Here is a 54,697-nt window from a genome sequence, read left to right as displayed (position 1 = left end):
AAAGCGCGATGGGCAACGGCCGACTGCAGTCGGTGCTGCACTCCTGGGAAATGGAGCTGGACGAAACGGTCAACATGATCATGTCCAAGGTGGACAGCATCGGGCCGACCCGGGTGGTGTTCGATTCGCTGTCCGAGCTGCGCCTGCTGGCCCAGGATTCGCTGCGCTACCGCCGGCAGATCCTCGCGCTCAAGCAGTTCTTCGGCCCCAAGAGCGCCACCGTCATCCTGGTCGACGACCTGACCTCCAGCGGCGAGGAGCGCGACGGCCAGCTGCACAGCCTGTGCCACGGCGTGATCTCGCTGGAGCGGCTGACCCTGGATTTCGGCCCCGCGCGCCGCCGCATGCAGGTGCAGAAGCTTCGTGGCGTCGAGTTCATCGCCGGCTACCACGACATGGTCATCCGCCACGGTGGCCTGGACATCTTCCCGCGCCTGATCGCCTCCGATCACCAGGGACATTTCGTCGGCACGCCGGTCAGCAGTGGCGTGGAGGAGATCGACCGGCTGCTCGGCGGTGGACCGCTGCGTGGCACGTCCACCCTGCTGACCGGCCCGGCCGGCAGCGGCAAGACCAACGTCGCTCTGCAGTACGTGTGGGCCGCCTGCGAGCGCGGTGAGCGCAGCTGCATCTTCGAGTTCGACGAGCGCGTGGGCACCCTGCTGGCCCGCTCGGCCGAGCTGGGCATCGACCTGCGCAAGCACCTGGACTCGGGCCTGCTGGAGATCATGCAGATGGACCCGGCCGAGATATCGCCCGGCGAATTTGCCTGGAACCTGCGCAAGGCCGTGGAGGAGCGCGACTGCAGCGTGCTGGTGATCGACAGCCTCAACGGCTACGTGGCCGCCATGCCGCAGGAGAAGCAGTTGATGCTGCAGCTCCACGAAATGCTGTCCTACCTCAACCAGGTTGGCGTGGTGACCTTCCTCATCAACCCGCAGCATGGCCTGGTCGGCACCATGTCTACCGGCAACCTGGATGTGTCCTACATCGCCGATGCCGTGGTGCTGTTCCGGTTCTTCGAAGCCAAGGGCCGCATCCGCAAGGCCATCTCGGTCATCAAGAACCGCGGTGGCGCGCACGAGGACACCATCCGTGAACTGAGGATCGACCGACGCGGCGTCACCGTCAGCGCACCGCTGGCCGACTTCCAGGGCATCCTCACCGGGACCCCGGAATTCGTCGGCGATGATGGGGCGCTGCTCGGCCAGTCTGATGGCCGATAAGGGCGAAGGCCGGCAGGTGGTACGCATCGTCGCGCCGTTCGGGCGCGACGCCGAAAGCATCGCGGGCGTGCTGGCTGCCGCGGGCCTGGTCACGCTGATCTGCCCGCACCTGGCCGCGCTGGCCGAGGCGCTGGACGATGACACCGGCCTGGTGGTGGTGACCCAGGAAGCGGTGGCGCGCGGTGGCGACGTGCTGCTGCCTGCCCTGCAGCGCCAGCCGGCATGGTCGGACCTTCCCTTCATCCTGCTGCGCTCGGCGCGCTCCTACCGCCACTCCACCCGAGAGCCGCTGCTGCCGGCCTCGATCAACGTGGTGGAAATGGATCGGCCGCTGGGCAGTGTCTCCCTGCTCAGCGCGGTGCAGGGCGCACTGCGCGCACGCGGCAAGCAGTTCCTGGTGCGCGACCAGCTGCAGGCGCTGGCGGATGGCCGGGCTGCACTGGCACGCAGCGAATCCGAGCTGCGCGTGATCGCCGACACGATGCCGGTGCTGATCGCTTTCGTCGATACGACGATGTGCTTCCGCTTTGCCAACACCGCCTATGAAGACTGGTTCGGCCTGGCCACCGGCGAAGTGATCGGCCGCCACGTGCGCGACGTCATCAGTGAATCCGTCTGGCAGCAACGCCGGCCGGTGATGGAGGCGGCCCTGCAGGGGCAGGGCGCGGTGTTCGAGATCGAATGGCCGCACCGCCTGCGCGGTCGCCGCGACTGCGAAGTGCGTTACGCGCCTCGCCGCGATGCGCAGGGTCATGTCGATGGCTTCCATGTGTTCGTCACCGATATCACCACCGCCAAGCTGGCCCTGGCCAGCAGCCAGCAGCACGCCCAGGCGCTGGAAGCGAAGGTGGCCGAGCGTACCCGCGAGCTGGAGATGCAGATGGCCGCGCGCGAGGCCAGCGAGGCGGCGCTGCGCCAGGCGCAGAAGATGGAGGCGATCGGCCAGCTGACCGGTGGCATCGCCCACGACTTCAACAACATGCTGACCGGCATCCTGTCGGCACTGGATATCGTGCGGATGCGCCTGGAAATGGGCCGGGTGGATGACCTGGATCGCTTCCTCGACACGGCGACTGCATCGGGCCAGCGCGCGGCAGCGCTGACCCAGCGGCTGCTGGCGTTCTCCCGCCGGCAATCGCTGGATGCACGACCGGTGGAGATCAACGCACTGCTGGAATCGGTGCAGCACCTGCTGCGCAGTACCCTGGGCGAGTCGGTGCGGATCGTCGCCGAACCCAGTGCCGACGAACTGCACGCCACCCTGGACGCCAACCAGTTCGAGAGTGCGATCCTCAACCTGGCCATCAACGCCCGCGATGCGATGCCCCATGGCGGCCAGCTGACCCTGCGCACCGCCTCCGCCAGCGTGCGCGAGGGGCAGTACCCGGCCGTGCCGGCCGGGCGCTACGTGCAGGTGGTGGTGGCCGACACCGGGGCGGGCATGGCGCCGGCCGTGGTGGAACGCGTATTCGAGCCCTTCTTCACCACCAAGCCCATCGGCAAGGGCACCGGCCTGGGCATGTCGATGGTCTACGGCTTCATGCAGCAGTCCGGTGGGCATATCGCCATCGAATCGCAGGTGGGCGAGGGCACGGTGGTGTCGTTGTTCATTCCGATGGACGAGGCGCCCGGGGCCAGCGCGCCGGCAGCGGCCACGCAGGCGATACGCCGCGGTGCCGGCCAGTCGATCCTGGTGGTGGAGGACGATGCGCAGGTACGCATGCTGGTGACCGTGGTGCTGGAAGACCTTGGCTACCACACCCAGGTGGTGGGCGATGCCGATGCGGCGATTCCGATCCTGGCCTCGGCGCAGGCCATCGACCTGCTGGTGACCGACGTCGGCCTGCCCGGCATGAACGGCCGGCAGCTGGCCGAGATCGCCCGGCAGTCACGCCCGTCGCTGCCGGTGCTGTTCATGACCGGCTACGCGGAAAAGGCCCAGGAGCGCGCATCGTTCCTCGACGAAGGCATGGCGATGATCGCCAAGCCGTTCCTGCTGGATGAATTCAGCGCCGCAGTGCGTGCCGCCATGCCGGGAGCGCGGTAGAGTCGAGCGTGCTCGCCTGCCTCGCCTGTCGATTCCCGGCGATGCACTGATCGGTCATCATCGAGCGCTATCCACGGAAGGTGAGCAGGGCATGGGCGGGTATCTGTTGCTGAAGGACGATTTCGAAGCGCGCATCCGCGTGCTGGCACCTGAAGAAGGCGGCCGTCGCCAACCCGCGTACAACGGCATCCGCTGGGACTTCGCCTATGCCGATGCGTCGGGCGAGCTCGAGCTGTTCATGATCTTCCCGGAGTTCCTTGGCGAGGACGGCCAACCGCTGGCCGATGACATCGCGCTGCCGGTCGGGCCCTGGCTGCGGGCGAGGATGCGGATCGTGAACCGGGAACTGCGGCAGACCCTGCACCGTGACCGGATCGCCGAGGGTGTCCGGTTCCACTGCCATGAGGGTCCGCACGTGTCCGCGGTAGGGGAAGTCACGCGGATTACCGGCCTGCACGAGACCCTGTAGAGCCGAGCCCATGCTTGGCTGCCGTTGCTCGGCCCTACATCCGCAGCGACGACTCGCGCACCACCAGCTTCACCGGAATGCTCAGGCTCTCCACCGGCTGCCGGCCGATCAGCGCCAGAAGCTTCTCCACCAGCAGCTGGCCGGCCTGTTTGGTGTCCTGCTGCACCGTGGTCAGCGCCGGCGACACCGAGGCCGCCAGCGGAATATCGTCGAAGCCGGTGACCGCCACGTCCTGCGGCACGCGCAGGCCGGCCTCGCGCAATGCGCGCATCGCACCGATGGCGATCAGGTCGCTGGCCGCGCAGATCGCATCGATGCGCTCGCCGCGCGCCAGCAGCGCCATGCACGCTTCCTGCCCGGAGGCCTCGGTGGTGATCGCATCGTGCTGCAGTGCCGGGTCGGCGGCCAGGCCGTGCGTGCGCAGCGCTTCGACATGGCCACGGTAGCGTTCCTCGAACTCCGGGTAATGGCTGGACGCATGGCCGAGGAAGGCGATGCGGCGGCAGCCCTGCTGCAGCAGGTGGGTGGTGATGTCATGCCCGCCCTGGAAGTTGTCGCTGCCGATCGACACGCCCGGCTGGCCGGGCAGGGCTGCACCCCAGCGCACGAAATGCGTGCCCTGTTCGACCAGCCGCTGCAGGCGGTCGCGTGACTGGTGGTAGTCGCCATAGCCGAGCAGGATGATGCCGTCGGCCTTGTTGCTGTCCTCGTAATCGGCCTGCCAGTCGGTGGAGAGCTGCTGGAAGGACACCAGCAGGTCCTGCCCATGCAGCGCGCAGGCTCGGGTGATCGAGCCCAGCATCGAGTGGAAGAACGGATTGATCAGCGAATCGTCGTTGGTCGGGTCTTCGAAGAACAGCAGCGCCAGCGTGCCGGCATTGCGCAGGCGCAGGCTGGAGGCGTTCTTGTCGACCTTGTAGTTCAGCTCGCGGGCGATGCGCAGGATGCGCTCGCGGGTCTCGGCATTGACCATGGGGCTGCCGCGCAGGGCACGCGACACCGTGGGCTGGGAGACCCCGGCCAGGTGGGCGATGTCCAGGGACGTGGCTTTGCCTTTGATGGTCATGGGCGGTGCAGGCGGGGGGATTCACGGATGATGCCACGGGTGGCTGCTGCTGGCCCTGCCGATGTCCCGCCGGGGAGACGGATCGGACAGCGCTTGGCTGTGACGCGTCCGGACCCGCACGGTGCGGACCGGTCCAGGTCATCCTCACTGCCGGCTGGATTGAAAGGCCTCCAGAGCCTGATGGGGCAAGGGCTCGGGGCGCATTCCGGCCGCCGCCGGGGGCTTCCCTGACCGGGCGCACGGCGGCGGCGATGATAAGATGGGACATTCTTGAATTCCCCCAAATGCATCGGGGGCGGCCCCGGGCCACTGCCTCCTGCCAGGAGGACGTGCTATCACTGGTGGTCTGCCCCTGTACAACGGACGAACACACCTATGGCGCGTGGCATCAACAAAGTCATCCTGGTCGGCAACCTCGGCAACGACCCGGACGTGAAGTACACCCAGGGCGGCATGGCGATCACCCGTATCAGCCTGGCCACCACCAGCGTCCGCAAGGACAAGGACGGCAACCAGCAGGAGCGCACCGAATGGCACCGCGTGGTGTTCTTCGGCAAGCTCGGCGAAATCGCCGGCGAATACCTGCGCAAGGGCAGCTCGGTCTACGTTGAAGGCAGCCTGCGCTACGACAAGTACACCGGCCAGGATGGCGTGGAGAAGTACTCCACCGACATCATCGCCGACGAAATGCAGATGCTGGGCGGCCGCGGTGAAGGCGGCGGCGGTGGTGGCGGTGGTGGCAACTTCGGCGGCGACCGTCCGCAGCGCCAGCAGGCCCCGCGCCAGGAGTACGGTGGCGGTGGCGGCCAGCGTGGCGGCCAGGGCGGTGGTTACGGCAACCAGGGTGGTGGCAACCAGGGTGGCGGCTACGGCAACCAGGGCGGCGGTTATGGCAACCAGGGTGGCAACCAGCGCCCGCAGCCGCAGCAGGCCCCGCCGATGGACGACTTCGCTGACGACGATATTCCGTTCTGATTTTTTTGATAGTTCAGTGATGCGAATAAATCCCGGCAAGTCATTGTACTTGCTGGGGTTTTCTGTTTGGGTGGAGATTTTTTTTCTTCTTGCTGGTCTGACGCCGATCTTCTAGCAGTAAAGGACGTAAACGATGGAGCCGGCATTTCGTGTCCGGATCGTCGTGTTCACTTCTTGCGAATGTAAGCAAGTCACCGTCAGAAAAGCGCTAGCCTGCCTTGGTACGCCATGAGTCTGCGCGAGCATGGCGTAAGTGGACCGAGCAAGCGGTCAAGTTCATGAGCAAGCCACGTAAGCTGATGTCCGCTTTTGGGGGGCATGATGCCATGCGGCCGGTAACGGATGCTCGAAACGCCAGAGTCAAGCGTTTTGACGGCGGAGCGCAGGCCTAGCAAGTCACTGGATTGGCAAATCCGTGGCGCTACGGCGCCGCTTGGTCTTCTCCGCAAGCCATATAGGCATGCGACCTCGGTCGGACCATCGTGTTGCGCTTGCTCATGGGATTACGATACTTCGCCACAATCTTGCTCGATCTACGCCGCCGAGGTTTCTTGTTGTCGGTGGTACTGGCGGGCAGCTCACGCCCCAGAGCTTCTTGGATGGCAAAGCCGGCCGCCGCCGCGATCGCGGTTAAATTTCTGCGCACGAAGTTGATGGCTCGCGCCGCGAGAGAAGCTTCAGTCGATTGCTTGCCGCAGCCAGCAACGAATTGAGTTCGCGTAGAATCGATCTGTCGAGGTCGACATTCATACATGGACAGTCGAGCGGTCGTTCGCTGCTTATCAAGTGCCAGCCCTGATCTCCACCAATCCACTCGATGAAATCGATGGAACTGGAACCTATCCGTGTGAGTCCGTAAAGGAGGAACTGGCGCGATGCGCAACGGCGGTGCAGTAATTCTGGGGGGGGGGCTAAGCCGCGCTGACGCGAGCTCATACCAGATTTCAATCATGGTATTGACGACGCAGTGGGTCGTTTGGTAAAAGCCTTTTCGACATCGCTTTAGTGCGATCTGCATGGAAGCAGCGACTCTTAGGGGAGGAGCGAGGCTTGGATCTATTTCGACAGGAAGTCATCAAGTACAGGCGGGGCGACTATCTAGGCGAGATGCGGCTTGAACCTCCACGCATGGGGTGGTTCTATTTCGCTTGCGCACTAGCCGCCTTGGCCGCTGTTGCGTTGATCATCGCGCTGGGGTCATTCACGCGGTCCACGTCGATTCAGGGGCGTCTGGTTCCGCAGCAGGGCGTTGCATCGATTAGCACGCCGGCATCCGGCGGCACGATTACCAGAATATTCGTGGACGAAGGGCAGAAAGTCCGCAAAGGCGATTCGCTGATCCACATCAGCGACAGCCAAAGTAGCGTTGCGTTAGGTGATACGGCCGAGATCGTATCTTTGGAACTGGGGAAAAAGGTCGGCGAGATCAACGTCCTCATTGGCGTGCGGGAGCAACGCGCGCGTTCGATGCAAATCGAAACGCAGGAAAAAATTGCGCTGCTGCGTTCACGCAGGGAACACCTTGCCCAGCAGGCCGCAACCCATGAGATGCGCTATGAGCTGGCCAACGACATCTACAAACGCTGGTCCGACCACGCATCATCGGTAGTCAGCGGCTACCAGGTCTCCCAACAGCATGACCAGGTGCTGCAGTTGCGTGCCCAACTTGAGGCATTTCGCGACCAGCGTTTGCAGCTCGATGCGGAGCTGGTGCAAGCCGAGGCGGCACTACGCATGATCCCGGCAGATCTACATAAGGATGTCGCCGAGCTGAAGCTTCAGCTTAGCGATGTCACACAGTTGATTGCCACCAGTGAGAAGTCGCGAGGCATTGTGCTGCGAGCGACGCAGAGTGGGACTGTATCAACCGTGCTAGTGAAGGAAGGGCAGTTCGCAGATCCGTCCAAGCTCCTACTCACCGTGGTGCCTGAGCAAGAGCGATTGCTAGCCGAAGTATGGGTGCCTGGCAACGTGATTGCGCAGCTCAAGCCGGGTGCGCCGGTGGACCTGCGCTATGACGCCTCAGCGGGCGGTGTCGGTGGATGGGTGACCGGGAAGGTGCACGAACTCGGGGCCATCGCGCTCTCACCGACGGAGTTGAGCAGGGTGCTGGGCAACGAGCAGAAGACCGCAGCCTATCGGGTGACGGTGGAGATCCCCGAGCAAGACATCGACGTAGGTTTTGGTCGCCTCGCCAAGCTCAAGCCCGGCATGTCTTTGACAGCACGCATTGCACTGAACAGCACTGATCTTTGGAGCCTGCTGTTCAAGTCACAGGGAAGAGGCATCAAATCGCAGGGGAATGGCAATGGCTGACGGCAGCGTCTTTCGCGTTCCATGGCACGCACGGCGTCAGGTCGACCTCGTCATGCAGACAGAATCTGCCGAATGCGGGCTTGCATGCATGGCGATGATCGCGGCGTACCATGGGAACAATGCAGGCATTGCTTCGCTTCGGCGTCGGTTCACCGGCTCCCTGAAGGGCATGGCGCTCAACCGATTGGTCGACATCGCCGATGAGTTGGGCTTCGACTGCCGGGCGCTTCGCGCCGAACTCGAGTATCTGCGCCAAGTGCGCTCGCCCGCCATCCTGCACTGGGACATGAACCACTTTGTGGTGCTGTCGGAAGTGAAGGGCAGCCGATTAGTCATCTACGACCCGGCCAAGGGGCGGCGAGTGATGTCCCTGGAGGAGGTAGGAAACCATTTCACTGGTATTCTGCTGGAACTTTCACCCACGACCTCCTTCAAGCAGGAGGAACGCCCGGAGCGGATCCGGCTTGGCCAGCTCACTGGCAAGCTGGTCGGGTTGAAGCGGTCGTTGTTTCAGGTGCTAGGTCTCGCATTGGCGATCGAGATCCTCGGGCTGCTGGTTCCGCTGCAGGCCCAGTGGACCGTCGACCAGTTCTCAAGCGGCGTGGACACTACGTTGCTGATCGTCGTCACTGCGACGTTTGCGCTGATCATCTGCATACAGGCTGGGCTCAACGTAGCGCGCGGCTGGTTGCTCTCCTGGGTCGGCGCAAACATGAACTCGCAGTGGCAGGTGAACATCTTCTCCCACCTGATGCGCCTGCCGATGGATTTCTTTGAAAGGCGGCACTTGGGTGATGTCCTATCGAAGATCGGGTCGGTCCGCGCTGTGCAAGCAACGCTGACGAGTAGCTTCGTGACGGCCGTGCTCGATGGGATTACCGGCATCCTGGCACTGTTGCTGCTGGCCATGTATCAGCTGAAGTTCGCAGTGCTCGTGCTCGCCTTCGTGAGCGTGTACGCCCTGATCAGGAAGCTGATGTTCAAGAAACTGCTGACCCTAAGCGAGGACGCCGTGGTGTTCCAAGCACGCCAGCAGACCGAGATGATCGAGTCGCTGCGCGGGATGCAGGCCATCAAGCTAGCAAACGCCCAGGCCGAACGAAAGGCCAAGATCGCCAATGCCGTGATCCGTGTGGCGAACAAGGAGCTGGTCTTGGAGCGGGTGAGAGTGGTGTTCACCGGCTTCAGCCAATGTTTGTTCGGACTTCAGCGTGTGCTGCTGCTGGGCTATGGCGCCTACATGATGGGAGCCGGCTCCATCTCCGCCGGCATGTTGGTTGCCGTGCTCGCCTACGCGGATCAGTTCTCCAGCCGCGCCGGGTCGCTGATCGATAAAGTCGTAGAGCTCGGTATGCTCAAGCTGCATCTAGGGCGAATAGCGGATATTGCAACCTCTGAGCCCACGCAGAGAATATCGCATTCTGGGATTGATGCAGACTGGGTCGCAACGATCGAGTTGAAGGGCTGTTCATATCGCTACTCTGATGGCGAGCCATGGGCGTTCCACAAGCTTGACCTCAGCATTTCCGAGGGTGAATCCATCGCGATCGTCGGGCCGAGCGGCTGCGGCAAGACAACCTTGGCCAAAGTGATTCTTGGACTGGTCACGCCGCAGGAAGGCGAGCTCTGGATCGGCCGGGTGAAACGCTCCAACGCGACTCCCGCCCCGCATGGGATGGTGGCTGCGGTCATGCAGGATGACTGCCTGTTCTCCGGATCCGTTGCGGACAACATCGGGTTCTTCGACACGCACGCAAGGCTCGAGGATATCTGCCAGGCCGCCGTAATGGCCGGTATTCACAGGGAAATCGTCATGATGCCGATGGGCTACGAGACGATGGTCGGTGACATGGGGTCGGCACTGTCTGGTGGCCAGAAGCAGCGCATCCTGCTGGCTCGCGCGCTCTACTTGAAACCAAAGATTTTGGTCTTGGACGAGGCTACCAGCCATCTGGATGCCGCCAACGAGAGCATCGCAAACGCCGCAGTAAAGGCGCTGAACATCACACGTGTAATCATCGCGCATCGCGCCGAAACGATTGCCTGCGCTGACCGGGTATTCGATCTATCAACAATGTCTTTCATTCGTTAGCACCGGTAGTGCTGCGTGGTTCCAGCATCACGTAGCAACTGAGGTGAGCGCTGGCCTCAGTTGTCACGTGGCGTTGATCGCCAACAACCGAAACCAAGGAGATAAGCAATGGAAGCTTCAAACGATGCCAATCCGATCATCAAGCAGCTGGCGCGCACCATTTCCAGGGAGGAGATGTTGAATGTTTCAGGCGGCGTTTCAACTATCGTCAAACGCGAGTACTCGGACTCTTCGATGGCTGATGGCGGGCTGGAAGAGAACACCTATGGTAAGGGCGGAAAGTACGAAGGTAAGGACACCGTCGAGCGGACCTGAGTCTCCGTAACGACCATCAATCAAACGTTCGCAATAGTCATCAATTGAACAAGGAGAATTCAATGACGGACAACAAGGTCACTCCGCTGATCAAGACCCTGGCCCGCGAGGTCACGAAGGATGAGATGCAGGCCGTCAGTGGCGCTGGTACGATCGTGCGGCTTCCGGCACAGGAGGCTTCCATGGATGGGGAAAGCAAGATCACCGAGGAAACCTATCGCGGCAATAAGCCCGAAGGTCTGGACACGGTGATCGTGAACGGCTGATGCATGCGCAAGAGGGGCGCGTTACGCGCTCCTCTTGCGTTGAAAATATCGAGAAAGACTAGGGAGCTGTCAGGATGAGAACAGTACTCATTGTTTCGCCGCCGGAAGACACGCACGCCATGCTGACGGCTTGGTCCCTAGAACAGAAGGGGCATACGGTGCGCTTCTGGGATACACGGGATGCGGTCCAGGGGCGTGGCTACTCGGTGAACATGAGCTGCGAATCACCTGCTCGGGTAAAAATCAAAGACACGGAAGTCGATGCTGCTTGGTTGCGCAGGGTGCACTGGCCGAGCCGTACGCAGATCGAGGTCGCAAAGGAGGACTCGAAGTATGTTTTCGAGGAGGGCCGGAAGTACTTCGACAACGTCATCGAACGGCTTTCGCGCTCACGCTGCCACTTCCTCAATCCGCGCGCTTCAACTATCCGTGGTGAGATGAAGGTGGAGCAGCTGAACGCCTGCTACGAGCTGGGTATAAAATTCCCTGAGACGCTGATCAGCTCGGACCCCGATGAGATCCGGGCGTTTGTCCACCACCACAGGACCGTGGCAGTCAAACCCATCGATGTGCATACCTGGAGCCTGCCCGATGGCGGTAGCTTGATGACCTATACGAACACGATTACGGCCGCCGACATCGATGGGATGTCCGATGAGTCGCTCATGGCATGCCCGGTGATCTATCAGCGCTGCATCCAGAAATCCTATGACGTGCGCGTGGTCGCGGTGGGCGACAAGGTGTTCGCCTGTCGGCTTGACACTCCCGCGGGAACGACGGACTTCCGCCCGTTCCAGGGGACGGATGAACTCACCTTTTCGAGGATGGAAGCACCAGCAGCGATGACTGAGGCAATGCTGTCGCTGACCAATCACTTTTCGCTGCAGCTGGCCAGCAGCGATTTTGTTGTCGATGAGACTGGCGAATTTTACTTTCTCGACCTCAATCCCGGCGGTGCATTCTTGTTCGTAGAGTTTCATACGCGCTATCCCATCACGGCGCATGTGGCCGCGCTGCTGGGTGGCGGTGATCCCGACGAGTATCAAGGGCTGCACGCTTACAACGAGTTCGCAGCAGCCGAAAATTCTATAGGAGCAGTATGATGAAAACTCGGGCCAAATTTCGCATGAGGGGAATGGGTTTGTTCCTCATCTTCATGGTTGTCCAGAGTCTCCAGGCAAGCGCAGCGACATTCGATATCGGCCTGGATGGAGGTTTGGCCCATCCTGCAAACGTCGTCGAGCGCTTCGATGCATTGCTGCGAAATTCCGATGGTCGCCAGCTCACCGGCGCCGAGCTCAATGAGTTCAAGGCTCTGCTGATCAAGCACGGATGGCCGACCTACCGCACATCGGGAGCGGAATCGATCGAGGTGTGCGGCGGCTTGTTGAAACGTTCTGGCCTCGATTTTGAGTTCCAGAAGTACATGCTGGCACTTCTGGATCAACAGGTGGGCGATGACCTTCGTCCCGCGGCGTATGCACGGATGGCCGACCAAGTCTATGCTGCTCATGAGGGCATCCAGATCTACGGCACGCTGCAACGTCTCGTCGATGGCAATGTAATTGCGGATCCGCCAGTGAAGTCGGAAGGCGCGATGCTGTTCTTCCGCGACTTCTATGGTCTGCCCACCTTGGAAGAGGAGCTCGCCGAGCCTGCTGGCGGCACACGTAGCTCATCACCGATTGATTACGACCGAAGCTTGTCACAGCCTTCGGCAGTTTATACCCGACCAGACATTCGTAGGCTCTTGGGCGAACTGATCTCTCCGGACCAGTCGCTGCGCAAAGCGATGAACAAGGCCCAGGCTGACGGCGATTCGGTCCGGGTCGAAGAGATCAAAGCGAAGATAGTAGAAGCTGACAGCGAGAATTTGCGTCAGGTCAAGAAAGTGTTTGAAGAGGTTGGCTTTCCCACCCGGGAGATGGTCGGGATCGATGGCGTCTCCACGGCGTTCTTGCTTGTGCAGCACGCCGATGAGGATCTCGAGTTCCAGAAGCGAGCACTGGCCTTAGCCGAACCGTTGATGAAGACGCGAGGGATGTCACGGCGACAGTATGCGATGCTCGCAGACCGAGTCGCCTTGGCGTCCGATCAGTCCCAGATCTACGGAACGCAGATGCGGCTGGAGAAGGGAAGGTATGTACTCCAACCGACCATCGACCTAGAGAATCTGGATCGGCGGCGCCGGCAGATGGCGCTCGGTCCGTACAAGACGATGTTGGAAAGCGCCAATTCCGATCACGACTGAACTGACAGAAGGAGGTTGGGATCAGACAACAGTTGCCAGAGAGCATATTGCTCATAGTGGCATCGGTGATCGCCGCGCCGGCGACAGGGACCAACCGCTATGAGGATGAACCGGTCGCGCGTGTTGTGATTGAATGCCACGCACGTTATGCGCAGACCAATGCAACGGTTCGGCCTGCCTTTAAAGCGTCCGACATCGCCGTCGGAGCGAAGGCGCACTGCATCGAGCAAAGTCGAGAGTTGGAGCGTCAGGTGCGCGAAGGGTCACCTCATGGCGGCAAGGCAGTTGGGGTTGTGCCTGCCGTGGCCGATCGCTACCTAAGCGAGCTTCATGATTTCGTTTATGCTTATACCGTGGATCAGCACGTGAAGGCGGTCGCCGCCGCTCAGTGATGCGCTTGCGTACCGCTGCGAATGCACTGGCACGCGCGTCGGCACTACGGTGGTTCAGCGAACAGGGTGCTTCGGCGGTGAGTGCCTCGATTTCCACGGTCGTTGCGCAGGCAGAAACGTCATGCAAGCCACGGGCATGGTGTGAGCGCGTTTCAGTCCGGGCGCCCTGGTTGGGGCTCGCCCTCGCCGATGTGGATAGAAACTATCCTTCGAATTACGCACTGCTGTAGGGCGCGCTTATGGAGGAGATACTTCCGTGGCGGCATTCAATACCTTTGCGTTGTCGACGTGGCGAAAGTCGCTTTCCGCACGGTAGCGACGCCTGCTTGCCAAATTGCAGGACGCGCTCGAGGCCTCCGAGGGGCACGTTGAGGAGGTGTTCGCTGCGTACTTGCTCGATCAGGGATTGGTTCAATCAAAGACACCGCGGCTTGAATGGCAGGTGGCGTTGCCTGAGCAGCAGGGCGATGCCGCGGCAGTCGGTCTCAGCTTGGCTGCAATCAGCGAGGTCGCTGGCGTCAACGCGCTTGCCAGCGGGGAGATGGTCGCGTTATGCCAGCGCAGTCACCTTCGGTGCGGCATTCGCGCGGTTGGTGGGCATGCCACCGGCACGGTTCGCGCGCATGCGTGGTTGATCACTTGCGGCCTCACTGTCGTTGTGCCCCGCAGCATCAATTTTCGTGCACCGCGTCTTGCAAAAAAAATAATTCCTCCCTTATGGTGCAATCGATTGCATCGCGGTGAATCATCAATGTTTGCACCGGTTGGGAGGCCGGGAAGTGGATGTCGATCCATTCCATCGAACCGGCACCGGTGCCGGGGCTCACGCGGCGCGAGGCGCTGCGCATGGCGCTCACCGGCAGCCTGGGCCTGGCGGCCGCAGGCATCCTGCCCACCATCGCCGCTGCCGCGCCCCTGAAGGGCAGGCTGAAGCATTCCGTCGCCCGCTGGACCTTCCCGCAGTTGTCGGTCGCCCAGCTCTGCCAGACCGTGAAGGGCCTCGGCTTTGCCGCCATCGACCTGGTCGGCCCCGAGGACTGGCCGACGCTGAAGGCCCATGGCGTAGACAGCTCGATGTGCAACGGCGCGGAACTGAGCCTGACCAAGGGCTTCGCCGGCAGCGAGTTCCACGATGAACTGGTAACCCGCTACACGCGGCACATCGATCGGGTCGCCGATGCCGGCTATCGAAACCTCATCTGCTTCTCCGGCAACCGCAATGGCATGGACCCGCAGCAGGGCATGGCCAATGCCGAAGCCGGGCTCAAGCGCATCCTCGGCCATGCCGAGAAGCGCGGCGTGGTACTGGTGATGGAGCTGCTGAACTCGCGCGTCGACCATCCCGACTATCTGTGCGACCACTCCGCGTGGGGCGTGGAGCTGTGCCAGCGGCTCGGCTCGGACAACTTCGGCCTGCTCTACGACATCTACCACATGCAGATCATGGAGGGCGACATCATCGCCACCATCGGTCGGCACCACGCGTGCTTCAAGCACTACCACACCGCAGGCGTGCCTGGCCGGCACGAGATCGGGGACCAGCAGGAACTGAACTATCCGGCCATCTGTCGCGCGATCCGCGACACCGGTTTTGATGGGTATCTGGCGCAGGAATTCATGCCTGCAGCGCCCGATCCCGTTGGCTCATTGCGCGAGGCGATCCGTCTCTGCGACGTCTGAAACGATATCCACCCAGGTGATAGACCCATGGCAGATAATCATTACGACGCCATCGTTGTTGGCTCGGGAATCAGTGGCGGTTGGGCGGCGAAGGAACTGACCGAAAAAGGTCTCAAGGTCCTGATGCTGGAACGCGGGCGCAACATCGAACACGTGAAGGACTACGTCAATGCGATGAAGGAACCGTGGGACTTCCCGCATCGCAACCGGCCGACCCAGGCGATGAAGGCGGCGTTCCCGGTGCTGATGCGCGACTACGCGCTGGCCGAGAATCTCGAGGGCATGTGGGCCGACGAACAGGACTCGCCCTATATCGAGACCAAGCGGTTCGACTGGTTCCGCGGCTATCACGTCGGTGGGCGTTCGCTGATGTGGGGCCGGCAGAGCTACCGCTTCTCCGACCTGGATTTCGAAGCCAACCTCAAGGACGGCATCGCCACCGACTGGCCGATCCGCTATGCCGACATCGCGCCGTGGTACGACCACGTGGAGAAATTCGCCGGCATCGCCGGCACGCGCGAAGGGCTGGACGTGCTGCCTGATGGCGAGTTCCTGCCGCCGATCCCGCTGAACATCGTCGAGAAGGACGTCGCTGCGCGGATCCAGAAGGCCTTTGGTGGCACGCGCCACATGATCCACTCGCGCACGGCCAACATCACCAAGCCGATGCCGGAGCAGGGCCGGGTCAACTGCCAGTACCGCAACAAGTGCATCCTCGGCTGCCCGTTCGGTGCGTATTTCTCGACCCAGGCAGCAACCCTGCCGGCGGCGATGAAGACCGGCAACCTGACGCTGCGGCCGTTCTCGATCGTCAAGGAAGTGCTCTACGACAAGGACCGCAAGCGCGCGCGCGGGGTGGAAGTCCTCGACGCCGAGACCGGCCAGACCTACGAGTACACGGCCAAGGTCATCTTCCTCAACGCGTCGTCGTTCAACTCGACCTGGCTGCTGATGAACTCGGCCACCGATGTATGGGAAGGCGGGCTGGGCTCGTCGTCCGGCGAGCTGGGGCACAACGTGATGGACCATCACTTCGGTGCGGGCGCGTCCGGCCGGGTGGAAGGCTACGACGACAAGTACTACTTCGGCCGTCGTCCCTGCGGTTTCTATATCCCGCGCTTCCGCAACGTGGCGGCGGACAAGCGCGGCTATCTGCGCGGGTTCGGCTACCAGGGCGGTGCCAGCCGCAACGGCTGGTCGCGCGAGATTGCCGAACTGAACATCGGCGCTGATCTGAAGGACGCGCTGAGCCTGCCCGGTGACTGGCGCATCGGCATGACCGGCTTCGGCGAAATGCTGCCCCACCACGACAACACCATCCGCCTGGACCACGAGCGCAAGGACAAGTGGGGGCTGCCGGTGCTGGCCATGGACGTTGCCATGCGCGAGAACGAGAAGGCGATGCGCAAGGACATGGCGGCCGACGCGGCGGAGATGCTGGAAGCCGCCGGCGTCAAGGACGTGGAGATGCATGACAACGACTATGCGCCGGGCAAGGGCATCCACGAAATGGGCACCGCGCGCATGGGGCGTGACCGCCGGACCTCGGTGCTGAACCAGCACAACCAGGTCTGGGACGCGCCCAACGTCTATGTCACCGACGGTGCGTGCATGACCTCCAGTGCCTGCGTGAATCCGTCGCTGACCTACATGGCGCTGACTGCGCGGGCCGCCGACCATGCCGTGCGCGAACTGAAAGCGGGGAATCTCTGATGGACCGCCGTGAACTGCTGAAGATGATCTTCGCTGCCACCGGCGCGGCGATGGTCGGCCTGCCGGCGCTGGCCAGCGGCAAGATCCCCGCCGCGGCGGCGAGCGCCGGCTTTTCCGAGGCCGAGATCGCCACGCTTGATGAAATCGCGGAGACCGTCCTGCCGCGCACCCGTACCCCCGGCGCGAAGGACGCGGCCACCGGTGCCTTCATGGCGCGGTTCGTGACCGACTGCTACACCGCCCGGCAGCAGGCGACGTTCCGTGCCGGCCTGGCCGACATCGACAAGCGCGCCGGCGGAAGCTTCGTGGACCTTGCGCCCGAGGCGCGCACCACGCTGCTGCGCACGCTGGATGCCGAGGCCCGCAAGCGTGCGGTGGAGGTGAGCGAGACCGGCACCGGGGAAACCGCGAAGGCGATGCCGCATCCGTTCACCATGATCAAGCAGTTGGCCATCTTCGGCTTCTTCACCTCGAAACAGGGCGCGACCGAAGTGCTGAAGTACGTCGCCGTGCCCGGACGCTACGATGGCGACATGGCCTATGCGCCAGGTACGCCGGCCTGGGCCACCAGCTGATGGAGTACGACAGGATGATCAGACCTTTCTTGATGGCCGCGGGCGTGCTGGCGGCAGTGCCGGCGTTCGCGCAGGCCAGTGCGGAACGTGATCCGGCAAAGACCGAGGTATGGGCGCCGGTGGCGGAAGTCGCCACGCCGGCCGGCGCGGCACCGTCCGATGCCATCGTGCTGTTCGATGGCAAGGACGTATCCGCGTGGGAGGCCGAGACGGGCGGGCGCGTGCCGTGGACGGTGGCCGACGGGGCGATGACGGTGGTGCCCGGCAGCAAGGGCATCCGCACCCGGCAGCGTTTCTGCGACATGCAGCTGCATGTCGAGTGGCGCACGCCCACCGATACGAAGGGCTTCGACGGCCAGAACCGCGGCAACAGTGGCATCTTCCTGCAGGAGCTCTACGAACTGCAGGTACTCGACAGCCACGGCAACCCGACCTACGCCAATGGCCAGGCCGGTTCGATCTACAAGCAGGCCATGCCGCTGGTGAATGCCTCGCGCGCGCCCGGCCAATGGCAGGCCTACGACATCATCTGGAAGGCGCCGCGTTTCTCGGCCGGCGGAGGGCTCACCTCGCCGGCGCGCATCACCGTGCTGCACAACGGTGTGCTGGTGCAGGACGACACGGTGCTGGCGGGCCGGACCGAGTACATCGGCGCACCGTCGTACTCGCCGCATGGCTGCGCGCCGCTGTATCTGCAGGAGCACGCATCCAAGGTCAGCTACCGGAACATCTGGGTGCGCGAGCTGTAAGGCTCGCGTCTACTTCGCCAGGAAACTGGCGAGGTCATCGATCTCCTGCTGGGACAGCTGGGAGAAGGGCGGCATCAACCCGCCGCCCTTGCTGATCTTTTCCTTGATCTGCGCAGGCTGCAGACGCTTGCTGATGTCGGTGAGCGCAGGGAACGCGCCTGGCATGCCCGCACGGTCCGCGCCGTGGCAGGCCACGCAGTTCGTCGTGTACAGCTTGGCGCCGGCAGCAGGATCTTCCTTGCACCACGCCGGCAGCGCATGCGTCGCCGCGCAGAGGGTCAGGGCCAGGGTCAGGACGGTTTTCAAGCAAGGCTCCTTTGCGGGCTAGCGCGATGCGCGGGCGGGCAGGCTGACGGTGAGGTGTTTGCGCAGGTAGTCGGCGCCGGTCTGGATCACCTTGGCCGGATCGCGCGGCTGGTCGTGCTCGACGATGTACCACTTCACGCCTGCACTGGCGGCAGCCGGCAGGATCGCGTTCCAGTCGAGCACGCCCTGGCCGACGGCGGCGAATCCGCCTTCGTCCTCGGCCTCGCCCTTGGGCGCGTTGTCCTTGGCATGCACCGCGAACAGGCGGCCGCGGAACTTGCCCAGCATCACCACCGGGTCGTGCCCGGAGCGGGCCACCCAGGCCAGGTCCAGCTCGGTCTGCAGGTCGGGGCCGGCGGCTTCGAACAGCAGCTCCAGTGCGGTGCGGCCATCGAAATCGACCAGCTCGAAGTCATGGTTGTGGTAGGCCAGGCGCATGCCCTTGGCGCGCACCCGCTCGGAGATGCGGCCCAGTTCCTTGCCCAGCGCGGCCCAGCCGGCGGCATCGGTCGGCCGGTCCTTGCTGTCCAGGTAGGGCACCACCAGCGTGGTGTTGCCGATGGCGCGGTTGAAGGCCACCACCTTGTCGAGGTCATTGCGCAGGTCGGCCAATGCCGTGTGCGAGGAAACCGCCTTGATTCCGTATTTGTCGAGCAGCTGCTTGAGTTCGGCCGCACTGACGTTCTGCGTGCCGACGGTTTCCACCGCGTGCACACCCGCGTCGTGGACGATCTTCAGCTGCTGGTCGAGCGTGCCGGCGTTGCGCAGCGTGTACATCTGCACCGCGATCGGCTTTTCTGCACCGCCGGTTTCCGCAGCGAAGGCGGGCAGGGCGGCGAGCAGCAGTGCAAGGGTGGCGATCCTGCGTGTTGGAGCCTTCATCCGTACATCCTCCGGGGATTCATTCGATGGTGGTCCAGGCGCGCGACCTGGCCGATGCGATGACGCGGTCGACGATCCGCGCCGAACGCACGCCGTCCTCGAAGGTAGGCAGGCCCTGCGGCCGCTCGCCGTCGATGGCGTGATAGGTGTCGGCGACGAAGGCCTCGAAGCATTGCGCGTAACCCTGCGCATGCCCGGGGGGCAGGGCCGACAGCCGGCGCTGTTCGGCACTGCCGGCGCCCGGCCCGCGAACGAACGTCTCCTCGCGCTGGTCGGGCCGGCCGATCCACAGCCGCTCGGGGTATTCCTGGTTGAAGGCGACGCTGGCCTTGGCACCGTCGATCTCGAACCAGAGCCGGTTGTGGCGCCCTGCCGAGACCTGGCTGACCGTCAACGACGCCAGCGTCCCTGCGCCGGTGCGGAACATCGCCGTGGCCACGTCCTCACTGGAAACCGCCTGCGTCGCGCCGCCTGCCGCGGGTGTGCTGAAACTCTGCGCGCCTTCGGCGCTGCGCTCGGCGATCACCGTGGCGAAGGCGGCGCTGACCTCGGCGAAGCGCTCGCCGCTGACCCATTCCACCAGGTCGCACCAGTGCGAACCGATGTCGGCGAACACACGCGAGGTGCCGCCCAGCACCGGATCAACGCGCCAGTTGTTGCTGGCCGGATCCAGCAACCAATCCTGCAGGTAGCTGCCGTGGATGAGGTGCAGGGGGCCGATGTCGCCTGCGGCGATGCGCGCACGTGCTTCGCGCACCACCGGGTGGTAGCGGTAGACGAAGGGCACCGTGGCGACCAGACCGCTGGACGCGGCCAGCGTGGCCAGGTCCTGCGCGTCGCCCAGCGTGGTGGCCAGCGGCTTTTCGCAGATCACGTGCTTGCCGGCGGCCAGTGCGGCCTGCGCCATGGGCCGGTGCAGGTGGTTGGGCGTGCACACATGCACGACCTGTACGTGCGGGTCGGCGACCACGTCTTCGATATCGCGGTAGGCGCGCGGAACATTCCATGCCTGCGCCACCTCCTGCGCGCGCTGCGGCGTGGACGCGGCCACGCCGCGCACCTCGGCACCGGCCAGCAGGGCGGCGCGGCGATGTACCGCACCGATCATGCCGGTACCGACGATGGCGATTCCAAGCTTGGGCATCGATTGCGGTCCTCAGTGCGTGGTGGACGCGGCCGCAACGGCGGGGCGGTCGCGGAACAGCAGCAGGAAGGCAATCAGCACGACCAGTGCGACGCCGGCGGGGAACAGCCAGATCTGCTGCCAGTCGGGCCCAGCGGCCGTGGTGTAGTGCTCCACCACCGCGCCGGACAGGAAGGTGCCGATCAGCATGCCGACGCCGTAGGTGGCGAGGGTGATGAAGCCCTGTGCGCTGCTGCGCGCGTCCGGGCCGGCATGTGCATCGGTGTAGATCTGCCCGGTGACGAAGAAGAAGTCGTAGCAGATGCCGTGCAGCACGATGCCGATGACCAGCAGCGAGAAGCCGCCGCCGGCATCGCCGAAGGCGAACAGGGCATAGCGCACCACCCACGCGGCCATGCCCACCGCCAGCATGGTCTTCACCCCCAGCCGCACGAACAGGAACGGCATCGCCAGCATCAGCAGCACTTCGGAGACCTGCCCCAGCGACTGCAGGCCGGCGGCACCGCGCACGCCCAGGTCGTTGAGATACGGGTTGGTGAAGTTGTAGTAGAACGACAGCGGGATGCAGATGGCGATGGAGGCCAGGAAGAACACCAGGTAGGCGCGCGACTTCAGCAGGCGCAGCGAATCCAGGCCGAGGATCTGACCGAGCCCGGCGTCGCGCTGCTTGGCCAGCGGCGGCGTATGCGGCAGCGTGAAGGCGTACAGGCCCAGCAGCAGCGAGGCCACCGCGGCCATCCGGAAGGTCAGTTCCAGCCGGTGTGCCTGTTCCCAGCCCAGCCAGCCGATCAGCACGCCGGCGATGATCCAGCCGATGCTGCCGGCCACGCGTACCAGCGGGAACTGCTTCTCGGGCGACTGCATGTGGCGCATTGCCACGCTGTTGGCCAGTGCCAGGGTCGGCATGAACAGCAGCATGTAGCCCATCACGCAGGCGGAGAACACGCTGAAGCTGGTGGCCGTGGAAGCCAGCCACATCAGTACCGCGCCGGCCAGGTGCAGCACGGCCAGGATGCGCTGCGCCGCGAAGTAGCGATCGGCGATCAGGCCGACCAGGAAGGGGGCGACGATCGCACCGATGGACTGGCTGAGGAAGGCCGTGGCCACCTGGCTTGCGCTGGCCTGCAGCGGGCCCTGCACCAGGTAGGTGCCAAGGGTCACGAACCACGCGCCCCAGATGAAGAACTGCAGAAACATCATCGCGCCCAAGCGCGACATGGCGTGCGTCATGGCTTGCCCTCCCGGGGCGTTGTCAGCTCAGATTCCCAGCATGCGGTGCAGTGATGCGGCATCCGTTCCGCTGTCGGCAAAGTCGTCGAAGGCGCGCTCGGTCACGCGGATGATGTGGTCGCGGATGAAGGCGGCGCCCTCCCGTGCGCCGTCCTCGGGGTGCTTCAGGCAGCACTCCCATTCCAGTACCGCCCAGCCGGGGAAGTCGTACTGGGCGAACTTCGAGAAGATCGCCTTGAAGTCGACCTGGCCGTCGCCGAGGGAACGGAAGCGGCCCGGGCGATCGATCCAGTCCTGGTAGCCGCCATACACGCCGCTGCGGGCACTGGCGTGGTACTCGGCATCCTTGACGTGGAAGATGCCGATGCGCGGATGGTAGCGGTCGATGAAGCCCAGGTAGTCCATCTGCTGCAGCAGCAGGTGGCTGGGGTCGTACAGGATCTTCGCGCGGGGATGCTGGTCGACCACGTCGAGGAAGCGCTCGAAGGTCGCGCCATCGTGCAGGTCTTCGCCGGGGTGGATCTCGAAGCACAGGTCCACGCCGCACGCGTCGAACGCATCCAGGATCGGGCGCCAGCGGCGGCCCAGTTCGGCGAATGCTTCGTCCACCAGGCCGGGTGGACGCTGCGGCCAGGGATAGAAGTAAGGCCACGCCAGCGCGCCGGAGAAGGTGGCATGCGCGGTCAGGCCCAGGCGCTGGCTGGCCTTTGCCGCCAGCATCAGCTGATCCACGGCCCAGGCCTGGCGGGCAGCAGGATCGCCGCGCTTGTCTGCCGGGGCGAAACCGTCAAACAGGCTGTCATAGGCGGGGTGCACCGCGACCAGCTGACCCTGCAGGTGCGTCGACAGTTCGGTGATCTGCGCGCCGTGCCCGGCCAGCATCCCGGCAACGTCGTCACAGTAGGTCTGGCTGCGCGCCGCCTCGGCCAGGTCGAACAGGTGGGGCGCGGTGGTGGGCACTTGTACGCCAGAATAGCCCAGGCCCGCGGCCCATCCGGCCAGCGTGTCGAGCCGATCAAAAGGAGCTTTGTCGCCGATGAACTGCGCCAGGAACAGCGCCGGACCCTTGAGCGTCTTCAAGGTGATTCGCCCTAGATGCAATCGATTGCATTACCCTAGCATGGGCCTCCCGCAGACCCGTTGTGCAGTGCACAGCGGCAACCAGAGCTGACACCATGGCAACCATCTACGACATCGCAAAGCACGTGGGCGTCTCCGCCGGCACGGTGTCGCGGGCCTTGTCGCGGCCGGAAAAAGTACTGCCCGCCACGCGTGCGCGCATCGAACAAGCGGCCGCCGCGCTGGGCTACGTGCCCAACACGGTGGCCCGAACGCTCAAGACCCAGCGCAGCGGCAAGATCCTGGTCACTGTGCCGGACATCGCCAATCCCTTCTTCGCGCAGATCCTGCAGGGCGCCGAAGATGCGGCGCAGGCCGCGGGCTACGCCGTGCTGCTGGGCGATACCCAGCACCAGCCTGATCGCGAGGAGCGCTACGCGCAGATGCTCCGGCGCAACGAGGCCGATGGCCTGATCGTGCTCGGCCATCGCCTGCCGCCGACCGCGCGCGAGATCGTGCAGGCGCTGGGCGCCACCGCGCCGGTGGTCAATGGCTGCGAGTTCGATCCCGCGCTGGGCATTCCCAGCGTGCACATCGACAACGCCGCCGCTGCCCGCGCGGTGATGGAACACCTGTATGCACTGGGGCACGAACGCATCGCCGTGGTTGGCGGGCCGCCTGACAATCCGCTGCACCAGCAGCGGCTGGAAGGCGTGCGCAGTGCCGGCAAGGCGCGCGGCCGGCTGCGCAGCCTGAGCGTGGTACCCGGCGATTTCTCGCTGGAGTCCGGCCATGCCGCTGCGAAGGCGCTGCTGTCAGGCGCGCAGCCGCCGACCGCGGTGTTCTGTTTCAGCGACCAGATGGCGCTGGGCGCGCTGGCGGCCTGCCGCGACCTGGGCATCCGCGTGCCCGACCAGCTGTCCATCGTCGGCTTCGATGATCTGGCCTCGTCCAGCTTCCTGACGCCGCCGCTCACCACCGTCCGCCAGCCGATGCGGGAGATCGGTGCGCGTGCGGTCAGCCTGCTGCTGGCGATCATCGAGCGCGTCGATGTGCCGCTGCAGCAGACGCTGGACTTCAGCCTGATGCTGCGTGGCTCGACGGCCGCGCCCGCAGCGGGGTAAGCGGCGGACGCCACCGCGCGCGTGGCGTCATTGCAGATGCGCCTTGGCGCAGGCCAGCACGTGGTTGTAGTCGCTGGACATGCACTGGTAGAAATCGCGCTTGGCGTCAGTCGCGCCTTCGCAGTCGGCATCGGTGATCTGCGGCAGCAGGCCGCGCATCGGCGTGGCCATGGCCTCGAACGTCGCGGCATCCAGGTAGCCGCCGGCCACGTTCTTCGCACCCACTTCCAGCAAGGTTTCCAGCCCGTAGCGCGCGTTCTCCACGGCCTTGGGGCAGGACAGCTCGACATCGGTGCGCTGCACCTTCAGCAGCGAGGCGGCGATGGCTTCGGCATCGGCCTTGACCTGCGGCGGCAGCGGCGTGGTGTCGTCGCTGCTCATGGCCAGTGTCGGCAGCGGCAACAGCATCAGCGCCAGGGCGGCGGACAAGAAGCGGGGCATCGGGCATCCATGCGGCGGGTGGGGCGCCAGTGTGCGCTGGCGTGGGCGCGGCCGCCAGAGGGCTGAACGGAACACCGGCACTGCCCCGGAACCGCCATGGCAATCCACTACCATGGGCCACCCCAGTGGATGCCCTGCCATGACCGGCGTGACCCTCGCCCTGCCCAAGCCGCCTGCCGCGCGCATCGCCGCCTGGCTGCTGATGCTGCTGGGCATGTGGCTGGCCCTGAAGCTGGGCCTGGTGGTCACGCTGCTGTCGGGCCTGCTGGTGTTCCAGCTGACCCACGTGCTGGCCAACAGCGTGGAAGGCAAGCTGCCGCCGGGCCGCGCACGCGCGGTGGCGGTCATCGTGCTGTCGGCGGTCATCATCGGCGCGCTGGTGCTGGCCGGTATCGGCGTGGCCTCGTTCTTCCGCAACGAGACCGGTGGCCCCGACATGCTGCTGGCGCGCCTGATGGACATCCTCAACACCTCGCGGCACCAGGTGCCTGCGCTGCTGCAGCCTTACATTCCCGAAGACCTGACGCGGCTGCGCGAGGCGCTGAACGAATGGGCGGCCGAGCACCAGCGGCAACTGGGCGTGGCAGGTACTTCGGTGGTGCAGGTGGGCGTGCGCATCCTCATCGGCATGGTGCTGGGCGCGATGATCGCCCTCTACGACGAGCTGCCGCTGCCGAAGATGGGCCCGCTGGCGCAGGAGCTGGTTGGCCGCACCACGCGCCTGGCCGTGGCCTTCCGCCAGGTGGTGTTTGCCCAGGTGAAGATCTCGCTGCTCAACACGGTGTTCACCGCGGTCTTCCTGCTGGGCGTGCTGCCGCTGTTCGGCGTGCATCTGCCGCTGTCGAAGACGCTGGTGCTGATCACCTTCCTGGCGGGCCTGCTGCCGGTGGTGGGCAACATCATCTCCAACACCATCATCACCATCGTCGCGCTGTCGGTGTCGTTCTACGTGGCAGTGGCAGCGCTGCTGTACCTGATCGTGATCCACAAGCTCGAGTACTTCCTCAACGCGCGCATCGTCGGCGGCGAGATCCAGGCGCGCGCGTGGGAGCTGCTGCTGGCCATGCTGGTGATGGAAGCGGCGTTCGGCCTGGCCGGGCTGGTGGCGGCCCCGGTGTTCTACGCGTACCTGAAGCGTGAGCTGGTCGACCAGGGCTGGATCTGATTCCGGCCAGGCGTCCCTGATCCGGTAGCGCCGGGCCATGCCCGGCGAATGCGCGTGAAGGCGGCGCCAGCGCCACTGCACGCGCCGGTCACCGCGCGCGGGGGAGGCTGGGCTTCCCTTTCCGCCCGGACCCTGCGCATGACCACGCTCACCCTGCCCGAACTGGCGAAAAAGATGGCCGGCATCGATTTCGCGATGCTGCAGACCCATGCGGGCGGCGAGATCGACGGCCGTCCGATGAGCAACAACGGCGACGTCGACTACGATGGTGACAGTTGGTTCTTCGCCCTGCAGAGCACCGACATGGTGCAGCAGATCGAAGTCGATCCGCGGGTCGCGCTGGGCTTCACCGGCAGCAAGTCGCTGCTGGGCAAGCCACCGCTGTTCGTCCATGTCAAAGGCAGGGCCACGATCATCCGCGAACGCGGCGTGTTGGCCCAGCACTGGGTCAAGGACCTGGAACGCTGGTTCGAGCAGGGCGTGGATACGCCGGGGCTGGTGCTGATCCATGTGCACGCGCAGCGCATCCATTACTGGGATGGCGAGGACCAGGGCGAGCTGATCGTCTGATCATCCGCGGTAGCGCCGGGCCATGCCCGGCGGCTCAACCCGCTGCCGCCACGCCCTCATCCACCCAGTCGGCCAGCTCCGGCGCCAGCGCATGTTCCACCGCACGCCGCAGCAGCGCCGGGGCGATGTAGTGGCGGTGCACGGCATCGATCAGTGCCATGTACAGGCGGCCGAACCGGTTGTGGGTCTGGACGCGCGAAGCCAGGCTGATCCGCACACGGCCGTCGTCCTCGAACTGCACGCGCACGCTGCTGCGGAAGCGCAGGTGGCGGTCATCGGCGCCCAGCAGTACTTCGGCACTGCGGTCGGCGCCATCCACGCGTGCGTCCAGCACCGGAAAGCGCCCGGCGAACAGGCGGCTGCGATCCGCCGACAACAGCGACGATACCGGGCAGCCCAATGGCGAGGTGCGCAGGCGCAACGGTGCCACCAGGCGGTTGCGCAGGGCCATCAACCGGCCCACGCCGCCCGGCGGATTGCGCAGGAAGCCTTCCAGCACATCCGCCAGCAGGGCAGACGCCGAGCGCTGCGTGCAGTGCCCGCTGCGCAGTGTCAGCACGGTGAGGTCGTGGTAGTGGCTGCGTGGCAGCGCACCGGCCAGCAGGCCCTGTGCGTCGGGCCGCCCGCTGTGTACCGGGTAGCGCGGTGTGCTGCGTTCGACGAACCCGCGCAGCGGCCGCAGCTTGATCCGCCGCAGCGGGCCGAGCATCGAGCGGGTCTGCGCACACAGGCGCGCACACAGGCTGGGCGGCGCGGCCTGCAATGACAGCTGCAGCAGCGGCGCAGTGGCCAGCGTGGCCGCGCTCGGCCAGTGCTGCTGCGCCAGCACCTCGGTCAGGCTGGGGATGTCGGCGCTGTTGGCCTGCACCCGCGCGCGGGTGGCCTCGCTCATCGCCCCGGCCAGTTCATTGCTGTGGCACGACAACGCGAACAGGGCAGGGTGGGCGGGATGGTTCGAGGCGAACTGGTGCCAGGTGCCGCCGCCGAAGCGCACGGTGAACAGGCAGTCCGGCGGAATGCGGATACGGCGCAGGCTGCGCAGGAACGCGGACGGATCCCCCGCAAGCTGCGCATCGGCGGCGGTGGCAAAACGCAGCTCGGCGCCGGCACTGCCGGCGATGGCGGTGAACATGCGCGGGCCGGCATGGCGATGGAACGGGTGGCCGCCGCCTTCCACCACGAAGCTGTACAACGAGGAGGCATCGCCGTGCTGCAGGTGCATGCCGCCCAGGCGCGCGGAGGGTTCATCCAGCGCATCGATGAAGGCAGGATGGTGGCGCTGCCGCTCGCCCGCATCGTTCACCAGCGCATCGCCGGCACCGATGCCGAGCTGTGCGATGAGGGTGACTTCGATGGGGCCGGCGCCGTCCTGCGCGGGCAGCTGGACACCTGGAAACGAACGGCTGTTGCGGGTCGAACCAGGCATCGTCGTGTTCCTTGTCAGCGGGCAGGGGACTTGCGGCGGGCGCGGGCTTCGCGCTTGAGCGGGCCACCCACCGGACATACTTCGGCGGCCCAGGAAAACAGCGTGTTGGCCAAGCGCTCGGGCACCTGGCGGAAATACACGAACTGGCCGCGCTTCTCGCGTTCGATCAGGCCGGCCTCTTCCAGGATGCGCAGGTGGCTGGACAGCGCCGGCTTGCTGAAGTCGAAGCGCTCGGCCAGCTCGCCCGCGCTCAGTTCACCGGCGCTGAGGTAGGCCAGGATCTGCCGGCGGGCGCCGGAGGCGAGGGCTTCGAAGATGCGGTCCATGGGTCGTTAATTAACTAATTCGTTAACTGATGATCCTGCGCGGCCGGGCGCGTGTCAAGCCGCTGCCACCCGGTGGGGGCGATTCATCCATTCGCTCTGGATGTGGTATATCGTTTATCGATAAATCCATCCCGGGCGGCGAGGCCGCCCCATGCCGGAGGCTGCTTGACCGCTCGTCCCGCCCGCGCCGAACCTGCGCGCGGCTTGTTCACCCTGGCCCAGACCGCCGTGCAGGCCGTGCGGGCGATGTGCTGGCTGGGCATCCTGGCCGCGCTGCTGGCCATTCCCCTGGTTGCCTACGACCGGCGCTGGCTGCTGGCCAGCGTGCATGACGCGCACGCCGCCGCCGTGCACGGCAGCGACCTGTTCCTGCACTTCTGCATCGGCCTGGGCACCATCGTCGCCCTGCTGGTGCTGTGCCTGGTATTCCTGCGGCACCTGGCGCGCCTGCTGCGCTCGGCCGCCGGCGCGCGCCCGTTCACCCATGCCAACGCGCAGCGCCTGCAGCGCATGGCGTGGCTGATGCTGGCGATGGAAGTGCTGTCGATCATCATCGGCGTGTACGCCTCCTGGATGGGGCCGGACTTCGCGTGGATGGAGGTGGGCGGTGGCATGTCCATCACCGGCCTGATCGCGGTGCTCATGCTGTTCGTGCTGGCGCGTGTGTTCGCCGTCGGTGCGGCCATGCGTGATGACCTGGATGGTCTGATCTGATGGGCATGGACTGATGGCGATCGTCATCACGCTCGACCGCATGCTGCAGTCGCGGGGCATGACCCTGTCCGAGCTGGCCGGGCGCATCGACATCACCCTGGCCAACCTGTCCATCCTCAAGACCGGCAAGGCACGCGCCATCCGCTTTTCCACCCTGGATGCGATCTGCCGCGAGCTGCAGTGCTCGCCGGGCGACCTGCTCGGGCACGACCCGCTGCAGGCGCAGGACGACGACTGAATACCCCTCTTTCCCTTACCTCATGAAGAAACGGACCCGAAATGGAATGGTTGGCTGACCCCTCGATCTGGATGGGCCTTGCGACCCTGATCGTGCTTGAGATCGTGCTTGGCATCGACAACCTGGTGTTCATCGCGATCCTGGCCGACAAGCTGCCGCCGCACCAGCGTGACCGCGCGCGGGTGATCGGCCTGAGCCTGGCCCTGCTGATGCGCCTGGTGCTGCTGGCCGCGCTGGCCTGGATCATGAAACTGACCGAGCCGCTGCTGACGCTGTTCGATCACAGCTTCTCCGGGCGTGACCTGATCCTGCTGGGCGGCGGCCTGTTCCTGCTGTTCAAGGGGACCATGGAACTGCACGAACGGCTGGAAGGCCGCCAGCACCATGAAGACGGCAAGAAGGTCTATGCCAGCTTCGCGATGGTGGTGGCGCAGATCGTGGTGCTCGACGCGGTGTTCTCGCTGGACTCGGTGATCACCGCCGTGGGCATGGTCGACAACCTGGGCGTGATGTACGCCGCGGTGACCATCGCCATGGTGCTGATGCTGCTGGCGAGCAAGCCACTGACCCGCTTCGTCAACAAGCATCCCACCGTGGTGGTGCTGTGCCTGGGCTTCCTGCTGATGATCGGTTTCAGCCTGGTGGCCGAGGGCCTGGGCTACAAGATCCCGAAGGGCTACCTGTACGCGGCCATCGCGTTCTCGATCCTGGTGGAAGCGTTCAACCAGTGGGTGCGCTTCAACCGCGAGCGCAACGAACGCCGCCAGCCGTTCCGCCAGCGCACGGCCGATGCAGTGCTGCGCATGCTGGGTGCACGCCCGGCCAATGGCCACGATGATGCGGGCGAAGAGGACCACGGCGATGCGGAGGAGCGCCTGCAGCCGGCCGAGCACGAGATGATCCGCAGCGTGCTGGGCCTGGCCGACCGGCCGGTATCGAGTGTGATGACGGTGCGTGCCGACGTGCAGTGGATCGATCTGGCGCGTGGCCAGGACGACGTGGTGGCACGCCTGGTGGCCTCGCCGCATACGCGCCTGCTGGTGGGCGAGGGCGACCTGGACAGCCTGCGTGGCGTGGTGCAGAGCCGCGACCTGCTGGCTGACCTGCTGCAGGGCCAGCCGCTGCAGCTGGAGGCCAACCTGCGCCAGCCGCAGTACGTGCTGTCCAGCGCCAGCGCGCTGCAGGCCCTGGAACTGATCCGCCTGCACCCGGTGCCGCTGGCGGTGGCCGTGGACGAGTACGGCAGCGTGGAAGGCCTGGTGACGGCCAACGACCTGCTGGCGGCCATTGCCGGCGATCTGGCCGACACCCAGGACGACCGCTATGGCGTGGTGGCGCAGGGGGAGGACCACTGGGAAGCCGATGGTGCGCTGACCCTGGATGACCTGCAGCGTCTGGCGGGCGTATCGCTGCCGCGCAGCAGCGACTACATGACCATTTCCGGGCTGGTGCTGGACCAGTTGGGGCGCCTGCCCGATGAGGGCGATGCGGTGGACGTGGCGGACGTGCGCATCACCGTGCTGGCGATGGAGAAGCGCCGCATCGCCCGCCTGCGCGTGCAGCGGCTGGCGCAGCCGTAACGCCCGGCTTCTGTAGAGCCGAGCCTACGCTCGGCTGCTTTCTTCTGTAGAGCCGAGCCTGCGCTCGGCTGATGTTCCCGCAGCCGAGCATGGGCTCGGCTCTACACGGGATGCAGCCGAACCGACGCTCAGCGCTACCCTTTGCAACCTTGGCCCGTCACCATGGCGGGCCCCACGTTCCGGAATGTCGCAGTGCTGAGTACGATTGGTTTGTTGATGGGCCTCTACGTGGCCTGGCGCCTGTTCTGGCCGCTGCGCCTGCCGGTGTGGGCCAAGGCGGTGGTGTCACTGCTGCTGGTGGGGCTGGCCGTGCAGCTGCGCATCGTCGCCACGTTCTGGGGCACGATGGCCTCGCCGGAAATCCCGAAGATGGCCATCGCCGTACTGGCCACCGGCTCCACCGCCGTGCTGTTGCTGGCGCTGGCCATGCTGCTGTTCGATGCCGGCCTGCTGGCGGCGCGCGTGCTGCGCCTGCCGCGCGCGGTGTCGGCGCTGCGAGCGCCGCTGTTGCGCCCGTCGGCGGCCGCCGTTGCCCTGCTGCTCAGTGGCTACGGTGTCAGCCAGGGCATGGCCGTGCCCCAGCCGCGCCAGATCGAAGTGGCGATCAAGGACCTGCCGGCCGCGTTCGATGGCTACCGCATGCTGCAGCTCACCGACATCCACGCCAGCCGCCTGCTCACCGGCGACTGGGTGCGCCAGGTGGTGGCCGAGAGCAATGCGCTGAAGCCGGACCTGATCGTCATCACCGGTGACCTGATCGATGGCACGGTGGACGCGCGCCGCGATGACTTCCGCCCGCTGGGAGACCTGCAGGCGCCGGACGGGGTGATCGCCATCACCGGCAACCACGAGTACTACGCCCAGTACAGCGACTGGATGCAGGCCTTCCGCGCGCTGCGCATGCAGGTGCTGGAAAACAGCCACACCCAGGTGCGGCGTGGCGATGCGGCGCTGACCATTGCCGGTGTCACCGACCCGGTGGCCGCGCGCTATGGCCTGCCGCTGCCCGACCTGCAGGCGGCCCTGGCCGGTGCGGATCCGGCCGCGCCGGTGATCCTGCTCGACCATCGCCCGCGCAATGCGGTTGATGCGGCCGCACGCGGGGTGAAGCTGCAGTTGTCCGGCCATACCCATGGCGGGCAGATCATCGGCATGGACCAGCTGGTGAAGCGGGCCAATGGCGGTTTTGTGTCGGGCCGCTACGAGGTGGATGGCATGACGCTCTACGTCAGCAACGGTGCCGGCCTGTGGGCGGGCTTCCCGGCGCGCATCGGCGTGCCTTCGGAAATCACCCTGTTCACCCTGCGCCGCGCGCCGTGATGTCTGCCTTGGGGGCAGATCCCTTTGCTTGGCAAAGGGCTTTGACCCCGAGCCCCTGGGTCATCACGCCGCCCGCACCGGCCGCGCATGCAGGTGGCGCTTCAGCGACTGCGCGCGCTTGGCGATGGCGCGTACCACGAAGGCCGTGAACAGCAGCGCCGAAGGCACCGCGTACCAGAAGTTGCCAGGCACGCGCTTGAAGTACGAGTAGATGAACACCGCGGCGATGATCCACATGCCGGTGACGTGCAGCCGCCGCCATGCGGTGGGCCCCATGTGCCGTGCAATGGCGCGGTGCGACGTGATCGCCAGCGCCAGGATGGCCACGTAGCCCACCGTGCCGGGCAGGTTGGCCAGGGCCGAGCGTGCCGGCCAGAACGCCGGGTTGAGGATGCCGAACGCGGTGATGGCGATGGCATGCAGCAGGTGCGAGAACGCGAACGACAAGCCGATGGTCCGGCGTTCGCGCAGCAGGAAGCGGGTGGTCGGCCCGGGCAGCAGGCTGGCGAATGATGAAGCGGTGAAGGCCGCCAGGAACAGCAGGAACGAGGTGCGCGCAGTCACCCGGATCGCCGCGCGGCTGCCTTCGGCCACGTCGGCCTGCAGGGCGAAGGCAGCCAGCGCGAAGGCGATCAGCACCACGGCAATGGCCACGAACAGGCGCCAGCCGGACAGGAGGGGAGTATTGGAAACAGCCATGATCAAACCTCGGAATGGAAGTGGGTAGTGCCGGCCGCTGGCCGGCAACTCTGGAAACCGGCCAGCGCAACCAGCACGCCGGCGGCACACAGCTCGGCCAGCAGCGGCGCGCAGGCCACGCGCAGCTCCTCCGCCAGCACGCCATGCGCATCGGCCAATGCCTGCAGGGCGTCATCGACGCGCACACCGTCATGGCCGAAGACCGACAGCAGGGCATACGCGAGCGGTGCCAGCGTCTCGACCTGCAGGCGGTAGTCGGCCTGACGGCGCAGCAGCAGGAGCGTGGCTGTCGTGGCCGGTGCATCGTCCAGCACCACGTCCTCGTGCACCGGCCATTGGTAGCCCAGCACACGCACCAGCGGCGACACCGCCAGCAGGTCACTGCCCACCGCCACGTGGTGCAACGTCTGCCCGGCATCACGCGCTTCGATGTGCAGCGCCTGCTGGGTGCTTTCGTAGTGCGCCAGCTCGGCTGCCCATGCTGGCAGTGCCAGGCTGTCCTGCAGCGCCAACCACGCGGCGAACTCGCTGGCGATCTGCGGGAACAACGGGGTATGGCAGGCATGGCGCGCGTAGTAGTGCTCGACCACACCGCGCCAGCGCGCTGCACCCAACCGCCGCTGCAGCTGCGGCAGGCAGCCAGCCAGCAGGCTGTCCACGCTGTCGATGCAGAGGCGGCGATACACCGCCAGCCGGCGTGCATCGACGCCTTCGGGTGCGGGCCGGGACGGATCACGCACATGGTCGGCCCAGCGCTGCTGCAGGGTGGCCAGCGACTCAGCCATGGGCCACCTCGGGCAGTCGTACGTCGGCCTGGGCCTGGCGGATCTGCGCGACCTCGGCCAGCAGCTCGGCCAGCGGCGGAAAATTGAAATCACGCTCCAGCAGGGTGGGGCGCACGCCGACGCGCGCATACGCTTCACGCAGCAGCGCCCAGACCACGCCCTTCACCGGCGCGCCGTGGGTGTCGATCTTGAAGCCATCGTCCTCGTCGAAATGGCCGGCGACGTGCAGGGACGCAACGCGATGGGCCGGGACGCGGGCGAGGAAATCGAAGGCGTCGTAGTGGTTGTTGCAGGCGTTGACGAAGACATTGTTGACGTCCAGCAGCAGGTCGCAGTCCGCTTCGGCCAGCACGGCGTTGATGAAATCGATCTCGCTCATGTCCGCGCCAGGCACGGCGTAGTAGGAGATGTTCTCCACCGCGATGCGCCGGCCCAGCATGTCCTGCACCTGGGCGATGCGCCCGGCGACGTGGTGCACGGCTTCACTGGTGAACGGCAGCGGCAGCAGGTCGTAGACGTGGCCACCGGCAGCGCAGTAGCTCAGATGCTCGCTGTACAGCTGCACCTGGTGCAGGTCGAGGAAGGCGCGGGTCTGTGCCAGCAGGGCGCGGTCCAGTGGGTCTGGGCCGCCCAGCGACAGCGACAGGCCGTGGCAGGTCAGGCGATGGCGCTCGCTCAGCTGGCGCAGCGCGGCACCGTGGGCACCGCCGACGCCGATCCAGTTGTCGGGCGAGACTTCGAGGAAGTCGATGGCATCGGCCGGCATCGCCAGCAGTTCGTCGATCAGGCCGCGGCGCAGGCCAAGACCAGCGCTGGCGGAAGGCAGGGGCAGGGACATGCGCGGTACTCCAGGGCAATGGCGCCGCCACGGGGGCGGCGCCGGAGGGTGGGCCATCAGTCGTTGACGCGGGAGAACAAGCCCTTCGGCATCGGCTTGCCGTTGGCGGTGTAGACACTGCGCAGGTAGTCGTGCGCTTCCTGTTCGCTGATGTAGCCGTCGTGGTCGGTGTCGATGCGGTCGAACTCGGCGGCACGCTTGGCGGCCACGGCGTTGAACTCGGCACGCGAGACCCGGCCGTCGTGGTCACGGTCGGTGCGGGCAAACGAGGCGTCGCCGCACTTGCCTTCACCGCACTGGCCTTCGGCCACCTTGGCCTTGCCGGCGGGCTTGCTGCTGGCGGCCTTGTTGGCGCCGCACTTGCCTTCACCACACTTGCCTTCAGCGGCGGCGCTCATGGCCACGGCACTGATCGCCAACGGCTGGATCGCGGCGGCCTGGCCGGCCAGCAGCAGGCCCCCGGCCAGGGCGATGCCGATGGCACCGATGCGCGGCAGGCGGGAGGTGGTGGTGTTCTTGGTCGAGACGGACATGGGATGACTCCTTGGGATTGCACGCCAGGCGTGCGGGATGGACGCCGCTGCAAGGCGACGGAAAAGAGGCGTGGACAGGGATGGAGCGGATCAGGCGCTGCGGCGACGGCGCAGCACGTAGGCCAGCAGCAGGGCAGCGCCGAGCAGGGCACCACCGAAGCCGATGCCGGGCAGCAGCGCGGCAATGGGCAGCAGCAGCGCGACCAGGCTGACGCCCCAGCCGAGGCCGTCATCGCCGGCGATGGCGCGTTGCGGGCCGGCCAGCAGGCGGTCCAGGCTGAGTGCGCCGCCACCGTTGAGGATCAGCGGCAGCAGCATGGCCAGGAACAGCAGCGGCAGCTTGAAGTTGCCATAGCCCTGGTCGGTGATCGCATAGCCCTGCCAGAGTTCGCCCAGGCCGTTCCACTGGTCGGGCCAGTGCACGGCGGCGATGGCAACCACCGTCAGCACCCAGAAGATGTAGGCCACCGAGCGCGTGGCCAGGCCCAGCAGCAGCATCACCGCACCCACCAGTTCCAGCCACGTGGCCAGCTGCCAGTTGAGCGAAGCGGGCAGGGTCGAGAAAGGAAACGGGAAGCGGCCTTCCAGATCGGCGAACCAGTTCTGTCCGCCCAGCTTCTCGCGGCCGGATTCAAAGAACTCCCAGGCCAGCAGGGTGCGCAGGGCCAGCGGCGAGAGCCAGCGGCCGACGGCATCCAGGCGCGGGGTGTAGAGGGAGGAGGCGGTGCTGATCATGGAGGTGTCCTGCGGGCCAGTGGTCGATGGAGGCCATTTCAGGCGGCGCAGGTATCGGCAACGTGTGCCGTTGCCCGGGGTTTTGTCAGCGACTGTCGCCGCGGCAGGGGTTTCGTACAGTCGGATACAAAGACGCCCCGGCGGTGCGCATCGGCGCGTTGCGCGCCCGCGTGCAGGGAACGATATCCACCCGATAGCGCCTGGCCATGCCCGGCGGCCGAATGTATCCCACTGTAGGAACCCGCCGTCGTCCTACAGTCCGGTACAACTCGGCGCCGCAGCGAAACAGCCGCGATACACCCACCGGCGGAAATGGCCACTCCCAACACCGGAGTGCCACCCATGATCCGTACCACCCTGCTTGCCGCCGCCCTGGCCCTGGCCGGCGCCGCCACCCCCGCCTTCGCTGCGCAGGCCGATGCCGGTGCGCCGCCCACGGTCATCCTCGTGCACGGCGCCTTTGCCGATGGCTCCAGCTGGAACAAGGTCATCACCACCCTGCACGACTGGAAGCTGCCGGCGGTGGCCGTGCAGAACCCGCTCACCTCGCTCGCGGACGACGTGGCCGCCACCCGCCGCGCCATTGCAGCTGCACCGGGCAAGGTGGTGCTGGTCGGCCACAGCTGGGGCGGTACGGTCATCACCGAAGCGGGCAACGATCCCAAGGTGCAGGCGCTGGTCTACGTGGCCGCCTTCGCACCGGATGCTGGCCAGTCCTCGGCGCAGCAGGGCGAAGGTTTCCCGGTCGGCCCCGGGCTGACCCGCCTGCAGGAGAAGGACGGTTACCTGACCCTGCCGGCCGATGCCATCGCGCGGGATTTCGCACCCGACGTGATGAAGAAGACCGCGGCCCTGCTGTACAGCACGCAGGTGCCGTTGAAGGCCAGCGCGCTGGGTGAGGCCGTGACCACGGCGGCGTGGCGCAGCAAGCCGAGCTGGTATGTGGTCAGCCGCGATGACCGCATGCTGTCGCCGCAGCTGCAGGTTGCCACCGCGCATCGCATCGGCGCGCAGCTGCAGTCCATCGGCAGCAGCCATGTGTCGCTGCTTTCGCACCCGGCGCAGGTGGCCGACAGCATCCTGGAAGCGGCCGGGGTGAAGCCGGCCGAGCTGCCGCTGGCCGAGCAGGGAGGCTGAGCGATGGCCACGCTTCGCGCCTATACCGTGCCGCTGTTGCTGGCCCTGCTCGGCGGTGCTGCGCTGCTGCTGGCCTGGCCCAGCCCCGAAGCCGGCGCACAGACCGCCGAGGCCGCACCGGCTGCGGGCTTCAACGGCGGCGGGCCGTGGCACAACAGCCCGCCGCTGGCCCTGGAGCAGCTGCGGGGGCAGGTGGTGCTGGTCGAGTTCTGGACCTATGGCTGCAGCAACTGCCTCAATGTCGCGCCGTACGTGCACCAGTGGCATGCCCGTTACGCACCGAAGGGCCTGCGCGTGATCGGCGTGCACACCCCCGAATTCGCCTATGAGGGACTGCAGGGCAACGTGCGCCACGCGATCCACCGCCTCGACATCACCTGGCCGGTGGTGCAGGACAACCAGTACCGCATCTGGAATGCCTGGGGTAACCGGTTCTGGCCGGCGCTGTACCTGGTCGACCGGCAGGGCAGGGTGGTCTACCGCCATTACGGCGAAGGCGACTATGCACGTACCGAAAGCGAGATCCAGCGCCTGCTGGCCAGCCCGTGAGCCGCGCTACCATGGCCGCGCCGCGCGGCCTTGTCCTCCGCCGCCATCATCGAGAACGCAATGAACCACGTACCGCACATCCTTGTCGTCGATGATGACAGCGACATCCGCCAGATGCTGGCCGACTACCTGCAGCGCAACGGCCTGCGCGTCAGCCAGGCCGATGGCGGCCGCGCGATGCGCGCGCTGATGGACACCCACGCCGTGGACCTGGTGGTACTGGACGTGATGATGCCCGGCGAGGATGGACTGAGCCTGTGCCGCAACCTGCGGGCCGGCAAGCACCGCGCCGTGCCGGTGGTGCTGCTGACCGCGCGCGACGACGAGACCGATCGCATCATCGGCCTGGAAATGGGCGCCGATGACTACGTGACCAAGCCGTTCTCCTCGCGCGAACTGCTGGCGCGCATCAACGCGGTGATCCGCCGCACGCAGATGCTGCCGCCCAACCTGCAGGTGAGCGAGGCCGGCCGCCAGCTGGCCTTCGGCGACTGGCGCCTGGATACCACCGCCCGCCACCTGCTGGATGCGCAGGACACCGCCTATCCGCTCAGCGGCGCAGAGTTCCGCCTGCTGCGCGTGTTCCTCGACCACGCCAACCGCGTGCTCAGCCGCGACCAGCTGCTCAGCCTCACCCAAGGCCGTGATGCGGAACTGTTCGATCGCTCGATCGACCTGCTGGTCAGCCGCGTGCGCCAGCGCCTGGGCGATGATGCGCGCGAGCCGACCTACATCAAGACCGTGCGCAGCGAAGGCTATGTGTTCAGCGTGCCGGTGCAGCTGCTGGGGCCGGAGGAATGAACGCCGCCGCGCGCCGCCTGCCGTGGCCGCGCACGCTGTCCGCGCGCCTGCTGCTGTTGCTGCTGGGTGGGCTGACCCTGGCCCACGCACTGTCGTTCGGCCTGCTGTTCTTCGAGCGCTACCAGGCCACGCGCAGCATGATGCTGCGCAACCTGGACGAGGACGTGGCGGTGAGCGTGGCCTTGCTGGAACACCTGCCAGCGGACCAGCGCCAGGCCTGGGTGCCGCGGCTGGAGCGCCGCACCTATCGCTACCTGCTGCGTCCGGCTGCGTCCGGGCTGGCACTGGAAACCGAGCGCGCGCGCCAGGTCACCGCCATCATCGATGACAGCCTGGAGCATCGCTATCCGCTGCTGGCACGCCAGGTCGCGCGCCTGCCAGAACGTTTCGAAGTGGAGCTGCGCCTGCACGACGGTTCACCGCTGACCATCGAAGTGACCCCGTCCGGCCTGCCGCTGGCGCGCTGGCTGCCGGCCGTGCTGCTGGTGCAGCTGGCGTTGCTGCTGCTGTGCGCGTGGCTGGCGGTGCGGCTGGCGCTGCGCCCGCTGCAGCAGTTGTCGCACGCGGTCGAGCACCTGCAGCCGGGCAAGGATGCAGCGGTGCTGCCCGAGGATGGCCCTGCCGAAGTAGGCGCGGCTGCGGCCGCACTCAACGCGCTGCAGGCACGCATCCGCGGCCATGTCAGCGAGCGCCTGCAGATCCTGGCCGCCATTTCGCACGACCTGCAGACACCGATCACGCGGATGAAGCTGCGCGTGGAAACCCTGCCCGAAGATGCCACCCAGCAGCGCCTGCTGGATGACCTGGACCACCTCGGCCAGCTGGTGCGCGAAGGCGTGGCCTATGCGCGCAGCAGCCATGTGGCCAGCGGTGCACCGGTGGTGATGGACCTTGCCGCGTTCCTGGCCAGCGTGGTCGGAGATTACGAAGACATGGGCAAGCCGGTGTCCGGCGGTGCGCCGGCGGGACTGACCGTGCAGACCTGGCCGCAGCCGTTGCGCCGGGTGGTCGGCAACCTGGTGGACAACGCGCTGCGCTATGCCGGCAGCGCCGAGATCGATGCCGGTCGTGATGCTGCCGGCAAGCCGTGGATCAGCGTGTCTGATCGGGGCCCGGGCATTCCCGAGGATCAGCTGCAGGCGGTGCTCGCGCCCTTCCACCGGTTGGAGAGCTCGCGCAACCGCGATACCGGCGGTACCGGCCTGGGCCTGGCCATCGCCGTGCAGCTGGCACAGTCGCTGGGCGGTTCGCTGCAGCTGCGCAACCGGGACGGCGGTGGCCTGCAGGCCGTGCTGCAGTTGCCGGGCTGATGGGTGCAGTCCGACCCGGCCTGCAGGTGCACCGCGCCATCACCCGGCCCGTGACACCCTCCGCCCATGACTGAAATGACCGCGGCGCGGCAGCGCTCGATGTGGGTGGCAGGCCTGTCCACCGTGGTGGAGTGGTACGACTTCACCCTCTACCTGTACTTCGCGACCGTGCTGTCGCGGGTGTTCTTCGGCGGCGGCGAGCAGGCCATGCTGGTCACCCTGGCCGGGTTCGCGGTGTCCTACCTGATGCGTCCGCTGGGCGCGCTGTGCTTCGGCCACCTCGGTGATCGCCTCGGCCGGCGCTGGATGCTGCTGGCCTCGATGGCGCTGATGGCGGCGGCGATGCTGGCCACGGCGCTGTTGCCGACTGCGGCGACGGCGGGCACCACGGCCGGCATATTGCTGCTGGTCCTGCGCTGCGTGATGGCCTTTTCGGTAGGCGGTGAATACACCGGGGTGGTGGCCTACCTGCTGGAAAGCGCGCCAGCGCGGCGACGCGGCCTGGTCACGTCGCTGGCCTCGGCCGCCAGCGAAGTGGGCGCGCTGCTGGCGGTGGCTATTTCCGCGGTGACGGTGGCGACGCTCACGCCCGCGCAGCTGGATGGCTGGGGCTGGCGCATCCCGTTCTTCGTCGGTGCCGCGCTGGCGCTGGTGATCCTCATCGCACGGTCGGGCATGCATGAGTCGCCCGAATTCGAGCGCCAGCGCCGCGAGGGCAGCATTCCGGCCACGCCGCTGCGCCACGTGCTGCGCAACCATCCCGGCGCGGTGGCGCGCACGTTCGCGATTTCCGCGCTGGGCTCGATCACCTACTACGTGGGCATCACCTACGTGCCGGCCTTCCTGCACGCACAGGGGCACGACGAAGGCGATGCGCTGTGGCTGTCCACGGTGGCCGCGGTGGCGGTCATCGCGATCACGCCGCTGTGCGGCATGTTGTCCGATCGCTTCGGGCGGCGTCCGCTGTTGCTGGGCCTGACCGTACTGGCGGCACTGCTGCCGCTGTCGATGTTCGGCTGGATGGCCGAGGCGGCGCCGCTGGGCATCGCGCTGGCGGCGGTGGTACTGGCCTGCGTGGCCGGCGGTGTGAGCGCGGTGGCCGCACCCGCCACGGCCGAGCAGTTCCCGGGCGAAGGCCGGGTGAGCGGGCTGGCACTGGGCGTGACCATGGCCACGGCGGTGTTCGGCGGGGCGACACCGTGGCTGGCGCAGTGGTGGGTGGAACGCAGCGGCTGGGCAGCGGCACCGGGCGCGATGATCGCGCTGGTGGCGGTGCTGGTGCTGCCGGTGCTGTGGACCCTGCCCGAGACGACCCCGGGCAGGGCCAAGCGCTAGGCGATCAGACCGCCAGGGTCTGCTCGATGTCGGCCAGCACGGCCGGGGCATCCACGCCGATGGCGATCGACTGCAGCACGTGGCCATCCCACACGCTGGGGCCGAAGGCCAGGCCTTCCGGCTTGGGAATGGTCATGCCGCGGGCCACGCCATCGGTGGCCACGCGCACGCTGGCGCGTTCGAACTGGAACAGCTCCGGGCGGGTCAGGGCGATGCAGGCGCAGCAGTCGTGCACGACCATGCCCTTGTGCCCGGCCTGCAGGTAGAAGTCCACGTAGTCCTGCGAGAGCGCGCGCACCAGCTCGGCGTCGGCGCCGCCGATGGCAGCCAGCTTGTCCAGGCCATCACGGTCCATCTCCACGCGGGTGGTGACGTCCAGGCCGATGGCGGTGACCGGCCACTGCGCGGTGAACACGATGTCGGCCGCTTCGGCGTCGCCCCAGATGTTGGCCTCGGCGGCCGGGGTGATGTTGCCGTTGACGTGGAAGGCGCCGCCCATGAGGACCACGCCGCGCACCAGGCCGGCAATGTCCGGGGCGTGCTGCAGGGCCAGGGCCAGGTTGGTCATGCGGCCGACCGCCACCAGGGTCACTTCGCCCGGGTGGGCGCGGACCAGGTCGATGATCAGCTGGTGGGCCGGGCGCGCATCGGCGGCCACGTCCAGCGCGGTCGGCACCGGGTGGTTGCCCAGGCCGTTGTGGCCATGGATGTGCACCGGCCAGGCTTCCGGCGTGGCTTCGGGCTGCAGCGGGCCGGCGGCGCCGCGCGCGACCGGGGCGGCAAAGCCCCAGGCCTGCTTCAGGTACAGCGCGTTGTGGGTGGTCGATTCCACCGAGGCGTTGCCGAAGGTGGTGGTGACGCCGACCAGGTCGATCTGCGCGTGCTTGTGCAGGTACAGCAGGGCCAGGGCGTCGTCGACGCCCGGGTCGGTATCGAAAATGACTTTCAGCATGTTGTTGTTCTTCTTCTTCCGTGTGGTGCAAGGGGGCCGGCGGGCCCCTGGGGGCCGGGCCGGCGCGCCCTACATTGTCCCATCTTCATGACAGGCAGGGCGAACCGGGGCGGCGGTGCTATCGTCAGGGGGTATCCAGGGAGGGAGCACCGCCATGAAGACCCCCGCGATCCTGCTGGCCGGGCTGCTGTGCCTGGGCACCGTCGCGCCTGCATTGGCCACCTCGGTGGCGCCGAAACCGCTGGCGGAAATGGTGGCGGACGCCGACCAGATCGTCCGCGCCACGGTGGTCGACGTGGAGATGGTCGATGGCAAGGGACGGCCGCTGACCGATCCCGGATCGCGCACCGGGCCAGGCTTGGACAACGAGATCCGCCTGGTCCTGCAGGTGCAGGAAGTGCTGCGGCCGCGGCAGGGCGGGGTGCCGGCGACGATCCGGGTGCCGCTGTGGACGATGTGGCATTACACCTTGGGCCATATCCGCGAGGCCACGCTGGGCAGCGAAAGCCTGTTCCTGCTCAAGGGCGAGCGCCATGCACCGGTCTATCCGGTGGGTTTCCAGCGGCCGCTGGATGAGCGCGCGCAGATCCAGTCATTGATGGTGGCGCCATGACCGCGCCGGTTCGCTGCTGCGGAGGCACGCCATGCTGGTGGTGACCCTGGTCCTGATCGCCCTGGTGCTGGGCCTGAACCTGGTCGCCACGTACGTGGTGGTGCGGCGCGACGACGTGTCGGTGGGAGGGCGGGCGTTACAGCTGCTGCTGGTCTGGCTGCTGCCGCTGGTGGGCGCGATCCTGTGCATGGCAATCGCCACCGCCGATGGCTCGGTCAGCCGCAGCGAGGGCAGCTTCGCGGGCAGCTACGATTCCTCGGGCAGTTACTCCAGTGACAGCCACAACAGCCACAGCTACAGCGGCTCGGACTGCAGCAGCGACAGTGGTGGCGGCGATGGTGGCAGCTGCAGCGATTGAGGCCATGTAGAGTCGAGCTTGCTCGACTGCCTCTGAAAAGCAGTCGAGCAAGCTCGACTCTACGAAACAGCGGTCGGCCGGCGTTATTCGTGCCGTGCCGTACCCGCTCAGCCGCCGCCTTCGGTCGGCAACGGTGCAGGCACGTTCAACAACCCCCCATCGGCCACGTAGGCGGCCAGCGCCTGGCCCTGGCTCAGCAGGTGGCGTTCCATCGTGCGTTCGGCCGCCTGCGCGTCACGGCGGCGGAAGCAGTCCATCAGCTCGCGGTGTTCGGCCAGCGACTGCGCGGTGCGGCCCGGTGCCAGCAGCTGGCGGCCACGGTGCATCTTCAGGATGCGGTGCAGGTCGTGGGTGATGCGGATCAGCCACGGGTTGCCGGCGTAGTGCTGCACGGTTTCGTGGATCAGGTAGTTGTTGCGGTAGTACTCGGCGATGTTGCCGTTGGCGGCGGCCGCTTCCATGGCCGCGTGCAGATCTTCCAGCTGCTGCACGCCGGCATCGTCGATGTGCCTGACCGCTTCATGCGCGCAGCGGCCTTCCAGCATCGCCATCACCGGGAACAGCTGGTTGAGGTCTTCCAGCGTGAGCCGGGTGACCCGCGCGCCGCGGCCAGCATCGATCTGCACCAGACCTTCGGCGGCCAGCAGCTTCAGCGCCTCGCGCAACGGCGTGCGGCTGATGCCCAGTTCCTCGCACAGTGCCGGCTCGTCGATCCACTCGCCCGGCGGCAGCCGGTAGTCGTAGATACGCTCGCGCACATGCTCGGCCACCTCTTCGTACAGAGGCGCGCGCTTCTTGGGTGAACGCGGGGCGGGAGCAATGGCCATGGTGGAAAGTGTACTGCCTCCCTGCGTGGAACCTGTAACGGGGTGGGGAAATACGGCTTGGTAGAGTCGACCGCTGGTCGACTGCCCTTCGCATGGATCCCGAAGATCCCGCGCTGCGCGCGATAGTCGACCAACGATCGACTCTACCTCCCCGATTCGAAGGGCGCCGGAATCCTCCGGCGCCCCTGCAAAATCACATCCAGCCCGGCACCACGAACACCAGCCAGGCCAGCAGCGGGCCGAACGCGACCACCAGGCCGCTGTAGACCAGGAAGCGGCGGAACAGCGTCTCGCGCTCTTCCTTCGCTGCCGAGGCCACCACCAGTGCGCCGTTGGTCGAGAACGGGCTGACGTCGACGATGGTGGACGACACCGCCAGCGCGCAGATCGCGCCGGCGGCACCCAGGTGGCCCTGCATCAGGAACGGCACCGCCAGCGGAATGGTCGCGCCCAGCACGGCGGCGGACGAGGCGAACGCGGAGACGATGCCGCCGACGTAGCAGACCAGCAGCGCACCCAGCAGGGGAATGCCGATGCTGGACACACCATGGCCGATGAAATCCACCGCGCCGGCATGTTCGAGCACGCCGATGTAGGTCACCACGCCGCAGATCAGCAGCACGGTCGACCAGCTGATGCCATCGACCGCACCCTTCTGGCTCTGCGGCGAGAGCAGGGCCAGCGCCACCGCGACGGTGATCGAGACCAGGCCGACGTTGAGGTTGTAGATCAGTGCGGCCACGCCCAGGCCGAGCAGGCCGATCAGGGTGAACAGACGCTCGCGGGTGAAGCCCACCGCATCCAGTGCAGCCGGATCATTCGACAGCGTGCCACCACCGGCGGCCACCAGCGCGCCGTGGCCCTCGATGGCGAACTGCCGCGACGACGCCTGCGGGCCGCCGGCCATGGCCAGGTCAGCACCGCCCACGGTGCCGGCGGCGGTGATCGAACCACGGCGCATCAGGGCGATGCCGCCGAAGGCCAGGAAGCAGATGATCGCCATCATGAAGTTGAAGCCGAGGCTGGTCAGGAACACCGCCATCTCGGTCACTTCCAGGCCGGCCTTCTGCACCACGCCATTGGTGATGCTGCCGTACACGCTGATCGGCGAGAAGCCACCGGCCTGCGCACCATGGATCACCAGCAGGCCCATCATCAGCGGGTTGATGTTGTACTGCTTGGCGAAGCGCAGCGCGACCGGGCCGATGATGGCCACCGCGGCCGGGCCCAGCGCGCCGAAGGCGGTCAGCACGGCGGTGATGACGAACATCACCCACGGGATGGCCACGATGTGGCCGCGCACGGCTTTCACCGCCCAGTGCACCAGCAGGTCGATGGTGCCGTTCTTCTGCGCGATGGCGAACAGATAGGTGATGCCGACCAGGGTCAGGAACAGGTCGCCCGGGAAGCCGGCGAGCACTTCCTTGCCCCCCATGCCGACCCAGACGCCGCCGACGATGAAGGCCAGGGCGAAGGCCACCGCACCCATGTTGATGGGCATCGCGGTAGCGACGATGAACATGATCACCAGGCCGATGATCGTTGCGATTTGTGGACTCATGCGCCCTCCCAGACACGTGACTCGCGTACAGCTCGGATGGAGACCCGCCATCCCGGGGTAAGGCGTCGTACAACGTGATGCGTGATACGTACTGCTCGAACCCGTTACTGCAGCCGCTCCAGCGCGCTGCGGACCCATGCCGCGGCGCCGTCCAGGCTCTGGAACTCTTCCACCGCGCGCACCTCGCAGCACGGGTAGGACGGCGCGACCATGCGCGCCAATGCGTTGCCCGGACCCAGCTGCAGGAACACCCGCGCGCCGCGCTCGAAGGCCTGGCGCATCACCTGCGCCCACTCGATGGTCTGTGCCAGCTGCGCCGACAGCGTGTGCACCGCTGCCGCGCGATCACGCACCGGGCGCGCATCGATGCCGGCCAGCAGCGGCAGGCGCGGCGCCTGCAGCGGCGAAGCATCCAGCGCGGCCGCAAACGGTGCGACGGCGGCCTGCAGCAGCGGGGTATGTGCAGGCACGTGCACCGGCAGCGGGCGAACCTCCGCACCCTGTGTGCGTGCTGCATCGGCCAGCGCCTGCAGTGACGCCTGCGTGCCGCCGACGATGAAATGATCCTGCCCGTTGGCAATGGCCACATGGGCACCGTGTGCATCGCACAGTGGCTGCAGGGTGTGGCGCTGCAGCCCCAGCACCGCCCGCATGCCCGCATCGGCGGGGCTGGCGGCATCCATCAGCCGCGCGCGCTGTGCGGCCAAGGCCAGGCAGGTTGCGGTGTCGACGCTGCCGGCAACCGCATGTGCGGCCAGTTCACCGATGCTGTAGCCCGCCACGACCACCGGCGCTGGCAGGCCGTCGCGCAGCACCTGCCAGTGCGCCAGCGTGGCCGCGCACAGCAGCGGTTGCGCCAGCGCATTGTCGAAGCGCGCGTCATCGGCAGCGGCGGTGAAGACATCACGATCAAGTACCGCGCCCGCAGCGTGCAGGACATCGCGGGCCGCAGGCAGCTCTCGCACGCGGGCGAACATCGCCGCATGCTGCGCACCTTGGCCGGGGCAGAGCAGGGCCAGGCTCATGCGCCCTCCTGCTGCAGCAGGAACCAGGCGCAGGCCAGCAGGTCGGCACTGCCGCCGGGACTCAGGCGACGGGCGACGAACTCGTCGCCAAGCGCGTGCAGGCGTGCCTGCCAGCCGGGTGCGGATGCGCCGCCGCCTGCGAGGAAGCTGCGTGCCTGCTGCTGGGCCCAGGCCAGCCCGTCGGCGCCACCACGGTGCAGCAGGTTCAGGTCATCCACCTGCGCGACCAGCTGCATCAGGGTCTGGCACAGCGCCGCATCGCGCGCCAGGCCGTTGTGCAGGGCATGGCGCAGGGTCGGTACAGCCAGGTCGCGCAGCACGGGGTAACCGGCGGCGGCCTGTTCGCGCACGCCCGGCACGCCATGGCGCAGGCGCGCGCGCTGGCCGGGGCTGGCCGCATCCAGCGGCGCAGCGGCGAAGTCATCGGCCCAGTGCTGCACGGCCAGGCAGACCTGCGCGGCGGGCGCGGCGTGGCCGTGCTGGCGGCGGCAGCGCGCGGCAGCGGCCACCAGCAGGCCCAGGCTGAAGATGGCACCGCGATGGGTGTTGATGCCGCCGGTGGCGCGCAGCATCGCGCGCTCGGCGGCAAGGCCATGCGCGCGCAGGGCAGCGAACGGCGCATCGTCGGCACCGGTGCCGGCAATTGAGGTGAAGTAGTGGCGCAGCGCGAACAGGCTGCGCAGGAACGTGCCGGCGTCCATGTCGTCATGGCTGCCGCTGTTGAACGGAGTAACCAGGCCCGGCTTCGGCGCGCAGGCCAGTTCAGCATGCAGGCTGGCGATGGCCAGTCGGCCCAGACGCGCGCTGTCGACGCGGCGCACGATGTGTGGGCTGGCATGCGCGAGCGCGTTCATGCGGCCACTCCGGTGGCGACGAACAGGCGTTCGCGGGCTTCCAGCGCGGCGCCTTCCAGGCGCTTCACCAGCACCTGGCGGCTGCCACCGGCGTATTCGCGCCAGTTCACCGCGCCGCCATCGCCCAGGCACAGTTCGCCATCCACGCGACGGCCGTACTCGCGTTCCCAGCTCTGCAGGCGCGCGACCACTGAGTCGGCCTGCGCGGCGGCATCCACCTGCCACAGCAGGTCGATATCCGAAGCGGCATGCACATAGGGCAGGTCACTGAGATGCTGCCAGGCGAAGGCACCAAACACGCGTGCAGGCGCGATGTGCGCCAATGCGTGCAGCGCCGGCTGCCAGTCATGGGCAACACCGGTGGCGAGGATCGCTTCCAGCGTCGGCGGCGGCTGCTGGCGCACTACATCGTGCAGCGGTACGCGCAGGGCGATGCGCTGCTTGCCTTCGCTCGGCGGCAGCGGCACGCCCAGGCGGAGGCGCGGGTCGGGATCATCCACGGCGCGCCGCGCCACCATCGCTGGCAGCCCCTGCGCAAACCACGCCGCCAGGCGCGGTTCGTGCGCGGCCACGTCCGCCCGCCAATCGGCATGCGCCGACAGCCAGGCCAGCGTGTGGCGGGCGGGCCGGTCAGGCATCGCCGCGGGCCACCGCAGTGCAGACATCCGCTGCCAGCGCACGGCCGCCGCGCTCTGCGCCGCGTGCGGCACGCAGGTCGCCGTCGCTGGGCGTGCGCAGTGCCTGCAGCAGGTGCTGGGCCAGGTCGCCGTCCCACAGCGAATCGACCGCACCCATCGACACGTAGTTGGCCACGCCCGGCGCGAACACCGGCGAGCTCTGGCTGAGTGCCTGCAGCTTCTCCAGCGGTTGCTTGGTCACCCGCGCCATCGCGCGCAGGTCCATCACCCGCACCTGCGCATCGGGCAGGGCGTGGATGTGGTCGGCCATCAGGCCGAAGGACAGGAAACCACCGCTCACCGATTCACCGTAGACCAGGGTGACCAGGCGTGCGCCACGGCGGCGGGCCAGGTCGAGGGTCTGCGCGAGATGGGCGAAGTAGCCGTTGATGCCCAGCAGTTCATCGCGGCGGGCCAGGCGTTGGCCAGCGGTGTCGGCCAGCATCACGATCGGTCGCTGCGGATGCGCAGCGGTGCTGGCCAGCACGGTGTCGGCCAGGGCCAGCGCATGGTCGACGCCGACCTCGATGCGGTCGGTGGTGCCGATCACCGTCACCTCGCCATCCTCGGTGGTGGCCGTGCCGGTCAGCACCGAATCCTGCACGTTGATGCGGTGCCCGCGCGGGAACAGGGCATCGAGCAGGGTCTGCAGCGGGGCGTTCATGGCAGGCTCCGGTCGGCGGTGGCGGCGAGGAAGGCGTCGGTATCCAGCAGCGGCAGGCGCTCGGGTTCGGCGATGCCCTGGCGTGCCCAGATCTCCAATCCATCGCGGCAATCGCCCCAGGCCTGCACGCGTGCCTTCAGTGCGGCATGGCGGGCCTGCAGGGCGTTCAGTGCGGTGTCGGTATCGCCGCTGGCGGTGTCGGCCTGCAGTGCATCGGCGGCGGCACGTGCAAACGCTTCGATGGCGTCGGGCACCAGCACCTGCGCCTGGTCGATCAGGTAGCGGTGCTTGCCGCCGGTCACGCGCCACACCAGGGCGCGGTCGCGCGAGTCGAATTCTTCCACGCCGCGCACGGTCTCGATCACTTCCGGCCCGGACAGCGACAACCGGCCTTCCTCGGACATGATGACGGTGGTGCAGCAGCGGGCGACGATGCCCATGCCGCCAAACGCACCATTGCCGCTGCCGATCAGGGCGACCACCGGCACGCCAGCGGCGCGTGCGCCCAGCGTGGCACGCATGATTTCGGAAATGGCGATCAGCCCTGCATTGGCCTCGTGCAGGCGCACGCCGCCGGTGTCGAGCAGCAGCAGCACGCCGTCGGGGCATATTTGCGCCGCGCGCCGCAGCAGGCCGGTCAGCTTGGCGCCGTGGACCTCGCCGACGCCACCCCCCATGAATTCACCCTGCTGCGCAGCCAGCAGCACGCGCCTGCCCTGCAGCGTGGCTTCGCCAACGATGATGCCATCGTCGAATGCGGCCGGCTGGTCGAGCTGGGCCAGGTGCGGGCTCATCACCCGTCGCGCCGGGCCGAGGAACTCGCGGAACGAACCGGCATCGACCAGCCCGGCAATGCGTTCGCGTGCATCGGCTTCGTAGTAGCTGTGGCGTTGTACGTGGCTCATGGCGTGCCTCCGGCCAGCAGGGTTTCCACGGCCTGGTCCAGGCGCAGGCTGACCACGGCCGGGGTCGCACCGGCATCGTTGATCGATATGCGCACGTCGCGCAGCGGATGGCGCTGCGCGAAATCGGCGATGACCGCCTGCCAGATGGTGCCGAAGCCCTGCGCGGCGGTGATGATCCGCACCGTCATCGCCCCGTCCTGCGCGGCGGGCTCCAGCAGGATTTCCAGGTTGCCCGAGGCGAGCACGCCCACCAGCACCGCATCGCGCGGGAACTGCACCGGGGTGCGGCCGTCGAATCGATAGTCGAGGGTTTCCATGCTCAGTCCCTTACCAGTTGCGGAAGCGCTTGGGCGGGTCGTACAGGCCACCGGACCAGCGCACCAGGTCCTTCACCGAACGCGCAGCCAGCAGGTCGCGGCTGGCATCGCGCGGCGAGATGCCGAGATCTTCGGGGCGGCGGATCACGCCGCGGTCGCGCAGGTTTTCCACCATCGCGCGGTCGCGCCCGAGGCCCACGGCGGTGTAGCCGGACACGCCGCGGATCGCCTGTTCGCGCTCCTCCGGCGTGCGGCATTGCAGCAGGTTGGCGATGCCTTCCTCGGTCAGCACGTGGCTGACGTCGTCGCCGTAGATCATCACCGGCGGCAGCGGCATGTCCGCGCGCTCGGCCAGTTCCCAGGCATCGAGGCGTTCAACGAAGGCCGGCGCCATGTGCTCGCGGAAGGTTTCCACCATCTGCACGACCAGCTTGCGCCCGCGCGGCATTTCACCCGGTCGCGCGGCCTGCTGCCCGGCCTTGATCCAGGCATTGCTGGCGTGGCGGCGGCCGCGTGCATCGGAGCCCATGTTGGGCGCGCCACCGAAGCCGGCGATGCGGTCGCGGGTGGCAGTGGAGCTGTTGCCCTGGAGGTCGATCTGCAGCGTGGAGCCGATGAACATGTCGCACGCATACAGGCCGGCGGTCTGCGAGAACGCGCGGTTGGAGCGCATCGACCCGTCGGCACCGGTGAAGAACACATCACCACGGGCGGCGATGTATTTCTCCATCCCCAGTTCCGAACCGAACGAATGCACGGATTTGACGAAGCCCGATTCGATCGCCGGGATCAGTGCCGGGTGCGGGTTCAACGCCCAGTGCTGGCAGATTTTTCCCTTCAGCCCCAGCGACTCTGCGTAGGTGGGCAGCAGCAGTTCGATGGCCGCGGTGTCGAAGCCGATGCCATGGTTGAGGCGGTTGACGCCGTACTCGGCGTAGATGCCCTTGATGGCCATCATCGCCATCAGCACCTGGATCTCGGAGATCTGCGCCGGGTCACGGGTGAACAGCGGCTCGATGTGGTTCGGGCGCGGCGCCTGCACCACGAAGTTGACCCAGTCAGCGGGGATATCGACGCGGGGGAGGGTGTCGACGATTTCGTTGACCTGGGCGATGACGATGCCGCCGCCAAAGGCAGTGGCTTCGACGATCACCGGGGTGTCTTCGGTGTTCGGGCCGGTGTAGAGGTTGCCGTGGCGATCGGCAGCCTGTGCGGCGACCAGCGCCACGCGCGGGGTGAGATCGATGAAGTAGCGGCCGAACAGTTCCAGGTAGGTGTGGATGGCGCCGATCTGGATGCGCCCTTCGGCCACCAGGTTGGCCAGCCGCACCGACTGCGGACCGGAGAAGGAGAAATCCAGCTTGGAGGCGATGCCGCGCTCGAACACGTCCAGGTGCGAGGGCAGCGACAGCACTGACTGCACCATGTGCAGGTCGTGCACCCGTGCCGGGTCCAGGTCGGCCAGGGCCTGGGCAAGGAAATCGGCCTGCTTCTGGTTGTTGCCCTCCAGGCAGACCTTGTCGCCCGGCTCCAGCAGGGCGTGCAGCAGCGCACCCACGTCTGCGGCGGCGACTTCGCGGCCCCTGGCCCATGGCGCGGCGCGTTCCAGGCGGGCCTGGCGGCTGCGTTCCAACGTGTCCCAGCTCGGGTTCATCGACCGGCTTCCGATTGGTGTTGGGATAATTACCGCATAATTACGGCGGGGCGTGCAACCCGCAGCGCAGCAAAAAGAAGGGCCCGCGCGCAGGCGGGCCCATTCAGGGTTGAGAGGTATGCCGACCAACGGTCGGCACCCACCAATTACAGGGCTGCCTGGAACTTCCAGCGCAGGCTGGCCCATTCCGGTAGGCCACGACCGTCGGTCGTGGCGGAGGGCAGGGTGTGCCGACCAACGGTCGGCACCCACCAGTTACCGGGCTGCCTGGAACTTCCAGCGCAGGCTGGCCCATTCCGGTAGGCCACGACCGTTGGTCGTGGCGGAGGGCAGGGAGTGCCGACCAACGGTCGGCACCCACCGAAAGCCGGCACCCACCGTTCTGCAGGCGCTTCAGAACTTCCAGCGCAGGCTGGCCGCCACGAAGCGCGGTTCGCCGTAGTTGTTGTAGTCCAGGTTGGCCCAGTAGGTCTTGTCCAGCGCGTTGCGCACGCTCAGCGTCGCCGTCCAGTTGTCGCTGATGCGGTAGTTGGCGTTGAACTGCACCAGCGCGTACGCCGGCTGGTTCACCGTCACCGTGCCACCCAGCGGGTACGGGATGTTGTAGCCCTGCACCTTGCTCTGCCACTGCACGCCGGCACCCACGCTCAGGCGGTCCAGCGCGCCGGGCAGGCGCACCTGGGTGTTCAGCTGCAGCAGGTCTTCAGCCGGGTTGGCATACAGCAGGTCGGTGGTGGCGCGGGTCACCTTGACGTGGGTGTAGCCGGCGTTGACCGTCCAGCCCGGCAGGATCTCGCCGTTGATGTCCACTTCCCAGCCACGCGCCTTGGTGCCGTTCACGCCGATGTAGGCCGAGGTGCCATCGCTGAGCGAGCCGTCCGGCACGCTCATGTCACGCACCGCGTAGTTGTCCTGCTTGGCTTCGAACACCGCGGCGTTGGCGGTCAGGCGGCCATCCAGCCACTGCGTCTTGATGCCCGCTTCGACGTTCGAACCCTGCACCGGGGCCAGCAGGTTCTCGTTCTTGTCCTTGAAATTCTGCGGGTTGAAGATCTCGGTGTAGCTGGCATACGCCGAAACGTTCGGGGTGATGTCGTACACCAGGCCCACGTACGGGGTCACTTCATCGCTGACCTTGTAGGCGCCGCTGGTGCCGGTGTAGGCGCCGGTGGTGCTGTACGAGCGGCTGCGGGTTTCCCAGCGGCTCAGGCGCGCGCCGGCAATCAGCGACAGCGGATCGGCCAGGCGCAGGCGGGTGGCCAGGTAGATGCCGCTCTGGGTGGTCTTGGCCACACGGCGCCCACCGGTACGGGTGTAGGTCACCTCGGAAATGTCGCCATTCCAGTCGTACACGTTGGGGATGTAGTAGCAGCGATCGCCGCCGCAGCGTGCCCAGTCGGTGGGGAAGTTGAGCGTGGTGGTGTGGGTGGTGGCTTCCAGGTCCGACCACTGGGTGCCCAGGGTCACGTCGTGCTCGCGGCCGAACAGGTTGAAGGTGCCGGTCAGGTAGGCATCGACGTTGCGGCGGGTGTCTTCGGCATCGCCGGCGGCGGCGCGCAGGAAGATGCCCGAGCCATCCACCGGGTTCGGGTTGCCGGTGCCGTACAGGCGCACGTTCTGCACGTTGCCGCGGGTGTAGGAGGTGTTGATCTTCAGCAGCCAGTCGTCACCGAAGCGCTGCTCCAGATTGGCGAACACGGTGCTGGTTTCGCGCTGCCAGTAGCTCCACTTCGGCGACAGGTTGGTCGAGCGCGGCAGGTGGGCGAAATTGCCCTGGCTGTCGAAGAACGGCACGGTGCCCCAGGTCGAACCCACCGGGTTGTTGTCCTGGGTCTGGTAGCCGACGGTGACGGTGGTGCTGTCGGTCAGGTCGCCTTCCAGCACGGCCATGCCGGCCATCTTGTCTTCCTTGTAGCGGTCGTAATAGAAATCACGATCGGTATAGGCGGCGACCACGCGGCTGCGGAAGCGGCCGTCGGCGGTCAGCGGCGCGGTCACGTCGGCCTCCATGCGGCGGTAATCCCAGCTGCCGGCGCTGACCGAGAACGAGGCATCGAATTCCTTGCCCGGGCGCTTGCGCAGCAGGTTCACCGTGGCCGACGGCACACCGGCGCCGCTGAGCAGGCCATTGGCACCGCGGATCACTTCCACACGGTCGTAGAAGGCGGTGTCGTACTCCTGGTTGGTCGAGCCGCTGTAGGTCGGGATGCCGTCGACCTGGAAATCGGTGATGGCGAAACCACGTGCGTAGTACAGCGGGCGCTGGGTGTCATAGAAGGACACGCTGACGCCGGTGACGTTGCGCATCACGTCGTTGATGCTGAACAGCGATTCGTCCTGCAGGCGCTGCAGGCTGATCACGGTGGACGACTGCGGGGTTTCCTGCAGCGTGATCGGCAGGCGGGTGGTGCTCGACGGCGGTGCCGACTGTTCGGCGCGCACGCTCACCCGGTCCAGGGTCTTGGCGTCGGAGGCATCGGCACCTGCGTCGGCAGCCGAAGCGGCGGGCGCGGCCACGGCAAGGCAGGACAGCAGGGCGGCCGGCAGCAGCGCACGGCGGGGCAGGGAAGAGCGGGCAGGCAGGGTCATGGAGAGCTCGAGGACGTGGGCGGGGGGAGGCAGCCGTCAACCAGCACCCGGGCGGCGGCATCGGGTGGGCTCAGATCCATCTGGGGGCATGCGGGCGTCGTGCGGGACGCAAATGTAAATCGTTCTTAACAACATTACAATTCGTGACACGGCGAAATGGTCTTTGCGCATCCAGGAGGGGGCAGCGCCCTGGGCCCGCAAACGCGAACGGCCACCCGAAGGTGGCCGTCCGTGTCCTGCGTTGAACGTGCGGGCTTACAGCGCCTGCAGTTCCTCGTTGGCGTTGCGCTTTTCCGGCGCGGCCGGGGCAGTGGCCGGGGCCAGCGCCGGCGTCGCGGCGTTCTCCAGCGGCACCTCCAGGTAGGGCAGGTGCAGGCTCTGGCTGGTCAGCGTGCGGATCTCGTTGGTCAGCGCTGCGCTGTCGTTGAGCTTGCGGCCGTACGACGGCACGATCTCGCGCAGGCGGGTCTCCCAGCCGGCCTTCATCTGCTCCGGGAAGGCCTTGGCCATCAGGTCCAGCATGATCGGCGGCGAGGTCGAGGCACCCGGGGAAGCACCCAGCAGGGCGGCCAGGGTGTGGTCCTTGTCGGTCACGATCTCGGTGCCGAACTGCAGCACCGGGCCCTTCAGCGGGTCGCGCTTGATGATCTGCACGCGCTGGCCGGCGGTCACCAGCTTCCAGTCAGTGGGCTTGGCGTTGGGGAAGTACTTCACCAGTTCGGCCTGGCGGTCGGCATCGTCCAGGCGTGCCTGGCCCATCAGGTACTGCACCAGGTCCAGGTTGTCCTTGCCCACCGACAGCATCGGGCCGACGTTGTTGTGGTTGACCGACGAATACAGGTCCCACCACGAGCCGTGCTTGAGGAACTTGGTGCTGTACAGGGCGAACGGCCCGAACAGGATCACCGGCTTGCCGTCCAGCTTGCGCGCATCCAGGTGCGGCACCGACATCGGCGGCGAGCCGGTTTCGGCCATGCCGTAGGCCTTCACGTGGTGGCGCGAGGTCACGTCCGCGCCCTGGAACGCCAGGAACTGGCCGCCCACCGGGAAGCCGGCGTAATCCTTCGATTCGGGAATGCCGGACATCTGCAGCAGCTTCAGCGCGGCGCCACCGGCACCGATGAACACGAAGCGCGCATGGGTGGTGGTCTCGGTGCCGGCCTTGAGGTCCTTCACCGTCACGTTCCAGCTCTTGTCGGCGTTCTGCCGCAGCGCGCGCACTTCATGGTTGAGGTGCAGGCCGAAGTTCGGGCTGCGCTGCAGGCCAGCGGTCAGCTGGCGGGTGATCACGCCGAAGTTGACGTCGGTACCCAGCGGCATCC

At 66.7% G+C, this 54,697-nt stretch carries 55 protein-coding genes (2 of these 55 running past the window's edge); 29 read left to right on the top strand and 26 right to left on the bottom strand.

Annotated elements, in window-relative coordinates:
- The 3 genes from AC3WL7_RS09180 to AC3WL7_RS09170 all read left to right on the top strand — a co-directional run.
- Positions 1-1,226: the 3' portion of an ATPase domain-containing protein gene (locus AC3WL7_RS09180; protein ID WP_492750095.1), read on the top strand. Its footprint begins 271 nt before the window's first position; 1,226 of the gene's 1,497 nt are visible here — the last part of the coding sequence; its start codon lies off the left edge, out of view; its stop codon occupies positions 1,224-1,226.
- A complete protein-coding gene (locus AC3WL7_RS09175) occupies positions 1,216-3,273 on the top strand; it encodes a hybrid sensor histidine kinase/response regulator (RefSeq protein WP_492750070.1) in 2,058 nt (685 codons plus the stop codon). The genes AC3WL7_RS09180 and AC3WL7_RS09175 overlap by 11 nt, the downstream gene beginning before the upstream one ends.
- A gap of 91 nt (positions 3,274-3,364) precedes the next feature.
- Positions 3,365-3,742: a hypothetical protein gene (locus AC3WL7_RS09170; RefSeq protein ID WP_492750069.1), complete on the top strand. Its 378-nt coding sequence runs from the start codon at positions 3,365-3,367 to the stop codon at positions 3,740-3,742.
- 34 nt (positions 3,743-3,776) lie between these two features.
- On the opposite strand, the gene AC3WL7_RS09165 is transcribed toward AC3WL7_RS09170, so the two are convergent.
- On the bottom strand, positions 3,777-4,808 hold the full coding sequence (locus AC3WL7_RS09165; protein ID WP_200732898.1) for a LacI family DNA-binding transcriptional regulator: 1,032 nt from the start codon (positions 4,806-4,808) through the stop codon (positions 3,777-3,779).
- A 375-nt stretch (positions 4,809-5,183) separates the two neighbouring features.
- On the opposite strand from AC3WL7_RS09165, the gene ssb reads away from it, so the two are divergent.
- The 12 genes from ssb to AC3WL7_RS09105 all read left to right on the top strand — a co-directional run bounded on the left by ssb (position 5,184) and on the right by AC3WL7_RS09105 (position 18,132).
- Complete coding sequence (gene ssb / locus AC3WL7_RS09160) at positions 5,184-5,783, top strand: single-stranded DNA-binding protein (RefSeq protein WP_492750068.1); 600 nt, start codon at positions 5,184-5,186, stop codon at positions 5,781-5,783.
- Positions 5,784-6,833: 1,050 nt separating this feature from the next.
- Positions 6,834-8,099, top strand: a complete 1,266-nt coding sequence (locus AC3WL7_RS09155) for an HlyD family secretion protein (RefSeq protein ID WP_492750067.1) — start codon at positions 6,834-6,836, stop codon at positions 8,097-8,099.
- Positions 8,092-10,191 (top strand): peptidase domain-containing ABC transporter, encoded by a 2,100-nt coding sequence (locus tag AC3WL7_RS09150; protein ID WP_492750066.1) that lies wholly within the window; start codon positions 8,092-8,094, stop codon positions 10,189-10,191. Before AC3WL7_RS09155 ends, AC3WL7_RS09150 begins: the two co-directional genes overlap by 8 nt.
- A gap of 108 nt (positions 10,192-10,299) precedes the next feature.
- Entirely contained in the window at positions 10,300-10,506 is a 207-nt protein-coding gene (locus AC3WL7_RS09145) for a hypothetical protein (protein ID WP_492750065.1), read from the top strand.
- A gap of 62 nt (positions 10,507-10,568) precedes the next feature.
- Positions 10,569-10,772 carry a hypothetical protein gene (locus AC3WL7_RS09140; RefSeq protein ID WP_492750064.1) on the top strand — a complete coding sequence of 68 codons (204 nt, stop codon included), beginning with the start codon at positions 10,569-10,571 and terminating at the stop codon, positions 10,770-10,772.
- Positions 10,773-10,846: 74 nt separating this feature from the next.
- On the top strand, positions 10,847-11,875 hold the full coding sequence (locus AC3WL7_RS09135) for an ATP-grasp domain-containing protein (protein ID WP_492750063.1): 1,029 nt from the start codon (positions 10,847-10,849) through the stop codon (positions 11,873-11,875).
- Positions 11,875-13,023, top strand: a complete 1,149-nt coding sequence (locus AC3WL7_RS09130) for a DUF6624 domain-containing protein (protein WP_492750062.1) — start codon at positions 11,875-11,877, stop codon at positions 13,021-13,023. The genes AC3WL7_RS09135 and AC3WL7_RS09130 overlap by 1 nt, the downstream gene beginning before the upstream one ends.
- Before the next feature lie 65 nt (positions 13,024-13,088).
- Positions 13,089-13,415 (top strand): hypothetical protein, encoded by a 327-nt coding sequence (locus AC3WL7_RS09125; RefSeq protein ID WP_492750061.1) that lies wholly within the window; start codon positions 13,089-13,091, stop codon positions 13,413-13,415.
- 783 nt (positions 13,416-14,198) lie between these two features.
- Positions 14,199-15,095: a hydroxypyruvate isomerase family protein gene (locus AC3WL7_RS09120; RefSeq protein WP_492750060.1), complete on the top strand. Its 897-nt coding sequence runs from the start codon at positions 14,199-14,201 to the stop codon at positions 15,093-15,095.
- Between the two features lie 27 nt (positions 15,096-15,122).
- On the top strand, positions 15,123-16,808 hold the full coding sequence (locus tag AC3WL7_RS09115; protein ID WP_492750059.1) for a GMC oxidoreductase: 1,686 nt from the start codon (positions 15,123-15,125) through the stop codon (positions 16,806-16,808).
- Positions 16,808-17,383 (top strand): gluconate 2-dehydrogenase subunit 3 family protein, encoded by a 576-nt coding sequence (locus AC3WL7_RS09110; protein ID WP_492750058.1) that lies wholly within the window; start codon positions 16,808-16,810, stop codon positions 17,381-17,383. The genes AC3WL7_RS09115 and AC3WL7_RS09110 overlap by 1 nt, the downstream gene beginning before the upstream one ends.
- A gap of 14 nt (positions 17,384-17,397) precedes the next feature.
- Positions 17,398-18,132 carry a 3-keto-disaccharide hydrolase gene (locus AC3WL7_RS09105; RefSeq protein ID WP_492750057.1) on the top strand — a complete coding sequence of 245 codons (735 nt, stop codon included), beginning with the start codon at positions 17,398-17,400 and terminating at the stop codon, positions 18,130-18,132.
- Between the two features lie 9 nt (positions 18,133-18,141).
- On the opposite strand, the gene AC3WL7_RS09100 is transcribed toward AC3WL7_RS09105, so the two are convergent.
- From AC3WL7_RS09100 to AC3WL7_RS09080, 5 genes are read right to left on the bottom strand one after another with little or no spacing between them, the layout of a single operon-like run.
- A complete protein-coding gene (locus tag AC3WL7_RS09100; protein ID WP_492750056.1) occupies positions 18,142-18,438 on the bottom strand; it encodes a c-type cytochrome in 297 nt (98 codons plus the stop codon).
- Between the two features lie 18 nt (positions 18,439-18,456).
- The gene (locus tag AC3WL7_RS09095; protein ID WP_492750055.1) at positions 18,457-19,320 is read right to left on the bottom strand and encodes a sugar phosphate isomerase/epimerase family protein; all 864 of its coding nucleotides are present in this window, start codon (positions 19,318-19,320) and stop codon (positions 18,457-18,459) included.
- Positions 19,321-19,339: 19 nt separating this feature from the next.
- On the bottom strand, positions 19,340-20,464 hold the full coding sequence (locus tag AC3WL7_RS09090) for a Gfo/Idh/MocA family protein (protein WP_492750054.1): 1,125 nt from the start codon (positions 20,462-20,464) through the stop codon (positions 19,340-19,342).
- Between the two features lie 12 nt (positions 20,465-20,476).
- On the bottom strand, positions 20,477-21,694 hold the full coding sequence (locus tag AC3WL7_RS09085) for a nucleoside permease (RefSeq protein WP_492750053.1): 1,218 nt from the start codon (positions 21,692-21,694) through the stop codon (positions 20,477-20,479).
- A gap of 27 nt (positions 21,695-21,721) precedes the next feature.
- Complete coding sequence (locus AC3WL7_RS09080) at positions 21,722-22,774, bottom strand: sugar phosphate isomerase/epimerase family protein (protein WP_492750052.1); 1,053 nt, start codon at positions 22,772-22,774, stop codon at positions 21,722-21,724.
- A 95-nt stretch (positions 22,775-22,869) separates the two neighbouring features.
- Here AC3WL7_RS09080 and AC3WL7_RS09075 point away from each other — a divergent pair, with 95 nt between their 5' ends.
- On the top strand, positions 22,870-23,877 hold the full coding sequence (locus AC3WL7_RS09075) for a LacI family DNA-binding transcriptional regulator (protein ID WP_492750051.1): 1,008 nt from the start codon (positions 22,870-22,872) through the stop codon (positions 23,875-23,877).
- A gap of 27 nt (positions 23,878-23,904) precedes the next feature.
- Here AC3WL7_RS09075 and AC3WL7_RS09070 read toward each other — a convergent pair whose 3' ends face one another.
- Entirely contained in the window at positions 23,905-24,318 is a 414-nt protein-coding gene (locus AC3WL7_RS09070) for a hypothetical protein (protein ID WP_492750050.1), read from the bottom strand.
- Between the two features lie 139 nt (positions 24,319-24,457).
- Here AC3WL7_RS09070 and AC3WL7_RS09065 point away from each other — a divergent pair, with 139 nt between their 5' ends.
- Together AC3WL7_RS09065 and AC3WL7_RS09060 are read left to right on the top strand one after the other, a co-directional pair.
- Entirely contained in the window at positions 24,458-25,483 is a 1,026-nt protein-coding gene (locus tag AC3WL7_RS09065) for an AI-2E family transporter (protein ID WP_492750049.1), read from the top strand.
- A gap of 138 nt (positions 25,484-25,621) precedes the next feature.
- Complete coding sequence (locus tag AC3WL7_RS09060; protein ID WP_492750048.1) at positions 25,622-26,053, top strand: pyridoxamine 5'-phosphate oxidase family protein; 432 nt, start codon at positions 25,622-25,624, stop codon at positions 26,051-26,053.
- Between the two features lie 34 nt (positions 26,054-26,087).
- Here AC3WL7_RS09060 and AC3WL7_RS09055 read toward each other — a convergent pair whose 3' ends face one another.
- Positions 26,088-27,479 (bottom strand): DUF2867 domain-containing protein, encoded by a 1,392-nt coding sequence (locus AC3WL7_RS09055; protein WP_492750047.1) that lies wholly within the window; start codon positions 27,477-27,479, stop codon positions 26,088-26,090.
- A gap of 14 nt (positions 27,480-27,493) precedes the next feature.
- Entirely contained in the window at positions 27,494-27,805 is a 312-nt protein-coding gene (locus tag AC3WL7_RS09050; RefSeq protein WP_079221004.1) for a metalloregulator ArsR/SmtB family transcription factor, read from the bottom strand.
- A gap of 246 nt (positions 27,806-28,051) precedes the next feature.
- Here AC3WL7_RS09050 and AC3WL7_RS09045 point away from each other — a divergent pair, with 246 nt between their 5' ends.
- From AC3WL7_RS09045 to AC3WL7_RS09030, 4 genes are all read left to right on the top strand, one after another.
- Entirely contained in the window at positions 28,052-28,519 is a 468-nt protein-coding gene (locus tag AC3WL7_RS09045; protein ID WP_079225128.1) for a DUF2975 domain-containing protein, read from the top strand.
- A gap of 13 nt (positions 28,520-28,532) precedes the next feature.
- Positions 28,533-28,757 (top strand): helix-turn-helix domain-containing protein, encoded by a 225-nt coding sequence (locus tag AC3WL7_RS09040; RefSeq protein ID WP_492750046.1) that lies wholly within the window; start codon positions 28,533-28,535, stop codon positions 28,755-28,757.
- A 41-nt stretch (positions 28,758-28,798) separates the two neighbouring features.
- Positions 28,799-30,337 (top strand): TerC family protein, encoded by a 1,539-nt coding sequence (locus AC3WL7_RS09035; RefSeq protein ID WP_492750045.1) that lies wholly within the window; start codon positions 28,799-28,801, stop codon positions 30,335-30,337.
- 162 nt (positions 30,338-30,499) lie between these two features.
- Positions 30,500-31,657, top strand: a complete 1,158-nt coding sequence (locus AC3WL7_RS09030; RefSeq protein WP_492750044.1) for a metallophosphoesterase — start codon at positions 30,500-30,502, stop codon at positions 31,655-31,657.
- A 63-nt stretch (positions 31,658-31,720) separates the two neighbouring features.
- On the opposite strand, the gene AC3WL7_RS09025 is transcribed toward AC3WL7_RS09030, so the two are convergent.
- The 5 genes from AC3WL7_RS09025 to AC3WL7_RS09005 form a co-directional block, all read right to left on the bottom strand.
- The gene (locus tag AC3WL7_RS09025; protein WP_492750043.1) at positions 31,721-32,356 is read right to left on the bottom strand and encodes a ferric reductase-like transmembrane domain-containing protein; all 636 of its coding nucleotides are present in this window, start codon (positions 32,354-32,356) and stop codon (positions 31,721-31,723) included.
- 2 nt (positions 32,357-32,358) lie between these two features.
- Complete coding sequence (locus AC3WL7_RS09020) at positions 32,359-33,141, bottom strand: HvfC family RiPP maturation protein (protein ID WP_492750041.1); 783 nt, start codon at positions 33,139-33,141, stop codon at positions 32,359-32,361.
- Entirely contained in the window at positions 33,134-33,979 is an 846-nt protein-coding gene (locus tag AC3WL7_RS09015; protein WP_492750040.1) for an HvfB family MNIO-type RiPP peptide maturase, read from the bottom strand. Before AC3WL7_RS09015 ends, AC3WL7_RS09020 begins: the two co-directional genes overlap by 8 nt.
- Before the next feature lie 56 nt (positions 33,980-34,035).
- The gene (locus AC3WL7_RS09010; protein ID WP_313142038.1) at positions 34,036-34,512 is read right to left on the bottom strand and encodes an HvfA family oxazolone/thioamide-modified RiPP metallophore; all 477 of its coding nucleotides are present in this window, start codon (positions 34,510-34,512) and stop codon (positions 34,036-34,038) included.
- A 90-nt stretch (positions 34,513-34,602) separates the two neighbouring features.
- The gene (locus tag AC3WL7_RS09005; protein WP_079221012.1) at positions 34,603-35,247 is read right to left on the bottom strand and encodes an HvfX family Cu-binding RiPP maturation protein; all 645 of its coding nucleotides are present in this window, start codon (positions 35,245-35,247) and stop codon (positions 34,603-34,605) included.
- Between the two features lie 342 nt (positions 35,248-35,589).
- Here AC3WL7_RS09005 and AC3WL7_RS09000 point away from each other — a divergent pair, with 342 nt between their 5' ends.
- The 5 genes from AC3WL7_RS09000 (at position 35,590) to AC3WL7_RS08980 (ending at position 40,379) form a co-directional block, all read left to right on the top strand.
- Positions 35,590-36,384, top strand: coding sequence for an alpha/beta fold hydrolase (locus AC3WL7_RS09000; RefSeq protein ID WP_492750038.1), 795 nt, complete (start codon positions 35,590-35,592; stop codon positions 36,382-36,384).
- Positions 36,385-36,387: 3 nt separating this feature from the next.
- Positions 36,388-36,933: a redoxin family protein gene (locus tag AC3WL7_RS08995; protein WP_492750037.1), complete on the top strand. Its 546-nt coding sequence runs from the start codon at positions 36,388-36,390 to the stop codon at positions 36,931-36,933.
- 60 nt (positions 36,934-36,993) lie between these two features.
- A complete protein-coding gene (locus tag AC3WL7_RS08990) occupies positions 36,994-37,734 on the top strand; it encodes a response regulator (RefSeq protein ID WP_079225131.1) in 741 nt (246 codons plus the stop codon).
- The gene (locus AC3WL7_RS08985) at positions 37,731-39,044 is read left to right on the top strand and encodes a sensor histidine kinase (protein WP_492750036.1); all 1,314 of its coding nucleotides are present in this window, start codon (positions 37,731-37,733) and stop codon (positions 39,042-39,044) included. The genes AC3WL7_RS08990 and AC3WL7_RS08985 overlap by 4 nt, the downstream gene beginning before the upstream one ends.
- Before the next feature lie 75 nt (positions 39,045-39,119).
- Positions 39,120-40,379, top strand: a complete 1,260-nt coding sequence (locus AC3WL7_RS08980; RefSeq protein ID WP_079221016.1) for an MFS transporter — start codon at positions 39,120-39,122, stop codon at positions 40,377-40,379.
- A 4-nt stretch (positions 40,380-40,383) separates the two neighbouring features.
- Here the strand turns inward: AC3WL7_RS08980 and AC3WL7_RS08975 are convergent, their stop codons facing one another.
- The gene (locus tag AC3WL7_RS08975; RefSeq protein ID WP_108746162.1) at positions 40,384-41,331 is read right to left on the bottom strand and encodes a nucleoside hydrolase; all 948 of its coding nucleotides are present in this window, start codon (positions 41,329-41,331) and stop codon (positions 40,384-40,386) included.
- A 154-nt stretch (positions 41,332-41,485) separates the two neighbouring features.
- Between AC3WL7_RS08975 and AC3WL7_RS08970 the strand changes: the two genes are divergently transcribed.
- Entirely contained in the window at positions 41,486-41,944 is a 459-nt protein-coding gene (locus AC3WL7_RS08970; RefSeq protein WP_492750035.1) for a hypothetical protein, read from the top strand.
- A gap of 31 nt (positions 41,945-41,975) precedes the next feature.
- Positions 41,976-42,302 carry a hypothetical protein gene (locus tag AC3WL7_RS08965; RefSeq protein ID WP_492750034.1) on the top strand — a complete coding sequence of 109 codons (327 nt, stop codon included), beginning with the start codon at positions 41,976-41,978 and terminating at the stop codon, positions 42,300-42,302.
- A gap of 107 nt (positions 42,303-42,409) precedes the next feature.
- On the opposite strand, the gene AC3WL7_RS08960 is transcribed toward AC3WL7_RS08965, so the two are convergent.
- The 11 genes from AC3WL7_RS08960 to mqo form a co-directional block, all read right to left on the bottom strand.
- Complete coding sequence (locus tag AC3WL7_RS08960; protein ID WP_079221020.1) at positions 42,410-43,129, bottom strand: GntR family transcriptional regulator; 720 nt, start codon at positions 43,127-43,129, stop codon at positions 42,410-42,412.
- 193 nt (positions 43,130-43,322) lie between these two features.
- Entirely contained in the window at positions 43,323-44,690 is a 1,368-nt protein-coding gene (locus AC3WL7_RS08955; protein WP_492750033.1) for an SLC13 family permease, read from the bottom strand.
- 104 nt (positions 44,691-44,794) lie between these two features.
- Positions 44,795-45,715 carry a malonate decarboxylase subunit epsilon gene (mdcH, locus tag AC3WL7_RS08950; protein WP_492750032.1) on the bottom strand — a complete coding sequence of 307 codons (921 nt, stop codon included), beginning with the start codon at positions 45,713-45,715 and terminating at the stop codon, positions 44,795-44,797.
- Complete coding sequence (gene mdcB / locus AC3WL7_RS08945) at positions 45,712-46,569, bottom strand: triphosphoribosyl-dephospho-CoA synthase MdcB (RefSeq protein ID WP_492750031.1); 858 nt, start codon at positions 46,567-46,569, stop codon at positions 45,712-45,714. Before mdcB ends, mdcH begins: the two co-directional genes overlap by 4 nt.
- Positions 46,566-47,207, bottom strand: coding sequence for a malonate decarboxylase holo-[acyl-carrier-protein] synthase (mdcG, locus tag AC3WL7_RS08940; protein ID WP_492750030.1), 642 nt, complete (start codon positions 47,205-47,207; stop codon positions 46,566-46,568). Before mdcG ends, mdcB begins: the two co-directional genes overlap by 4 nt.
- Positions 47,200-47,910, bottom strand: coding sequence for a biotin-independent malonate decarboxylase subunit gamma (mdcE, locus tag AC3WL7_RS08935; RefSeq protein ID WP_492750029.1), 711 nt, complete (start codon positions 47,908-47,910; stop codon positions 47,200-47,202). The genes mdcG and mdcE overlap by 8 nt, the downstream gene beginning before the upstream one ends.
- Positions 47,907-48,815, bottom strand: a complete 909-nt coding sequence (locus tag AC3WL7_RS08930) for a biotin-independent malonate decarboxylase subunit beta (RefSeq protein ID WP_492750028.1) — start codon at positions 48,813-48,815, stop codon at positions 47,907-47,909. The genes mdcE and AC3WL7_RS08930 overlap by 4 nt, the downstream gene beginning before the upstream one ends.
- Positions 48,812-49,132, bottom strand: coding sequence for a malonate decarboxylase acyl carrier protein (mdcC, locus tag AC3WL7_RS08925; protein ID WP_108746165.1), 321 nt, complete (start codon positions 49,130-49,132; stop codon positions 48,812-48,814). The genes AC3WL7_RS08930 and mdcC overlap by 4 nt, the downstream gene beginning before the upstream one ends.
- A 10-nt stretch (positions 49,133-49,142) precedes the next feature.
- Positions 49,143-50,786, bottom strand: a complete 1,644-nt coding sequence (gene mdcA, locus AC3WL7_RS08920) for a malonate decarboxylase subunit alpha (RefSeq protein WP_492750027.1) — start codon at positions 50,784-50,786, stop codon at positions 49,143-49,145.
- 393 nt (positions 50,787-51,179) lie between these two features.
- Positions 51,180-53,375 carry a TonB-dependent siderophore receptor gene (locus AC3WL7_RS08915; protein ID WP_492750026.1) on the bottom strand — a complete coding sequence of 732 codons (2,196 nt, stop codon included), beginning with the start codon at positions 53,373-53,375 and terminating at the stop codon, positions 51,180-51,182.
- A gap of 255 nt (positions 53,376-53,630) precedes the next feature.
- Positions 53,631-54,697 carry the 3' portion of a malate dehydrogenase (quinone) gene (gene mqo, locus AC3WL7_RS08910; protein WP_079221030.1) on the bottom strand. It continues 622 nt past the right edge of the window, so the window shows 1,067 of its 1,689 coding nt (coding positions 623-1,689); the start codon falls outside the window, past its right edge — the gene reads right to left on this strand; the stop codon is at positions 53,631-53,633.

The sequence above is a fragment of the Stenotrophomonas sp. FW305-3-2-15-E-LB1 genome (assembly GCF_058787375.1).
This window is presented reverse-complemented; position numbering and strand designations above follow the sequence as displayed.

Excerpts from the sequence above, each read along its gene's own strand:
- AC3WL7_RS08975 (WP_108746162.1), bottom strand. The coding sequence starts at position 41,331 with ATGCTGAAAGTCATTTTCGATACCGACCCGGGCGTCGACGACGCCCTG.
- AC3WL7_RS08965 (WP_492750034.1), top strand. The coding sequence starts at position 41,976 with ATGCTGGTGGTGACCCTGGTCCTGATCGCCCTGGTGCTGGGCCTGAAC.
- AC3WL7_RS09025 (WP_492750043.1), bottom strand. The coding sequence starts at position 32,356 with ATGGCTGTTTCCAATACTCCCCTCCTGTCCGGCTGGCGCCTGTTCGTG.
- ssb (WP_492750068.1), top strand. The coding sequence starts at position 5,184 with ATGGCGCGTGGCATCAACAAAGTCATCCTGGTCGGCAACCTCGGCAAC.
- mdcA (WP_492750027.1), bottom strand. The coding sequence starts at position 50,786 with ATGAACCCGAGCTGGGACACGTTGGAACGCAGCCGCCAGGCCCGCCTG.
- mdcC (WP_108746165.1), bottom strand. The coding sequence starts at position 49,132 with ATGGAAACCCTCGACTATCGATTCGACGGCCGCACCCCGGTGCAGTTC.
- AC3WL7_RS09040 (WP_492750046.1), top strand. The coding sequence starts at position 28,533 with ATGGCGATCGTCATCACGCTCGACCGCATGCTGCAGTCGCGGGGCATG.
- mdcB (WP_492750031.1), bottom strand. The coding sequence starts at position 46,569 with ATGAACGCGCTCGCGCATGCCAGCCCACACATCGTGCGCCGCGTCGAC.
- AC3WL7_RS08930 (WP_492750028.1), bottom strand. The coding sequence starts at position 48,815 with ATGAGCCACGTACAACGCCACAGCTACTACGAAGCCGATGCACGCGAA.
- AC3WL7_RS09095 (WP_492750055.1), bottom strand. The coding sequence starts at position 19,320 with ATGAAGGCTCCAACACGCAGGATCGCCACCCTTGCACTGCTGCTCGCC.
- AC3WL7_RS09010 (WP_313142038.1), bottom strand. The coding sequence starts at position 34,512 with ATGTCCGTCTCGACCAAGAACACCACCACCTCCCGCCTGCCGCGCATC.
- AC3WL7_RS08995 (WP_492750037.1), top strand. The coding sequence starts at position 36,388 with ATGGCCACGCTTCGCGCCTATACCGTGCCGCTGTTGCTGGCCCTGCTC.
- AC3WL7_RS09145 (WP_492750065.1), top strand. The coding sequence starts at position 10,300 with ATGGAAGCTTCAAACGATGCCAATCCGATCATCAAGCAGCTGGCGCGC.
- AC3WL7_RS09175 (WP_492750070.1), top strand. The coding sequence starts at position 1,216 with ATGGCCGATAAGGGCGAAGGCCGGCAGGTGGTACGCATCGTCGCGCCG.
- AC3WL7_RS09015 (WP_492750040.1), bottom strand. The coding sequence starts at position 33,979 with ATGTCCCTGCCCCTGCCTTCCGCCAGCGCTGGTCTTGGCCTGCGCCGC.
- AC3WL7_RS09105 (WP_492750057.1), top strand. The coding sequence starts at position 17,398 with ATGATCAGACCTTTCTTGATGGCCGCGGGCGTGCTGGCGGCAGTGCCG.
- mdcE (WP_492750029.1), bottom strand. The coding sequence starts at position 47,910 with ATGAACGCCCCGCTGCAGACCCTGCTCGATGCCCTGTTCCCGCGCGGG.
- AC3WL7_RS09070 (WP_492750050.1), bottom strand. The coding sequence starts at position 24,318 with ATGCCCCGCTTCTTGTCCGCCGCCCTGGCGCTGATGCTGTTGCCGCTG.
- AC3WL7_RS09065 (WP_492750049.1), top strand. The coding sequence starts at position 24,458 with ATGACCGGCGTGACCCTCGCCCTGCCCAAGCCGCCTGCCGCGCGCATC.
- AC3WL7_RS09110 (WP_492750058.1), top strand. The coding sequence starts at position 16,808 with ATGGACCGCCGTGAACTGCTGAAGATGATCTTCGCTGCCACCGGCGCG.
- AC3WL7_RS08980 (WP_079221016.1), top strand. The coding sequence starts at position 39,120 with ATGACCGCGGCGCGGCAGCGCTCGATGTGGGTGGCAGGCCTGTCCACC.
- AC3WL7_RS09055 (WP_492750047.1), bottom strand. The coding sequence starts at position 27,479 with ATGCCTGGTTCGACCCGCAACAGCCGTTCGTTTCCAGGTGTCCAGCTG.
- AC3WL7_RS09130 (WP_492750062.1), top strand. The coding sequence starts at position 11,875 with ATGAAAACTCGGGCCAAATTTCGCATGAGGGGAATGGGTTTGTTCCTC.
- AC3WL7_RS09115 (WP_492750059.1), top strand. The coding sequence starts at position 15,123 with ATGGCAGATAATCATTACGACGCCATCGTTGTTGGCTCGGGAATCAGT.
- AC3WL7_RS09045 (WP_079225128.1), top strand. The coding sequence starts at position 28,052 with ATGTGCTGGCTGGGCATCCTGGCCGCGCTGCTGGCCATTCCCCTGGTT.
- AC3WL7_RS09135 (WP_492750063.1), top strand. The coding sequence starts at position 10,847 with ATGAGAACAGTACTCATTGTTTCGCCGCCGGAAGACACGCACGCCATG.
- AC3WL7_RS09050 (WP_079221004.1), bottom strand. The coding sequence starts at position 27,805 with ATGGACCGCATCTTCGAAGCCCTCGCCTCCGGCGCCCGCCGGCAGATC.
- AC3WL7_RS09140 (WP_492750064.1), top strand. The coding sequence starts at position 10,569 with ATGACGGACAACAAGGTCACTCCGCTGATCAAGACCCTGGCCCGCGAG.
- AC3WL7_RS08990 (WP_079225131.1), top strand. The coding sequence starts at position 36,994 with ATGAACCACGTACCGCACATCCTTGTCGTCGATGATGACAGCGACATC.
- mdcH (WP_492750032.1), bottom strand. The coding sequence starts at position 45,715 with ATGAGCCTGGCCCTGCTCTGCCCCGGCCAAGGTGCGCAGCATGCGGCG.
- AC3WL7_RS09060 (WP_492750048.1), top strand. The coding sequence starts at position 25,622 with ATGACCACGCTCACCCTGCCCGAACTGGCGAAAAAGATGGCCGGCATC.
- AC3WL7_RS09170 (WP_492750069.1), top strand. The coding sequence starts at position 3,365 with ATGGGCGGGTATCTGTTGCTGAAGGACGATTTCGAAGCGCGCATCCGC.
- AC3WL7_RS09165 (WP_200732898.1), bottom strand. The coding sequence starts at position 4,808 with ATGACCATCAAAGGCAAAGCCACGTCCCTGGACATCGCCCACCTGGCC.
- AC3WL7_RS09120 (WP_492750060.1), top strand. The coding sequence starts at position 14,199 with ATGTCGATCCATTCCATCGAACCGGCACCGGTGCCGGGGCTCACGCGG.
- AC3WL7_RS09035 (WP_492750045.1), top strand. The coding sequence starts at position 28,799 with ATGGAATGGTTGGCTGACCCCTCGATCTGGATGGGCCTTGCGACCCTG.
- AC3WL7_RS08955 (WP_492750033.1), bottom strand. The coding sequence starts at position 44,690 with ATGAGTCCACAAATCGCAACGATCATCGGCCTGGTGATCATGTTCATC.
- AC3WL7_RS09075 (WP_492750051.1), top strand. The coding sequence starts at position 22,870 with ATGGCAACCATCTACGACATCGCAAAGCACGTGGGCGTCTCCGCCGGC.
- AC3WL7_RS08915 (WP_492750026.1), bottom strand. The coding sequence starts at position 53,375 with ATGACCCTGCCTGCCCGCTCTTCCCTGCCCCGCCGTGCGCTGCTGCCG.
- AC3WL7_RS09020 (WP_492750041.1), bottom strand. The coding sequence starts at position 33,141 with ATGGCTGAGTCGCTGGCCACCCTGCAGCAGCGCTGGGCCGACCATGTG.
- AC3WL7_RS08970 (WP_492750035.1), top strand. The coding sequence starts at position 41,486 with ATGAAGACCCCCGCGATCCTGCTGGCCGGGCTGCTGTGCCTGGGCACC.
- AC3WL7_RS09005 (WP_079221012.1), bottom strand. The coding sequence starts at position 35,247 with ATGATCAGCACCGCCTCCTCCCTCTACACCCCGCGCCTGGATGCCGTC.
- AC3WL7_RS09030 (WP_492750044.1), top strand. The coding sequence starts at position 30,500 with ATGGCGGGCCCCACGTTCCGGAATGTCGCAGTGCTGAGTACGATTGGT.
- AC3WL7_RS08960 (WP_079221020.1), bottom strand. The coding sequence starts at position 43,129 with ATGGCCATTGCTCCCGCCCCGCGTTCACCCAAGAAGCGCGCGCCTCTG.
- AC3WL7_RS08985 (WP_492750036.1), top strand. The coding sequence starts at position 37,731 with ATGAACGCCGCCGCGCGCCGCCTGCCGTGGCCGCGCACGCTGTCCGCG.
- AC3WL7_RS09090 (WP_492750054.1), bottom strand. The coding sequence starts at position 20,464 with ATGCCCAAGCTTGGAATCGCCATCGTCGGTACCGGCATGATCGGTGCG.
- AC3WL7_RS09000 (WP_492750038.1), top strand. The coding sequence starts at position 35,590 with ATGATCCGTACCACCCTGCTTGCCGCCGCCCTGGCCCTGGCCGGCGCC.
- AC3WL7_RS09150 (WP_492750066.1), top strand. The coding sequence starts at position 8,092 with ATGGCTGACGGCAGCGTCTTTCGCGTTCCATGGCACGCACGGCGTCAG.
- AC3WL7_RS09085 (WP_492750053.1), bottom strand. The coding sequence starts at position 21,694 with ATGACGCACGCCATGTCGCGCTTGGGCGCGATGATGTTTCTGCAGTTC.
- mdcG (WP_492750030.1), bottom strand. The coding sequence starts at position 47,207 with ATGCCTGACCGGCCCGCCCGCCACACGCTGGCCTGGCTGTCGGCGCAT.